Origin of the sequence: Streptomyces sp. NPDC088766 (genome assembly GCF_044750845.1) — a bacterium.
Lineage (GTDB): Bacteria > Actinomycetota > Actinomycetes > Streptomycetales > Streptomycetaceae > Streptomyces.
On record NZ_JBIVKQ010000016.1, the window covers coordinates 54,853 to 112,032 of the forward strand.

The window sequence follows — 57,180 nt, forward strand, 5'->3', positions numbered from 1 at the left end:
CGTCGAGCAGGGCCCGGGTGGCGAAGCCGCCGATCATCATGTGCAGGAGGAACTCCAGCGCGGGGCAGTCCGCACGGACCTCGCCCCGGTCGACGGCCCGCCGGATCACCTGGTGGAAACCCGCCATCTCGGGCTCGACGAGCTGGGCCCGGAACGCCCTGCGCAGGTCGGCGCTGTTGTGCATCGCCATGGCGACGCCCCGCATGAGCGCGGAGTTCTGCTCGATGGTGCAGTCGTCCTCGAGCCGGATCAGCGCGTGCAGATCGCCCCGGAGCGAGCCGGTGTCGATCCCCTCGCCGTGATCCGGCTTGGTGTGCTTGATGGCCTTCACGACCAGATCGGCCTTGCCGCCCCACTGGCGGTAGAGCGTGGCCTTGCTGGACCGGGTGCGGGCGGCGACGGCGTCCATGGTGAGGGCGTCGTAGCCGACCTCTCGGAGCAGGTCGAGCACGGCCGCGTACAGCTCGGCCTCGCGCTCGGGCGTGATGCGACTGCGACGCGCCGTCGCGACCTCAGTCATGCCACTCACCTTCCGGCTCCGGTACGGACTCGTCCCGTACACCAAGAAGATACCCTGCCCCTCTGCGAAACGAAACGGTTTCGTACGTGTCCTGGCTCACGTCGGTCAGGAACCCATGAGTTGCCCGGCCCCCGGCGCCGGAAAAGCATGGGAACGTGACCTACTTGCGCCTGCCGCACCTCAGCGGTGACCAGTTGTGCTTCGTGGCCGAGGACGACCTCTGGCTGGCCCCGCTCGACGGACCCGGCCGCGCCTGGCGGCTCACCGCCGACCGCACCAAGGCCGGCCACCCCCGCTTCTCGCCGGACGGCGGCCAGGTCGCCTACACGAGCTGGCGCAGCCTCGTGCCCGAGATCCACCTGGTCCCCGTGGACGGCGGTCCCGGACGGCGGCTGACGTACTGGGGCAGCCCCGACACCCGCGTCTGCGGCTGGACGCCGGACGGCGACATCCTCGCCGTCGCCTCCCACGGCGAACCCTTCTCCCACTTCACCTGGGCCTACAAGATCTCCCCCGACGGCTCCCCGGGCCACAAACTCCCCTGGGGCCCGGTCACCGACCTCCAGAGCGCCGACCTCGGCGGCGAACGCCGCACGCTGCTCCTCACCGGCACCCCGCCGCACGAGCCGGCCTCCTGGAAGCGGTACCGGGGCGGCGCCACGGGCCGGCTCTGGCTGCACGGACAACGGCTGCTCGCCGGCCTGGAGGGCCACCTCGCCACCCCCATGCTCGTCGGCGGCCGGGTCGCCTTCCTCTCCGACCACGAGGGCGTCGGCAACCTCTACTCCTGCGCCCACGACGGCTCCGACCTGCGCCGGCACACCGACCACGACGCCTTCTACGCCCGCAACGCCGCCAGCGACGGCACCCGCGTGGTCTACCAGTGCGCCGGGGACCTCTGGATCGTCGACGACCTGTCCCCGGACTCCGAGCCGCGCCGGATCGACGTACGGCTCGGCGGGCCGCGGACCGGACGGCGGCGCTACCCGATCCCGGCCGCGCAGCACGTGGACGGGATCTCGGTCGACGAGACCGGGCGGGCGAGCGCGGTCGTCGTGCGCGGCAGCCTGTACTGGCTCACCCACCGCGACGGGCCCGCGCGGACCATCACCGACCCGCCCGGGGCACGGATCCGGCTCCCCGAGATGCTCGGCTCGGGCGGGCAGGTCGCCTACGTGACGGACGCGGAGGGCGAGGACGCCGTCGAGATCGCCTACCTGCCGCGCGCGAGCGGCGACCGCGCGCCGCGGCGACCGGCCTCCGGCGGCCTCGGCCGGGTGCTGGAGATGGTCTCCGACCCGGCGGGCGAACGACTGGCGATCGCCTCGCACGACGGCCGCCTGCTGCTGGTGACGGTGTCCGACGAGACGGCGGACGCGGGCGGGACGGGGACGGGGACGGGGACGGGGGAGCCTTCGGAAGGAGGGGAGACCGGGGAGAGCGGGGGGACAGACGGCTCGGGCGGCTCCGGCGGCTCCGGCGGCTCCGGCGGCGAGGTCGTCGAGCTGGTCCGGTCGGTCAACGGGCCCGTGCGCGATCTCGCGTTCTCTCCCGACGGGGCCTGGCTGACCTGGTCGCATCCGGGGATCGGGCGGTCGCTGCGGCAGATCAAGATGGCCCGGATCTCCGGACCCGGCAGGGGCGACGCACTGATCGTCGACGTGACGAACGGGCGCTTCGAGGACGAGAACCCGGTCTTCACCCGCGACGGCCGCTATCTCGCCTTCCTCTCCTGGCGCGGCTTCGACCCGGTGTACGACGTCCACACCGGCGACCTGTCCTTCCCGCTCGGCTGCCGCCCCTACCTGGTGCCGCTGAACTCCGCGACCCCGTCCCCCTTCGCCCTCACCCCCGAGGGACGGCCGGCCGCCGGCGGGCTCGACCCGGTCGAGGACGAGGGCGGCGACGGCACGGTGAGCGTCGAGGTCGAGGGGCTGGCGAGCCGGGTGACACCGTTCCCGGTGCCCGCCTCCAAGTACTCGGCCCTGTTCCCGGTCGCGGGCGGCGGTCTGGTCTGGCTGCGCTGGCCGATCTCCGGGGCGCTCGGCGAGACCTTCGCCAACCCCGACGACACCAGCGGCCGGCCGACCCTGGAGCACTTCCACCTGGGCAAGGCGAAGAGGTCCGAACTCGTCGGGCACCTCGACTGGTTCGCGGTCAGCGGCGACGGCAGCCGGCTGGTGGTCGTCGACGAGGGCGAGCTGCGCGCGGTGCCCGCCACCGAGTCCGGCGACCTCGACTCCACGGTCTGGATCGACCTGCGCCGCATCCTCCACGAGGTCGACCCGGGCGCCGAGTGGCGGCAGGCCTACGCGGAGGCGGGCCGGCTCATCCGCGCCTACTTCTGGGACCCGGGGATGTGCGGCATCGACTGGGACGCGATCCTGGACCAGTACCGGCCACTGGTCGAACGGGTCGCCTCCCCCGACGAGTTCGCCGACCTGCTCCGGGAGGTCCTCGGCGAACTGGGCACCTCCCACGCCTACGTCACCGCCGCCCGCCGCAACGAGGGCCCCGCGCACTACCAGCGCCGGCAGGGGCTCCTCGGCGCCAACCTCGTCTGCCGGGAAGGCCGTTGGACGGTCAAGCGGATCCTGCCCGGTGACTCCTCCGACTCCAGGGCGCGCTCACCGCTGGCCGGGACCGGCATCCGCGAGGGCGCGGTGCTCACCCATGTCGACGGGCGGCCGGTGGACCCGGTCGCCGGCCCCTTCCCGCTGCTGGCGGGAGCGGGCGGTACGACGGTGGAGCTGACGTTCACCCCCGCCGAGGGCGAGAGGGGGCGGACCCGGCGGGTCGCCGTCGTCCCCCTCGTCGACGAACGGCCGCTGCGCTACCAGGACTGGGTCGCCAAACGGCGCGAGGTCGTCAGGGAGTTGAGCGGCGGGCGGTGCGGCTATCTGCACATCCCCGACATGGGCGGCTCCGGCTGGGCCCAGTTCAACCGCGACCTGCGGATGGAGGTGTCCCGGCCCGCGCTGATCGTGGACGTCCGCGGCAACGCGGGCGGGCACATCAGCGAACTCGTGGTGGAGAAGCTGACCCGCACCATCCTCGGCTGGGACCTCACCCGCGACGCCCAGCCCGTGTCGTACGCCTCCAACGCGCCCCGCGGCCCCGTGGTCGCCCTCGCCGACGAGGCGACCTCCTCCGACGGCGACATGATCACGGCCGCGTTCAAGCTGCTGGGACTCGGGCCGGTGGTCGGGCAGCGGACGTGGGGCGGGGTCGTCGGCATGACCGGGCGGCACCGGCTCGGCGACGGGTCGGTCATCACCGTGCCGATGAACGCGGCGTGGTTCGACGCCTACGGGTGGTCCGTGGAGAACCACGGCGTGGCCCCCGACCTGGAGGCGCTGCGGACCCCGCTGGACTGGGCGGAGGGGCGGTACGCGCAGCTCGACGACGCGGTGTCGCTGGCGCTGGCCCTGCTGGAGACGGAGCCGCCGGCGTCCCCGCCGAGTCTCGCCGACGCGCCCGACCGGTCCCGTCCGCGGCTGCCCCGCCGGGGGCTTTGAGGGCCGCGATCCGGGTGCGGGCGCCCGGGGCCGGGCGCGCCCACGCGGCGGAGCCGCACATCGGCGCAGTCCCGCGCCCCCGGGCGGGATGCCCTGCCACGTGTCCGCATGGTTGCCGCACCCTCTTGTGCCGACGGCGACCGCAACTCCCCTAGGGGCGCGGGGAACCGCGCGACCGGCCACCCACCCGGCCGCCCCGACGACGCACCGCATCTCCACGAACGCGGGGTGCCCCCCTTGACGGAGGGCACCCCTTTACGCTCAAGCCCGGCGGCCGGCGTTACCGCATGGCCTCGGGGTCGAAGTCCGCGTCGTAGCGGTCCTCCTCGTCCCGGACCGTGCGCTGCGGGTCCTGCTCGCGCTCGCGCTCACCACGCTGGCGGCCGCGCTCCGTGGCCCGTTCCTTCGTCTCGTCCATCTTCTGCTTGGCCTTGTCCTGCCACTGCTCGGCCTGGTCCTGGAACTTGTCCTTCATACCCATGTGGGTTCACTCCCGGATGAGGGTGAGGGGGATCGGCCCTTGGTCGGGCCTCGACCAGATTCACACGGCAGGACATTCCGCGCATTTCGATCAACTACGCTGCGTAGCGCGGGCTTGTTCGTCGGCCGCGCCCCCCGCTCCGACCAGGCCCGTCCGCATGCCCCGCAGCCGGGGTTCGAACCGTCTCATCTCCCGCTGCCCGACCGTCCCGACGATCCCCGGCAGATATCCGCGGATCCCCTGCATCCCGCGCAGCCACCACTGTCCGTACACGTGCGGGGAACGCCGCTCGATCCCGGCGACGATCCGGTCCACGGCCGGTCCGAGCGGGTACGTCTTGTTCGACGGCCAGGGCAGCCGCTGCCGCAACTCCCGCATCACGTCCTCCTGATCGGCGCCGCGCACCATGTCGGTGTCGGTCCAGGACAGGTAACCGACGCCCACCCGCACGCCCTTGTGGCCGACCTCGGCGCGCAGGCAGTGCGCGTACGCCTCCACACCCGACTTGGAGGCGCAGTACGCCGTCATCATCGGGGCCGGGGTGATCGCCGCGAGGGAGGCGATCTGCAGGAGGTAGCCGCGGCTCTCCGTCAGCACCGGCAGGAAGGCGCGGGCGGTGACCGCCGAGCCGATGAGGTTGACCTCGACGACCCGGCGCCAGGCCTCCGGGTCGGAGTCGGCGAACGGGCCGCCGGCGGCCACCCCCGCGTTGGCGACCACGATGTCCACCTTGCCGAAGCGCGCCTTCACCTCCTGGGCGACGCGGGCCATCGCCACGTGGTCGGTGACGTCGGCGTACCAGTGGTCGGCGTCGCCGTGCAGCCGCTCCGCGACCGCCTTGAGCGCGTCGGGCTCCAGGCCGACCAGCGCGACGCTCGCCCCGCGCGCCGAGAGCTTGCGCGCGAGCAGCTCGCCGACGCCCCGTGCCGCGCCGGTGACGACCGCGACCTGTCCTTCGAGACTCACCTTGCTCATGCGCCCTCCTTCGTGGCTGTGTGGGTGGTGACGAGGTCCCGGATCGTGCCGGTGACCGGCTCCGGTGCCTCCACCGGCGTCATGTGACCGAGTCCGGGCAGCACCGTCAGGCCGGCGCAGACCGGCAGCGCCTCGGCGAGCCGGCGGGCGTGCACCGGCGGGGTCATCCGGTCCGCCGACCCCACGATCACCGCCGTCGGCACCCGCAACTCCCTTACGGCGTGGTCGAGATCGAGCAGGTCGAGGACGTTCGACCAGGCATGCCGGACCCGGCGCGGGCAGGCGTGCACGATCCGCGCGCAGGCCTCCACCATGTGCGGGGCCGAACCGGCGCCCATCGTGGCGTACTTGAGGATCCGGCGGGCGAGGGGCGTGACCGGGCCGAGGGGGGCCCGCGAGCCGAGGACGTGCCCGGTCAGCCAGGTCCGCAGCCGGCCCGGCCGCATCGGTAGGACGGTGGACTCCGCGACCAGCCGCGAACTGCCCGTGCTGCACAGCAGGACGGCCGCCGCGTGCTCGCGGAACGCGGGCCGGGCGGAGGCGGCCATGATGGTCATGCCGCCCATGGAGTGCCCGGCGACCACGGCCTTCTCGCCCGGCGCGAGGGTCGCGCCGAGCACGGCCTCCAGATCGTCGGCGAGCATGTCCACGCTGCACACCGGGCTCGCCGGGGAACGGCCGTGACCGCGCTGGTCGTAGGCGATCACCCGGTGGTCGGCGGACAGGGCGCGGATCTGCGCCGCCCAGAACGCGGTCGAGCAGGTCCAGCCGTGCGCGAGGACGACCGCCGGGGCGGAGTCCGGGCCGTGCACCTCGACGTGCAGCTCGGTGCCGTCGGCGGACCGCGCGGTCAGGACACGGGCCGGGGCGGGCGGGGCGTACGGGCCGAGGGCGACGGTGGCCGTCACGCGGTCACCCCCGGCCGCTCGCCGCGGTCCGCCGCGTCCGGGGTGGCCGGGACAGTCGTGGCGGCCGTCTCCCGGGCGGCCGGGGCGCGCAGGATCTCGTACTCGGCGAGGTCCACCCGCCAGGTCGCGCGGCGGAACTCGCCCGTGGTGCCCGGCCAGATGGTGGTGTTGCGGCCGTTCGCATCGAGGTACCAGCTGGTGCAGCCACCGGTGTTCCACACCGTGCGCGTCATACGGTCCTGCACCCGCCGGTTCCAGGCGTGCACGGCGCTCGGGCGCGCGTCGAGGGCGGCCCGGCCGCCCAGGACGTCGAGCTGGCGGAGGTAGTCCGCCATGTAGTTCAGCTGGGACTCGATCATGAGGATCATGGAGGAGTTCCCGAGGCCGGTGTTGGGGCCGATGATCGTCATCCAGTTGGGGAACCCGGCCGCCGAGGCGCCGCGCAGGGCCTCCATGCCGCCCTTCCAGCTCTCCGCGAGGGTCCGCCCGTCGGCGCCGACGACCCGCTCGGCGATCGGCATGTCCGTGACGCGGAAACCGGTGCCGAAGACGATCGCGTCGGCCTCGGCCTCGCTGCCGTCGGCGGCGACGAGGGTGTTCCCGCGGATCTCGCGCAGCCCGCTCGCCACCACGTCCACGTTGGGGCGGGTGAGCGCCGGGTAGTACTCGCTGGACAGCAGGATCCGCTTGCAGCCGATGCGGTAGTCCGGGGTGAGCTTGGCACGCAGGGCCGGGTCCTCGACCGCGCGGGCCATGTTCCGCTTGGCCAGCCGCTCGACGAAGCCGAGTTCGTCCGGGCGCTTGGTGAAGGCCTGCACCTGGAGTTCACGGATGCCCCACAGGAGCCCGCGGCGGGCCTGCGTGGTGAACGGCAACTGCTTGTGCAGCCAGCGCTCGGCGCCGCTGATCGCCCGGTCCATGCGGGGCATCACCCACGGCGGGGTGCGCTGGAAGAGGGTGAGGCGGCCGACCTTCGGCTGGATCGCGGGCACGATCTGGATGGCCGAGGCACCCGTGCCGACCATGGCGACGCGCTTGCCGGTGAGGTCGTAGTCGTGGTCCCAGCGGGCGGAGTGGAAGACCTTGCCGGGGAAGGAGTCCAGGCCCGGGATCTCGGGGATCCTCGGGTCGGACAGCGGCCCGGTCGCGGAGACGACGACGTCGGCCGAGAGCCGCCCCGCGGCGGTCTCGATGTCCCACCGCAGCCGCTCCGGGTCCCACGCCATCCGCTCGACCTCGGCGTCGAAGCGGATGTGGGGGCGCAGCCGGAAGACGTCGGCGACGTGCTCCAGGTAGGCACGGATGTGTTCCTGCCCGGAGAAGGTGCGCGGCCAGTCGGGGTTGGGCGCGAAGGAGAAGGAGTACAGGTGGGACGGCACGTCACAGGCGCATCCCGGGTAGCTGTTGTCCCGCCAGGTGCCGCCGACGCTGCTCGCCCGTTCCAGGACGACGAAGTCGGTGATCCCCTCCCGGCGCAGCCGCACCGCGGCCCCCAGTCCGCCGAACCCGGACCCGATCACCGCCACCCGCACATGTTCGTGCTCGGCCATCCCGATGCCTCCCTGCCTCGCGACACTGCGACAACTCTGCGCACCCGTGACGATGCGAACCTGCCAGTGAACACTGGCACAATCGGAGCGTAGAGCAGCTCCGTACCGATGGGTAGGGGGCGGAGGAAGCAAGTTACCGGCGGTACGACATAGGCTTCCCGGGTGACGGACAAGCGGGAGTACAGGACGGAGGAGCTGGCCAGGGAGGCCGGCATCACGGTGCGCACCCTGCGCTTCTACCGCGAGCGCAAACTGCTCGCGCCACCCCGGCGCGAGGGCCGCATCGCCTGGTACGACGACCACCATCTGGCCCGCCTGCGCACCATCGCGGCCCTGCTGGAACGCGGCCACACCCTGACCGGCATCGCCGAACTCGCCGACGCCCTCGACCACGGCCGCGGCGTCGCCGACCTGCTCGGCGTCGGCGGCCCCACCGAGGAGGAACCGGTCCGCCTCACCCCCGAGGAACTCGCCGCCCGGTTCGAGGGCCAGGTCACCACGGAGAACCTCGCCGCCGCCCTCGACCTCGGCTATCTGGGCACCGACGGCGACGAGATCGTCCACATCAGCCGCCGCCTGCTGGACGTCTCCGCCGCCCTGGTCCGCGAGGGCATCCCCCTCGCCGAGGTCCTCGCCGCGGGCGCCCGCGTCCGCGACCACGCCGAAGCCCTCGCGGAACTCTTCACCGACCTGATCCTCCGCCACGCGGACGAACAGGCCCTGCCCCGCCTGCGCCCGCTGGCGCGCAGCGTGGTCGAGGCGGAACTGTCCCTGGCGCTGGACCGGCGGCTGCGGCGGCCGTAGGCCCGCACCGCCGGGGCGGCCGTCAGAGGTCGTAGACCACCGTCACCGGCGCGTGGTCCGACCACCGCTCGCCGTGCGTGGCCGCCCGCTCCACCAGGCCCTTCACGGCCTTGGCCGCGAGGCCGGGGGTCGACACCTGAAGATCGATCCTCCATCCCGCGTCGCCGTCGAAGGCCCGCCCCCGGTACGACCACCACGTGTACGGGCCGGCCACGTCCGGGTGCAGGGCGCGGACCACGTCGACGTAGCCGCCGTCCGCCGGGGTGAGGACCCGGGTCAGCCAGTCCCGTTCCTCGGGGAGGAAGCCGGATTTCCTGGTGTTGGAGCGCCAGTTCTTCAGGTCGGCCTGCTGGTGGGCGATGTTCCAGTCACCGCAGACCAGGACCTCGCGGCCGTCGGCGGCGGCGCGTTCGCGCAGGTCCTTGAGGTAGGGCAGGAACTCGCCGAGGAAGCGGAACTTCTCGTCCTGGCGGTCGGTGCCGACCTCGCCGGACGGGAGGTAGAGGGAGGCGACCGTCACACCCGGCAGGTCGGCCTCGACGTAGCGGCCGGCCGTGTCGAACTCGGTGGAGCCGAAGCCGACGCGGACGGCGTCCGGCTCCCGGCGGGTGCAGAGGGAGACGCCCGCGCGGCCCTTGGCGGCGGCGGGCGCGTGGGTGACGTGCCAGCCCTCGGGGGCGCGGACCGCCTCGGGCAGCTGCTGCGGTTCGGCGCGCACCTCCTGGAGGCACAGCACGTCGGCGGAGGTGTCGGCGAGCCACTCCACGAAACCCTTCTTCGCGGCGGCCCGCAGCCCATTCACGTTCACGGAGGTCACGGTCAGCACCCCGGCACGATACCGGCACACTGGACGAGGTCCGTTTCCCTTACCGCCGACTATCGATGCATGGATGTACCTTGAGCAGCATGATTATACGCCGCGTCGCCTTCGACCACCCGGACGCCGTCAAGCTCAACGACGAGGTCCAGGCCGAGTACCACGAACGCTACGGCGACGGCGGTGACGCCACGGTGCTGGCGCCCGCCGACTTCGACCCGCCGCGCGGCGTGTACCTCATCGCCTACGACGAGCTGGACCGGCCGGTCGCCACGGGCGGCTGGCGCAGCCAGGACGAGAACGGCGAGGGGAACCGGGACGGGGACGCCGAGCTGAAGCGGATGTTCGTGGTCAGGCAGGCGCGGGGGCGCGGGCTGGCCCGCCGGATCCTCGCCGAACTGGAGGAGGACGCCCGCGCGGCCGGCCGGCTCCGCATGGTGCTGGAGACCGGCACCCAGCAGCCGGAGGCCATCGCGCTGTACACCTCCAGCGGCTACGAGCCGTGCGCCAAGTTCGGCTACTACCGCTTCCACGAGGCCAGCCGCTGCTACGCCAAGCCGCTCAGCTCCTGAGGTGGGCCGGGACCGCCGGCACCCTGCGGTGGGTGCGTCCGCCGGCGGCAGGTCCAGCTCGGTGAGGATGCTGCCGACGTGCTTGCCGACGGCCGCCTCGGAGACGACCGGCGTCCTCGCGATCGCACCGTCGGCCCCGCCCTCCGCGACCGGCGCCAGGACCTCCCGTCCGCGCGGGGTGAGCCGGGCCGGCGGGGCGCGGCGGCGGTGCAGCAACTGTCGTACCACCTCGGGGTCGACGGCCGTGCCGCCCGAGGCGGCGTCCGTGAGCGCGTCGACGAACTGCTCGACCTGACCGACGCGGTCCTTGAGGAGGTGGCCGACTCCGGTGCCGTCGCCGGAGTCGAGGAGTTCAACGGCACGTCGGAAACGAGCTGTTGGGTGGTCCAGTGGCCGCCGGGACCCCGGACGCGGCGCTCGTGGACGAAGCCTTCTTCCTTCAACTGGCGCTTGGCGCGGGTGAAGGCGGGCGCGCCGATGCCGGCGCGTTTTCCTCGGCGGGACGACCCGCCGGCCGACCCGCCCGCCCCGGCACGGCTGACGCCCGCACCCGGCGGAGCCCCCGCCGGCCTCACCGGCAGGTGCTCCGCGTCAGCTCCCGTGCCACACCGGCACATGGCAGAAGGCCCGCTCCTGATATCAGGAACGGGCCTTCATGATGCGTGGACCTGTGGGGATTTGAACCCCAGACCCCCTCGATGCGAACGAGGTGCGCTACCGGACTGCGCCACAGGCCCTTGCAACGAGTGAAACTCTAGCATCCCCGCCGGGGTGCTCGGAAATCCGCTCCCCGGGCCCCCGACCACCGCGGATACGGCGTCGCCCACGCGTGGCCGGACCCGCGTCACCGCTCACTCGTTGGCGGCCCGCGGCCGCTCGCCGTCCTCGTACTGGTCGAACAGCGGCGTGCGGCCCCGCTCGCGCGAGCGCCGGGCCGACGCGGCGCGGCGCGCGTCGCTGCGCTCGCCGTCCTCGGCCCGTTCCGCGTCCCCGTCCGGCACGTCCTGCGCGCCGTCCGCGCCGTCCGCGGCGTCCCGGTCGGGTGTCTCGTCGGCCGCCTCGTGCTCGGGCGCGACGGCACTGGACCGGGCCGAGCTCCAGGTGTCCGGCGCCCCGAGGTCCACGTCGGAGGTGGCCCGCGGCGCAACCGGCGCGGTCACGTACGTCGGCAGCGGCACCGGCACCGGGTCCCAGCTGTCGCCGTGGCCCGGCCGCCGCTGGCGTTCGCGCTGCTGGTCGACCCACTCGGCGTGGTCGGTCTGCTCGACGAGCGCCCTGCGGTCCGCGGCGAGCGCCACCAGGCCCGGGTCGGTCTCGGTCTCGGCCTCGGGGCCCTCGTGCGGCTCCTCTGCGCCGGCGTCGAGGCCGGGGTCGACGGAGGCGGAGCCGTGCGCGGCCGAGGTGGACGCCCGCCGGCGCGGCTGCCGCTCCCGCAGCCGCTGGGCGGCGGCCTCGGCCTGCCTGCGGTCCATCTGGTACGCGAACCGACGGCGCTCCTGGGAGCGCAGGTAGGCGATGTATCCGCTGAGCAGGACGGCGGGCACGCCGGGCGCCCACAGGAACGCGAGTCCGCCGACGGCGGCGACGATCGCGCCGAGGGTGAAGGCCAGGAAGAGGACGACGGTGGTGCGCCTGCGGCGCGCGAGGACCTTCGAGCGCCGGGCGCGCGCCGCGGCCGCCTGCGCCTGCGCGGATTCGGCGGCGGGGGCCGCCGGCGCGGAGGGCGCGCGCCGCGTCTCGGGCACGCGCGGGTGCGCCGGCGCGGTGCCGGATTCCTGCACGGGTCCGGCCGCCTGCTCACGGGCCGCCCTGGCGGAGTGCTCGCGGGCTTCCCGGACTTCGCGGGCCGCCTGGGCGGCGACCTGCTCGCGGGTCGGCTCCGGGCGGGCCTGCTCGCGTTCCTGGACCGTCGCCGCGACCTGGGGCCGGTCCGGGGGCATGGCGAAGGCCCGGACGTCCACCGAGTCGGTGGGGATGTCCGGCGCGTCGGCGTCGGGCTCCTCCTCGGCGGAGCGCGCCCGCAGGTCCTTGGCGTACCGGCGCTCCATGCCCGCCCGTCCGGACAGAAGCCGGATGGCGGTGCTGAAGCGTTCGGTCGGACGGGCCTCGTTCAGCTCGTCCTGCCTACGGAGCCACATCGGCACCAAGTAGGCGGCCCAGGCCCCGACGATGACTGCGTAGATCAGGCCGCTGCTGCTCACGCCTCACACGGTAGAGGGATTCGCGTGAGGCCATCCGCCAATTGAGCCGGTGTGTCGCACGATCTGGCTGATATTTCGAGCTTTTTTTGTGACCGATCCGATCAGCAGGCCACCGGAGCGGTGAATTCAATGCCTCGGACGGTCACCGGACGACCATTTTCGAACATTTATTCAATTTCCGGGGTTCGCGGGATTGCTGCGGGTGTTCTGCGGGTCACGGGGCGCACTTCGCGGACGATTGCGCCGCCAGCGGCTCAGCAGGCCATCGGGCACCTCCTCGGCCGTGAGCGCGAACACGAGATGGTCGCGCCAGGCCCCGTCGATGTGGAGATAACGCGGCCGCAGCCCCTCCTCACGGAATCCGAGTTTCTCCACGACCCGGCGGCTGGGCCGGTTCTCGGGCCGAATGCAGACCTCGATGCGGTGCAGCCCGACGCTGCGGAAACAGTGGTCCACGGCCATCGCCACGGCCGTCGGCATCACCCCCCGGCCGGCCACCGACTCGTCCACCCAGTAGCCGACGTGCCCCGAGCACATCGACCCCCAGGTGATCCCGGCGACCGTCAACTGCCCGACCAGCCGACCCTGGTACTCGATGACGAACGGCAGCATCCGGCCCGCGTTCGCCTCGGACCGCAGATGGCGGACCATCTGCCGGTAGGTCGGCCGGTGCGTGACCGGCCCGCTCGGCGCGGGCGGCGGGATGGTCGCCTCCCAGGGACGCAGCCAGTCCCGGTTGCGCCGGTTGACCTCGCGCCAGGCCCGCTGGTCGCGCAGCTTTATCGGCCGCAGGACGATATCGCCCTCCGTCAGTTCGACGGGCCAGGACGGACTGTTCAGCTCGCACCCCCAGGGCCGGCGCCGGGTCCGGGGTGGTCACCGCCGCGGAGCTGGTCCACGGCGTGGACCAGCAGGGGCTCCAGGACGGCCAGCCCGTCCCTGACCCCGCCGGTGGAACCCGGCAGATTGATGATCAGCGTGCGCTGCGCCACGCCGGCCAGGCCCCGCGACAGCGCCGCGGTGGGCACCTTCTGACGGCCGTACGCCCTGATGGCCTCCGCGATGCCCGGCACCTCGTGGTCGATCACCGCGCGGGTCGCCTCGGGGGTGCGGTCGGTGGGCGAGATGCCGGTGCCCCCGGTGGTGACGACCACGTCGTACCCGGCCGCCACGGCCGCACGCAGGGCGGCTTCCACCGGGTCTCCGTCGGGTACGACCCGCGGCCCGTCGACGGCGAACCCGAAGCCCGTGAGGCCGTCGGCGATCAGCGGGCCGCCCCGGTCCTCGTAGACACCGGCCGAGGCGCGGTTGGAGGCCGTCACGACCAGCGCGCGGTACGGCGCGGCGCTCACGGCCGGCTCCAGTCGCCCGACTTGCCGCCCGTCTTCTCCTCGACCCGCACGTCCGTGATGACCGCTCCCTTGTCGACCGCCTTCACCATGTCGATCACGGTGAGCGCGGCGACGGAGACCGCGGTGAGGGCCTCCATCTCGACACCCGTACGGTCCGTGGTCCGCACCGTGGCGGTGATCTCGACGGCGTCGTCCGCGACCGACAGGTCCAGTTTCACACCGGAGACGGCCAGGGGGTGGCACAGGGGGATGAGGTCGGGCGTGCGCTTGGCGCCCATGATGCCCGCGATCCGGGCGGTGGCCAGCGCGTCCCCCTTGGGCACCCCTTCGCCGCGCAGCAGCTCGACCACGCGGGGCGAGACGACGACGCGCCCGCTGGCCCGCGCCGTCCGTGCCGTCACGTCCTTGCCGGACACGTCGACCATGCGGGCGGCGCCCGCCTCGTCGATGTGCGTCAGTCGGTCCTGCACAGGGGGTCCGGGGGTCTTCCCCCGGGAAGGCACAGTCATGGTGGTGTGGCGCTCCCGGTCCGGGCGTGTTGTGCGCGACACGGTACCCCCATGCGGGGGCCCGCAGCGGACCAGGACCGGCCCTCGGACCCGCACCCGCGGGTGCGGGTGGGGGTGCGCTCAGCCGAGCAGGACGACCTCGACCTCGGTCCCCGGCTCGACGGACTCCACGTCCTCGGGGACGACGATGAGCGAGTCGGCGTGCGCGAGGGCCGCGACCAGGTGCGAGCCGGCACCGCCCACCGGGCGCACGGTGCCCCCGGCGCAGGTCGCGCGCAGGTACTGCCTGCGCCCCTTCGGCGAGGACAGCGCCCGGTCCGCGGCGAGCTTCGCGCGGGTGGTGGGCCGGTGGACGTCCGCGAGTCCCATGAGGGTGCGGATCACGGGCCGCACGAACAGCTCGAAGGAGACGTACGACGACACCGGGTTGCCGGGCAGGGCCAGCAGCGGGGTGTGGTCGGGACCGATGGAGCCGAAGCCCTGGGGTTTGCCGGGCTGCATGGCGAGCTTGCGGAAGTCGATGCCGCTGCCCGCCTCGTCCTCGTCCCCGACGTGCGACAGGGCCTCCTTGACGACGTCGTACGCCCCGACGCTCACGCCGCCGGTGGTGACCACCAGGTCGGCGCGGACCAGCTGGTCCTCGATGGTGGACCGGAGGGTCTCGGCGTCGTCGGCGACCGCGCCCACCCGGTAGGCGATGGCGCCGGCGTCGCGGGCGGCGGCGGTGAGGGCGAAGCTGTTGGAGTCGTAGATCTGGCCGTCGCGCAGTTCCTCGCCGGGCTGCACGAGTTCGCTGCCCGTGGACAGGACGACCACGCGCGGGCGCGGGCGGACCCGGGCCGTGCCGCGTCCGACGGCGGCGAGCAGGGCGATCTGCGGCGGGCCGAGGACGGTGCCGGCCTCCAGTGCGCGGTCGCCGGCCTTCACGTCGCTGCCCCGGGCGCGCACGTGCGCGCGGGCCTCGGCGGAGCGGTACACGCGGACCTGCCCCGAGGCCTGTTCGGGGGCGAGGCTGCGGGCGCGCATCCCGTCGACGGGACCCTCGCCGAGGCCCCCGTCGGTCCACTCCACCGGGACGACGGCCTCGGCGCCGGGCGGCAGCGGGGCCCCGGTCATGATCCGGGCGGCCTGTCCCGGCCCGACGTGCAGGAGGTCGGCCTGGCCGGCGGCGACGTCCCCGACGACCTCCAGGACGGCCGGGTACTCCTCGCTCGCGCCGGCGACGTCCGCGACCCGTACCGCGTACCCGTCCATCGAGCTGTTGTCGAAGGGCGGCAGCGAGAGGGGCACCATGACGTCCTCGACCAGGACGCAGCCCTGGGCATCGGGCAGTTGCAGCTCGATGGGTTCCAGGGGGCGGACGGCGGCGAGGATGTCCTCCAGGTGCTCGTCCACCGACCACAGGCGGTCCTGTCCGGCGGTGCGGGGCGCGGCGGTGCTCAAGGCTGTTGCATCTCCTCGGTGACGTAACGGCGAAGCCAGGACCGGAAGTCCGGTCCCAGATCCTCACGTTCGCACGCGAGTCTGACAATGGCACGCAGATAGTCGCCGCGGTCGCCCGTGTCATAGCGGCGGCCCTTGAAGACGACGCCGTGCACCGGACCGCCGGCCTTCTCGTCCTGCGCGAGCTGCTGGAGGGCGTCGGTGAGCTGGATCTCGCCGCCGCGCCCGGGCTCGGTGCGGCGCAGTATGTCGAAGACGGCCGGGTCGAGGACGTAGCGTCCGATGATCGCGTAGTTCGACGGGGCGTCCGCCGGCTCCGGCTTCTCCACCAGGCCGGTCACCTTGACGACGTCGCCGTCCGTGGTGTCCTCCACGGCCGCGCAGCCGTAGAGGTGGATCTGTTCGGGAGCGACCTCCATGAGGGCGACGACGCTGCCGCCGTGCCGCTCGCGGACCTCGATCATTTGCTGGAGCAGCGGGTCGCGGGGGTCGATCAGGTCGTCGCCCAGGAGGACGGCGAAGGGCTCCTGCCCGACGTGCGGGGCCGCGCAGAGCACCGCGTGCCCGAGTCCCCTGGGGTCGCCCTGCCGCACGTAGTGCATGGTCGCCAGGTCGCTGGACTGCTGGACCTTGGCCAGACGGGCGGCGTCGCCCTTCTTCTGAAGTGCCGACTCCAGTTCGTAGTTGCGGTCGAAGTGGTCCTCGAGCGGGCGCTTGTTGCGCCCGGTGATCATGAGGACGTCGTCGAGACCGGCGGAGACGGCCTCCTCGACCACGTACTGGATCGCGGGCTTGTCCACGACCGGCAGCATCTCCTTGGGAGTGGCCTTGGTCGCCGGCAGGAACCGGGTGCCGAGGCCGGCTGCGGGGATGACAGCCTTGCTGATCCTGGGGTGCGACTGAGTCATGTCGGGAACCTTATCCGGTGGCTATGTGAGGTATCTGTAGCTCCGGTTAATTCATGATCATATGAGCGTATGGGAATCGCGCGGGAGCCACACATGAGCCACACCGAAGGCGGAGCAGAGTCTCACAAACGTATGTTGCGGCGAGAGTTCATCACGGTGAGGAACAGGTTGACGACGGACGACCTGCGGGAAACCGCCACCCTGCTCGCCGCGCGCGCCCTGGAACTCCCGGAGTTGGCCGCCGCGCGGACGGTCGCGGCGTACGTCTCCGTGGGCAGCGAGCCGGGCACGCTCGCGCTGCTGGACGCGCTGCTCACGCGGGGCGTGCGGGTCCTGCTCCCCGCGCTGCTGCCCGACAACGACCTCGACTGGGGCGCCTACACCGGCGAGGGCTCTCTCGCGCGCGTCCGACATGGCGGAAAGATGACCCTCTTCGAGCCCGTGGGCGAGCGGCTGGGACCCGACGCCGTGACGGACGCCGACGTGGTGCTGCTGCCGGGACTCGCCGTCGACGCGCGCGGCATGCGCCTCGGCCGCGGCGGCGGCTCGTACGACCGCGTGCTGGCGCGGCTGGGACGCGCGGGCGCGGATCCCTCCCTGGTGGTGCTGCTGTACGACAGCGAGGTCGTCGGGCACCTCCCGGAGGAGCCGCACGACCGGCCGGTCGACGCGGTGGTGACGCCGTCGGGCGTGCGGCGCCTCACCGGCTGACGGGCGAACGGGAAGGGCCCTCCACGCGCGCGTGGAGGGCCCTTCCCGCTGTTCACCGGTTCACGGCTTCAGCACGAGGGTGTCGACCGTGCTGTCGTCGACCGCCTTGTTCTTGAACGACCAGTCGAGCAGCTCGCCCTTGGCCCACTTGTCCGTCTGGTCGGTGTAGTGGGCGCTGAAGACGTGCCCGGAGGCGCCGGTGAGGTTGATCCACTTCGACTTGTCGAGGTCGTCGAGGTTGACCACCATCCGCATCGACGGCACCCACACGACGTCGTAGCCGCCCGCGGCGTTCCAGCCGGTCGCGTCGACCGCCGCCTCGCCGCCGCCGAGCTTCCACGGGCCGCGGTTGAGGAGGTACTGGAGGAAGCCGGGGCCGCTGGTGCCCAGGGTCTGGTTCTTCAGGAACAGGCGGTGCAGCCGGCCCCAGCTCCAGGAGTCGATGTCCTTGCCGAGCTTGGCGGTCAGCTCCCAGCGGGCGTCGATCATGGCGCGCTCGAACAGCGCGTCACGGTCCTTCTCGGCACCGGGGCGGGTGCCCGCCTCGGGCGTCGTCCACCAGTCGCTGTCCGGCTTCTCCATGAGGTTGCGCACGACCTCGAACCAGCGGTCGCCGCCGTCCGGCTGCGCCTGGTCGCCGTCGCGCTGCCCGCACTCGCGGACCTTGTCCTTGTCGTCGACCGGACCGGTGGTGTCGACCGGGTCGACCCACAGGCACTGGCCCTCGACCCGCAGTTCCTTGGGCAGCTTGTGGCCGAAGGCCAGCTTGAGGATGTTGCGCCACACCGCGTTGAAGTAGGCGGCCGCGGCGGAGTCGGCGTCCTGCGTGCGGTCCCAGCCCTGGAGCAGTTCCTGCGCCTCACGGACGTCCGGGTTGTCCAGGTTGATCTTCAGCAGCGTCGGCACCAGCATGTTCGCGATCTCGCTGGTGTTGTCCGTCTGCATCTGGCGCATGTCGTCGGTGGAGACCTTGCCGCCGCCCTTGATCTTCTGCTTGATCAGGTTGGTGATCCGCTGGCTGCGGGTGCCGTAGCCCCAGTCCGTGGTGAGCGTGTGGGGGTACTTCTCAGGGTCGACCACGGCCTGGTTGGCGGTGACGATGTAGCCGCGCTCCGGGTTGTACTCGTAGGGCAGCTCGTCGAAGTCCAGGTAGTCGCCCCACTTGTTCTTCGACTCCCAGCCCAGGGTCGGGACCGAGCCGTCGAGCCCCTCGGCGCGCGTGGGGATCTTTCCGGGCAGCTGGTAGCCGATGTTGTTCTTGGTGTCGGCGTAGACGAGGTTCTGCGAGGGCACGTCGAACTTCTCGGCCGCCTTGCGGAAGCCGTCCCAGTCGGCCGCCTTGTTCATGGCGAACACGGCGTCCATGGTGTTGCCCGGCTCCAGCGCCGTCCACTTCAGGGCGACCGCGTAGCCGTTCCCGCGGTCGGGGGCGTCGTCGTCGACGGTCGCCTTTTTGCCGACCTTGACCAGTTCGTCGCTGCGGTCGGACAGCAGGGGCATGTTGTCGGCGGTCTGCCGGACGACGATCTTCTTCGCGGTGCCGCCGGCGACCTTGATGGTCTCCTCGCGCGTGAGGAAGGGCTTGACCTTGCCGTCGTAGAGGTAGCCGTCACCGGACAGCTTCTCCAGGTAGAGGTCGGTGACGTCGACGCCGGAGTTGGTCATGCCCCAGGCGATGTCGGCGTTGTGGCCGATTATCACGCCGGGCATGCCCGCGAAGGTGTAGCCGGAGACGTCGTACCGGCACTTGTCGGAGACTTTGCGGCAGTGCAGGCCCATCTGGTACCAGACGGACGGCAGCGAGGCCGACAGGTGCGGGTCGTTGGCCAGCAGCGGCTTGCCGGTGATGGTGTGCTCGCCGCCGACGACCCAGGAGTTGGAGCCGATGCCGTTGCCGTTCACGCCGACCGCCGTGGGCAGGTCGTCCAGGACGTCGTAGAGGCCCGCGAGCTGGCTCTCCAGGGCCGAGCCGGACGTGCCGGAGGAGGTGCCGCCGGAGGAGGTGCCGGAGCCGGAGCCGGTACCGGTGCCGCCGGTCGTGCCGTCCGAGGAGGATCCGTCCGCGGAGGACCCGGAACCCCCCGGGTCACCGGAGCCGTCCGAGCCGCCGGAGCTACCGGAGCCGCCCTGCTCGAACGTCTCGGACAGCTCGTCGTACCGGCCCTCCTGCACGATCGGCTTGTTGCGGTCGTACGGGTACTGCGGGTACAGGTCGGCGATCTGCTGCGGGCCGAGGCGGCTGGTCAGCAGGGCGCGGTCGATCTCGTCCTGCATGTTGCCGCGCAGGTCCCAGGCCATCGCCTTCAGCCAGGAGACCGAGTCGACGGGCGTCCACTCGGCGGGCTTGTAGTCGTTGGTGAACCCGAGAGCCGCGTACTCCAGCGAGATGTCCTCGCCGTCCTTGCCCCGGAGGTAGGCGTTGACGCCCTTGGCGTACGCCTGGAGGTACTTCTTGGTGTCGGCCGACAGGACCTTGTCGTACTCCTGCTCGGCGATCCGGTCCCAGCCGAGGGTGCGCAGGAACTCGTCGTTGTCGACCTGGCTCTTGCCGAACATCTCCGACAGGCGGCCGGACGTCATGTGCCGGCGCACGTCCATCTCGTAGAACCGGTCCTGCGCCTGGACGAATCCCTGCGCCATGAACAGGTCCTCGTCGGAGGACGCGTAGATCTGCGGGATGCCGTAGCCGTCCCGCTTCACGTCCACCGGCCCGGACAGGCCGTCGAGCGTGATCGAACCCTTGGTCTGCGGGAAGGAGGCGCGGACGGTACTGATGGACCAGTAACCGCCGTACGCGACGCCTCCGATGAGGGCCAGAACCAGGAGGAGAACGATAAGTCGGGCTTTGCGCCCCTTCTTCCTGCCGGACTTGGCGGGCTTGTCACCCGTTGTGGCGGTGGTGTTGGGGGGCATCGCTGTCCTTGCTGTCCTAACGCGAGCGGCAGGTCGGGCCATGACTGTGAATGAGCGCTGGAGCAACCATAGGCGCAGGGGTCCGCGCCACTTGACGCGGAGTCGGCAACCAGCGCGCAAGGACGTTCGATCTCCCGACGGTGAGCGTCAAGAAATCGTCAAGAGTTAGGTAAGGTAATGAAGTAATCGGGTCCGTGGAGCCACCGCTTCGTGTCCGATGTACGTGTGCGTCCCGCGCGTGAGACGCGCGGGCCAGCGAAGGGAACCGCCGCTGACTGTCCACCACCTCAACCAGCTCCTGCTCGTCTGCTCGCTCGTCCTGCTCGTCGCCGTCGCAGCGGTCCGGATCTCCTCGCGCAGCGGGCTCCCCAGCCTGCTCGTGTACCTCGGCATCGGCGTCCTCATGGGCCAGGACGGCATCGGCGACATCCACTTCGACAACGCCGAGATGACCCAGGTCATCGGCTACGCGGCCCTGGTCGTGATCCTGGCCGAGGGCGGCCTCGGCACGAAGTGGAAGGAGATCCGGCCGGCCCTGCCCGCCTCCTCCGTACTGGCGCTGGCCGGGGTCGCGGTGAGCGTCGGCGTCACCGCCTCGGCCGCCCACCATCTCGTCGGGCTGGAGTGGCGGCAGGCGCTCATCATCGGCGCGGTGGTGTCCTCCACGGACGCGGCGGCGGTCTTCTCCGTGCTGCGCAGGATCCCGCTCCCCGCGCGCGTGACGGGCACCCTGGAGGCCGAGTCCGGCTTCAACGACGCCCCGGTCGTCATCCTGGTCGTCGCCTTCTCGACCGTCGGCCCCGTCGAGCACTGGTACGTCCTGGTGGGCGAGATAGCGCTGGAGCTGGTCATCGGCGCCGCCGTCGGCCTCGCGGTCGGCTGGCTGGGCTCGTGGGGGCTGCGGCACGTGGCCCTGCCCGCCTCCGGCCTCTACCCGATCGCCGTCATGGCGATCGCGGTCACGGCGTACGCGGCGGGCGCCCTGGCGCACGGCAGCGGCTTCCTCGGCGTGTACCTGGCGTCCATGGTCATGGGCAACGCGAAGCTCCCCCACTGGCCCGCCACCCGCGGCTTCGCCGACGGACTCGGCTGGATCGCCCAGATCGGCATGTTCGTCCTGCTCGGCCTGCTGGTGACCCCGCACGAACTGGGCGACGACGTGGTGCCGGCGCTCGTCATCGGCCTGGTGCTGACCATGGTGGCGCGCCCGCTGAGCGTCGTGCTCTGCCTGACGCCGTTCCGCGTGCCCTGGCAGGAGCAGACGCTCATGTCCTGGGCCGGACTGCGCGGCGCGGTTCCCATCATCCTGGCGACGATCCCCATGGTGAGCGGCATCGAGGGCAGTCGCCGGATCTTCAACATCGTCTTCGTCCTGGTCGTCGTCTACACCCTGATCCAGGGGCCGACGCTGCCCTGGCTGGCCCGCAAGCTGCGACTGGGCGAGGACGCCGAGGCCGCCGACCTCGGCATCGAGTCGGCGCCGCTGGAGCGGCTGCGCGGGCACCTGCTGTCGGTGGGGATCCCCGAGGGCTCCAGGATGCACGGCGTCGAGGTCAACGAGCTGCGGCTGCCCGCCGGGGCGGCCGTCACCCTCGTCGTGCGCGAAGGCACCTCCTTCGTGCCGCTGCCGACGACCGTGCTGCGGCGCGGCGACGAACTCCTGGTCGTCGCCACCGACCCGGTCCGGGACGCGGCCGAGCGACGGCTGCGCGCCGTGAGCCACGGCGGCAAACTGGCCGACTGGCTGGGCACGGACGGCGCGGACACCCGGTGAGGGCGCGTTCCGGCGCACGTTAAGTACAGGTTTCACACCGTTCACACCCCCTTCATTCGGAGGCGTGCCCGCCCATGGTGCTCACTTTCACAGGTGCGGCGGGCAGTGATCCCTGTACGATGAAGGCACACCTTGATCGAACCAACTCTGCCTGACGCAGAGCTGGCGCGACCGTATGGCGGCCGGAACACCTCCCGAGTGGGCACCGGTATCTACCGCAGTGCGCGCAAGAGGACAGCTCTCGGCGCCGCCCGGACACACGAGGGGTCGCGCTACCAGGCGGCAGAAAGGCACGGGCCGTGGCATCCACGGTCACCTCCGAGCCGTCGAAGGACTCGTCGGCCTCGCCGGCCTCGCCCCGCCCGGGGTACGGGCAGTTGCTGCGCACCCGCGGCGCCTGGACGTTCCTGCTGCCCGGTTTCGCCGCGCGGCAGCCGTTCGCGATGCTCACCATCTCCATCGTGCTGCTCGTGCAGCACACCACCGGCTCCTACGGCGTGGCGGGTGCCGCCGCGGCCGTCACCGGTGTCTCCATGGCGCTGTTCGCCCCGTACACCGGCCGTCTCGCCGACCGTCACGGCCAGCGCGCCGTACTGGTCCCCGGCGTCCTGGTGCACGCGGCCTCGGGGCTGGCCCTGACGGCGCTGGCGCTGGCCCACGCCCCGCTGTGGGCGCTGTTCGCGGCGGCCGTGCCCACCGGCGCCTCGGTCCCGCAGGTCGGCCCGATGGTGCGGGCCCGCTGGGGCGTGAAGCTGAAGGGCTCACCCCTGATGACCACGGCGGCCGCCTTCGAGTCCGTCACGGACGAACTCACCTTCGTGGTCGGCCCGCTCCTCGCGACCGCCCTGTGCACCGCCGTGAACCCGGCCGCCGGACTGGTGACGGAGGCCTCGCTGACCCTGCTCGGCGGTCTGCTGTTCGCCGCGCGGAAAGGCACCCAGCCGCCGGTCGCCGTCGACGGGCACGCGCGCGTGGAACACGCCTCCGCCCTGCGGATCCCCGGGGTGCGCGTGCTGATCGTGGCCTTCCTCGGCATCGGTTCGGTCTTCGGCGGCATGCAGGTCTCGCTGGCCGCGTTCACCGAGTCGATCGGCGAGCCCGGCCTGAACGGCGTCCTGTACGGCACCTTCGCCGCCGGCAACATGATCTCCGGCCTGGTCTGCGGCGCCGTCGCCTGGAAGGCGGCCCCGCAGCGCCGTCTGGTCGTCGGGTACGCGGCGCTGGCTCTGACGGCCTCCGGCCTGTGGGCGGCGCACTCCGTGCCGCTGCTGGCCGGCCTCGGCCTCCTGGTCGGCATGTGCATCGCACCCGCGCTGATCACCGGCTACACGCTGGTCGAGGGCCTGGTCCCGGCGGGCGCGCGCACCGAGGCGTTCACCTGGCTCACCGGCGCGGTGGCGCTCGGCCAGGCGGCGGCCGTCACCGCCGCCGGCCAGCTGGAGGACAGGTTCCGGGGCGGCGCGGGTTTCCTGGTGCCGCTGGCCGGTACGGTCCTGGCCCTGGGGACCCTGCTGGCACTGCGTTCGCGGCTGGTGGCGCGCCCGCGGGGACGTACCGTCGCACGTGGCGTCGGTCACCGCTCGCCGGTCACAGTGGACTGATCCCGGGGAATGCGTCAGTATGGACCGTCGTTAGCACTCATTGAGTGAGAGTGCCAGGAGGAAGACAGTGCCGACCTACCAGTACCAGTGCACCGAGTGCGGCGAGGGCCTCGAGGCGGTGCAGAAGTTCACCGACGACGCCCTGACCGAGTGCCCCAACTGCGGTGGCCGCCTCAAGAAGGTGTTCTCCGCCGTCGGCATCGTCTTCAAGGGCTCCGGCTTCTACCGGAACGACAGCCGCGGCTCCTCGTCGAGCAGCTCACCGGCGTCCTCGTCGTCCAAGCCGTCCACGTCCTCGGCGTCCTCGACCACGTCTTCGTCGTCCTCCTCGGACTCGAAGCCGGCCGGCTCCGGCACCTCGGCGGGCACCTCCGCCGCGTAGGACCCCTTCCGGGACCCCGCCGTCGTACGACGGCGGGGTCCTCGGTGTTTCCACGCTGCCGGCCGGCTGCCCGGGGAGCCGGTCGCCGGCGCGGGAAGGCGGCCGGTGACGCGGGGAGGCCGCCGACGACGCGGGAAGCCGGTCACCGGCACGGGAAGCCGCCGGGATTCCGGAGGCGGATCCGGGGCGTCGGCGGCGCCCGCTACTGTGCTGGTCATGGCGAACGCAGAGATCGGTGTAATCGGCGGCTCGGGCTTCTACTCGTTCCTGGACGACGTGACCGAGATCCAGGTGGACACCCCCTACGGGCCGCCCAGCGACTCCCTCTTCCTCGGTGACATCGCCGGCCGGCGGGTCGCCTTCCTGCCCCGGCACGGCCGCGGCCACCATCTGCCGCCCCACCGGATCAACTACCGGGCCAACCTGTGGGCGCTGCGCTCGGTCGGCGTGCGCCAGGTCCTCGGCCCGTGCGCGGTGGGCGGTCTGCGCGCCGAGTACGGCCCCGGGACGCTGCTGGTGCCGGATCAGCTGGTCGACCGGACGAAGTCGAGGCCGGGCACATACTTCGACGGACTGCCGCTGCCCGACGGCTCGGTGCCCGACGTGGTGCACGTGTCCCTGGCCGACCCCTACTGCCCCACCGGCCGCTCGGCCGCGCTGAAGGCGGCGCGCGGGCGGGAGTGGGAGCCGGTGGACGGCGGAACGCTCGTCGTGATCGAGGGGCCCCGCTTCTCCACCCGCGCGGAATCGTTGTGGCACCAGGCGCAGGGCTGGTCGGTGGTGGGCATGACGGGCCACCCCGAGGCAGCTCTCGCCCGTGAACTGGAGCTCTGCTACACGTCGTTGACGCTGGTCACGGACCTGGACGCGGGGGCCGAGACGGGTGAGGGCGTCTCCCACGAGGAGGTGCTGCAGGTGTTCGCGGCCAACGTGGACCGGCTGCGGGGCGTCCTGTTCGACGCGGTGGCCGCGCTGCCCGCCACCGAGGAGCGGAACTGTCTCTGTGTGAACGCGCTGGGTGGGCTGAATCCGGGGTTCGAGCTGCCGTAGCGGGCGGAATCCCTGGCCGGCCGAGGGGATCCCGGGCCCTCGGGGCCTGGGGACCGGGGAGGCCCGGGCACGGGGAGGCCCGGGCACGGGGAGGCCCGGGCACGGGGAGGCCCGGGCACGGGGAGGCCCGGGCACGGGGGCGGCGGAACTCATCGTTCAGGTGAGGAAGTTGTCCACAGCCGGGCGGTGATCCACCGGCTCGGGCGGGCGGCGGCGGCAGGGCCCATCGTGGACGGGCAGGCTCGTCCGTCGTCGCTGGTGGTGATTCCGTTGTCCTTCCGTGCGTCTTCCTCTTCCTCTGTCTCTGCTTCTCTTCCTGCCCCTCCTTCACTCGGCATGCCTCCGTCTCCGTCGCTGCCCGTGCCTCCGTCGTGCGAGGTGCCTCCGTTCGCTCCGGTGCGTGTGCGGGGCGGGCTGCACCGGCTGCGCCTGCTGGCAGGGACCCGGAGGCGGGCTCTCGCGGTCGGCCTCGCCGTCACGGCCGCCGCACTCGTGGCGGCGGGCCCGCGCGACGGCGACACGGCTCGCGGACACCCGGGCGGAGGCTCCCACGCGGGCGAGGGCTCTCACGTCCGCGCGCAGTCGTCGGCGCGCGCCCCCTCCGACGGGCGTCGCACCGCCGGAAGGGTGCGGGCGCCGGTGCGGATCGCCGACGCGGCAACCGTCCGGCTGCTGCGCCCCGGTGACCGGGTGGACGTCATCGCCGTCGACCCCGCCGGGCGGCCCGCCGCGCGGGACGGCGAGGCCCGGGTGGTCGCACGCGGTGCGCTCGTGACGAAGGTGCCGGATCCGTCGGCCGGCGCGGGCGGCGGTGAGGACGGCGCTGACCTGGGCGTCGAGGGAAGCGGTGACGGGGGCGCGCTGGTCGTGCTGTCCGTGCCCCGGTCCACCGCGGCCCGCCTCGCGGGCGCGGGTGCCACGGCCCGGCTGGCGGTGACCCTGTGGTGAGTCTCACCGTCCGCCCGCTCGCGGCTTTGCCGTCAAGCCCCTCGTTCGAGCTACCGAATTGGACACGCCTGCATCTGGGTGACGTAGGTTGCGGAGCTGTTTGTTCCACAACCTGTACATGTGAGGAGTGTCACCGAGGTGAGCGAAAAGGCGAGCGTCTGGCAAGGCTTCAAGGCCTTCCTGATGCGCGGGAACGTCGTCGATCTGGCAGTCGCGGTGGTGATCGGCGCGGCCTTCACGAACATCGTCAACTCGGTGGTGAAGGGGGTCATCAACCCGCTGGTCGGGGCCGTCGGAACCAAGAACCTGGACAGTTACAGCTCCTGTCTCAAGGGCCCTTGCACCGGCACCGGCGACACCGCGACGGGTGTCCGGATCCTCTGGGGCTCCGTGCTCGGCGCGACGCTGACCTTCGTGATCACGGCGGCCGTCGTCTACTTCCTGATGGTCCTGCCGATGTCGAAGTACCTGGCGAGGATGGAGGCCCGCCGGAAGGCCAAGGAGAGCACGCGCGAGGTCATCGAGGTCACCGAGCTGGAAGTGCTCAAGGAGATCCGCGACGCCCTGGTCGCCCAGCGCGGCTCCGGGCACGGCGAGAGGTAGCGGTAGCCGTAGCGGTCCTGTGCGGGAAGCTGCGGGCGGCGGTCCGGGCCTGCCGGGTTCAGATGTGGTGGGGCGGCTTCTCGTCGAGGAAGCGCTTGAGGTCGGCCGCGCTGTCCGAACCGGCTCCGGGCCGCTCGCCCCACCCCTGGTCCGTGTCGTCCGAGGACTGCCGGTCCAGCGGGTCGTCGAAGATCAGCGCGGCCTTGGGCTCGCGCGGCTCGGGGGCGGCGGGGGTGCTCATGTCTCCAGGGTACGGCCCCGGGCGCGGGCCGGAACGAGGGCCGGGACGGGGGCCGCGACGAGGGCCGGGGTTGGTCTCGGGCCGCACCAGGGTCCCCACCCCTCGGACCCTGCGGAACCCCTCTGAGCTGCGTCTTCACGCGCGGCTGACCGGGTCTCCCGGCCGTGCGCTCCTCGGCAGGATTTTCCCTGGTTTATCTGCTGTGCTGGGGTCCATGACGTCCAGTTCCCTTCCTTCGTCCTCCTCGTCGTCCCCTTCCTCCTCGTCGTCCCCGTCCCCTTCCTCCTCGTCGCCCTCTTCCTCCCCCGGCGTGCCGGCCCACGCCAAGCCGCTGCGCAGGCTCACCGCTCGCGGACGGGGCGAGGCCCACCGCGTCGCCTCCCCGCTCGAGCTGTTCTTCGACCTCTGTTTCGTCGTGGCCATCGCCCAGGCGGGCGTCCAGCTGGTGCACGCCGTCGCGGAGTCCCACGCGGGCGAGGGCATCCTCAACTACGCGATGGTCTTCTTCGCCATCTGGTGGGCGTGGATGAACTTCACCTGGTTCGCCTCGGCGTACGACAACGACGACGTCCTGTACCGGGTCGTCACCCTCATACAGATCGCCGGCGTCCTGGTCCTGGCCGCCGGGGTGTCGCGGGCGTTCGAGGACCACGACTGGCTGGCCGTCGTGGTGGGCTACCTGGTCATGCGGCTCGCCCTGACCACGCAGTGGCTGCGCGTCGCCCTGTCGAGCGAGGGCCCGGAGCGAGCGATGGCCCTGCGGTACGCCGTCGGCGTGGCGCTCTGCCAGATCGGCTGGCTGGGGCTGCTGTTCCTGCCGGAGGGCGGCAGACCGTGGCTGTTCCTGGTGATGGCGCTGCTGGAGATGAGCGTTCCCGTCTACGCGGAGAAGGACCACCCGACCTCCTGGCACCCGCACCACATCGCCGAGCGCTACGGCCTGTTCACGATCATCGTGCTCGGCGAGACGATCGCCGCGGCCACGATCGCCGTGAAGGTCGGCATCGACGAGAACGACGCTCTCGACGAACTGCTCCCGATCGCCGCGGGCGGCCTGCTGATCATCTTCTCCGCCTGGTGGATCTACTTCGTGGTGCCCATCCACGGCCGGCTGCGCTCCAGCAAGGAGGCCTTCCGGTGGGGCTACGGCCACTACGTCGTCTTCGCCTCGGCCGCCGCGATCGGCGCCGGCCTGGAGGTGGCGGTCGAGCAGGCGGTCGGCGAGGCGCACCTGTCGACGCTCGCCGCGTCGGCGGCGGTGACCCTGCCGACGGCGCTGTATCTGCTGGCTGTCTGGGCGCTGCACTCCCGCCACTTCAAGGTGGGCCTCGCCCAGCAGACGGTGCTGCCGGTCACCGCGCTGCTGGTGATCTGCTGCACCTTCCTCGGTGACTGGGCGGTCCTCGCGGCAGGCCTGGTGTGCGCGCTGTCGGTGGTCACCGGGACGACACTGACGGCCCGCATGACCGTGCGCGAGGGCGCACCGCGGGGCGCCGGGGAGGTGGTGTGAGGGGAGCCGTGTGACGGTGGCGGTGACGGCCTCCCGCTCACGGCCGCCGTACGGGACGCCGCGGCGTGGGCCGACCGGGCGGGTGACGTGGCGGAGCAGTAGCCGGAACACGATCAGGAGCGGGAGCGGGAGCGGGAGCGGGAGCCGGAGCCGGAGCGGGAGCCGGAGCGGGAGCCGGAGCGGGAGCCGGAGCGGGAGCCGGAGCGGGACGCGGCGGCGCGGGGCGTTGGCGCGGGGCGGTGGCGCGCGAGACTGGGCCGTATGACAGTTGACGCTCTGACAGTCGGCGGCCTGACCGATGTCGCGGGGATCCACGTGGGGCATGCCGGTCGTACCGGTGACGGTTGGCTGACCGGCACCACGGTCGTCCTCGCGCCGGAGGGCGGGGCCGTGGCCGCCGTGGATGTGCGCGGCGGTGGTCCCGGCACCAAGGAGACCGACGCCCTGGATCCGCGCAATGTGGTGCAGCGGGTGGACGCGATCGTGCTGACCGGCGGCAGCGCCTACGGCCTCGACGCGGCGTCCGGGGTGATGGCCTGGCTGGAGGAGCGGGGTCGCGGCGTGCCGGTCGGCACGGATCCCGCGCACGTCGTACCGGTGGTGCCCGCCGCGTGCGTCTTCGACCTGGGGCGCGGCGGCGACTTCCGGGCCCGGCCGGACGCCGCGCTGGGCCGGGCCGCGGTGGAGGCCGCCGCGGCGAGCGGGCCCGGCACCCGGGTGCCGGAGGGCTGTGTGGGTGCCGGGACGGGCGCCGCGGTCGGGCCGATGAAGGGCGGCGTCGGTACCGCCGCCGTCGTGCTCGGCTCAGGTGTCACGGTGGCCGCGCTGGTGGTCGCCAACGCGGCGGGCTCGGTCATGGACCCGGAAACGGGCGTGCTGTACGGGGAGTTGTTCCAGGGGCGGGCGCGGTATCCGGAGACGGGGGTGCACGAGTCCGCGCTTCGGCGCCTGGCGGAGAGCGCCGCGACGAGCGCGCCCGCACCGCTGAACACGACCCTCGCGGTGGTCGCGACCGACGCGGACCTCACGAAGGCGCAGGCGCAGAAGCTGGCGGGCACGGCGCACGACGGCATCGCCCGCGCCGTCCGGCCGGTGCATCTGCTGCACGACGGGGACACGGTCTTCGCGCTGGCGACCGGCACCCGTCCGTTGGGCACCGGTCCTCTCGGCACCGCGCATCCGCTCGCCCTGAACGACGTCCTCGCGGCGGGCGCGGACGTGGTGACGCGGGCGATCGTGCGGGCCGTGCGCGCCGCGGAGTCGGTGACGGCGGCCGGCGGGGCGTGGCCGTCGTACGGGGAGCTGTACGGAAAACGGTAGGACCGGCGGAAAGGACCCGTGGGTCGTCACGACGCGTGGGTCATTGTCCCGGTTCTGTCACGCGACGGGCTCAGGGGCGGACGACGGGAACCCCGGCGGCCGTGGTGGTCCTCTTCACCGGCGTACTGGAGCGGACCACGCACATCACACGAAGCTGGAGCAGCCCGTGACAACGCCGAACAAAACAGCGCGGCGCGCACTGGGGGCCTGTGCCGCCCTGGTGGTCGGCGCCCTCACCCTGACCGCCTGCGGCGGCAGCGCCAACGCCGAGGACGACAACGGCAAGGGGGGCAAGGACTCTTCCGGGACGCACACCGCGAAGATCACCATCTCGGCCGAGGACGGTTCGACGGGGGCGTCGATCAACAGCACCGGCGTGAAGGTGAGCGACGGCCGGCTGACCACCGTGAGGATGACGGTGGCCGGGACGCAGCAGGTCGTGGCGGGCTCGCTGGCGGCGGACGGCAGCAGCTGGAAGCCGAAGGAGCAGCTGGAGCGCGGCACGAAGTACGAGATAGCGGCGACCGCGAAGGGCGCGAACGGCCGGACGGTGGCGGCCGACTCGGTCTTCACGACGGTGTCCCCGGCCGACAGCTTCATCGGGACGTACACGCCGGACGACGGCACGACGGTGGGTGTCGGGATGCCGGTGTCCTTCACCTTCGACAAGGCCATCGACGACAAGAAGGCCGTGCAGTCGCACATCACGGTCTCGTCGAGCAGCGGGCAGAAGGTGGTCGGGCACTGGTTCGGGTCGCAGCGGCTCGACTTCCGGCCGGAGGAGTACTGGAAGGCCGGCTCCAAGGTCACGATGAAGATCGACCTGGACGGTGTGCAGGGCGCCGACGGCGTCCACGGCGTGCAGAAGAAGACGGTCGCCTTCACCGTCGGGCGCTCGCAGGTCTCCACGGTCGACGTCGGCACCCAGACCATGTCGGTGGTGCGGGACGGGACGACGCTGAAGACGGTCCCGATCTCCTCGGGCAGCGCCGAGCACACGACGTACAACGGCCAGATGGTGATCACGGAGAAGTTCACGCAGACGCGGATGAACAGCCGGACGGTCGGTCTGGGCGGCGAGTACGACATCCCGGACGTGCCGCACGCGATGCGTCTGACGCAGTCCGGGACCTTCATCCACGGCAACTACTGGTACGACAAAGGCAATCCGCCCTTCGGCCGGGAAGGCACCAGCCACGGCTGCGTCGGGCTCGCGGACGTGCGGGGCGCCCAGGGCGACACCCCCGCCAAATGGCTCTACGACAACTCCCTCGTCGGCGACGTGGTGATCGTCAAGAACTCCCCCGACAAGACGGTCGCCCCGGACAACGGCCTCAACGGGTGGAACCTGGCGTGGAGCGAGTGGATCGCGGGAAGCGCGGGGAGCACAGCCTGACGGTCCGGGGGCCCTCTCGTTGCGGCGGAAGGGGTCCCCGACCGGCGGTTCCTGACGGAACACCGGGCCGCGCGGGAACTTCTCGCGCGGCTTCCGCGTTTTCCCGGCGTACGTTTTCTCGGTTCCCGGACATGATGTCCGACCGAGGGGCTACGGTATGCACCCACAAGGTGACATGCAGCAACGCCGGGAGAAACCTTGAGCGTTCCGTACGAGACGGCAGCGCACGAAGCAGCCGAGTCGCCCGAGACTCCGGAGGAGCACCTCGCGCGGCTCCTCGGTCGCGCCCTGAACTCGTTCGAACTGCCCGACGAGTGCGTCAGACGGCTGGACTGCGCCCTGGCGCACGACAGCTCGCTGCACTCGGCGCACCACAGCGCGGGTCTGCACCGGGAGACGTACCGGCACACCTGGCTGCTGTCGGACGGCTCCGCGCTCACCCTGTGGGAGCTGGTGCACAACCCCACCCCCGGCAGCGAACCGCAGCACGAGGTGTACGTCGACGAGGAGGAGCTGCGGGCCGCCACGACCCGGCTGCCGCTCCCGGTGGACGCGCCGGACTTCGAACTGCCGGTGCTGGTCCAGCTGGCGCCGGTCCCCGCCCCCCGGCATGTGTACGTGCCGGACGACTCGGCCGATCACGCGCGCCGGCTGCTGCGCCGCGCGGAGAACGCGGACCGGCCGGGCGCCGACACGGCCGCGCTGCTGCGGTCGGCCTTCGCGCACCAGATCACGCAGGCGTTCGGCCGGCCCTGCCGCGCGGGGCGCATCGGCCTCGGTTTCGCGCTGTACGAGCACGCGTTCCTGCTCCGTGACGGCCGGGAGGTCTCCCTCTGGGAGGTCGAGCACACGGCCACACCCGACGGGCGGCACATGTGCGAGGTGTATCCCACCGAGGACGCGGCCCGCGAGGCGATGGAGCGGCGGGCGGCACAGGTCTCCTGAGCCGGGCCCGCCGTCCCGCGAGCCCTCTCCCGAGGCACCGGGCCTTCCCTCAGCGGTCGCCGCTGAGCCGGCGTACGAGAACCTCGAAGGCGGCCCGCTCCGCCGGGGTCAGCTCGACGGCCTCCCGGTGCGGTCCGGCCTGTTCCTGGGGCGGGACGGCGGGGAGGGCCCGCCGGTCGGACGGGCTCGGCGGACGGGTGGGGCCCGGACGGCGTACACCCTTGTCCGGGCGTCGCGTGCGCCGTGCGCCGGCGCGGAAGCCCCAGGCGCCCGCGCCCGGACGGCCACGGCGCAGCAGGACGGTCACCGCGACCAGCCAGGCGACCCCCGCCACGGCGAGGGCGACGGCCGCCGCGCCCGTCGGGTGGAGGATCGAGAGGTGCTCAGGCATACCGAACAGTAGACACCGCGCACGTCACGGTCCGGAACTTTCGTCCCGGACCGTGACGTATCTCGCAGGTGTGGACAGGTCACCCGAAGGCCCCGCGCGGTGCGCAGGTCACGCCGCCACCGGCTGCTTCCGCCCCGCCGCCGTGGCGGCCGCGGCGTTCTCCGTGCCGGGGGCAGCGGCCCCGGTGACCGGCTTGCGCAGGCCCTTGAGGACGACGACCAGGGCCGCCGTGACGCACACACCGGCCGCGATGGCGACCAGGTAGAGGAACGGGTTGCCGATCAGCGGGACCACGAAGATGCCGCCGTGCGGGGCGCGCAGGGTCGCGCCGAACGCCATCGACAGGGCACCGGTGATCGCACCGCCCACCATCGAGGAGGGGATCACGCGCAGCGGGTCGGCCGCGGCGAACGGGATCGCGCCCTCGGAGATGAAGGAGGCGCCCAGGACCCAGGCGGCCTTGCCGTTCTCGCGTTCCGTCCGGGTGAACAGCTTGCCCCGGACGGTCGTGGCCAGGGCCATCGCCAGCGGCGGGACCATGCCGGCCGCCATGACCGCGGCCATGACCTTCATCGCGGAGTCGCTCGGGTCGGCGACGGCGATACCTGCGGTGGCGAAGGCGTAGGCGACCTTGTTGACCGGACCGCCGAGGTCGAAGCACATCATCAGGCCGAGCAGGGCGCCGAGGAGGACGGCGTTGGTGCCGGTGAGGCCGTTCAGCCAGTCGGTCATGCCCTTCTGCGCCTCGGCGATGGGCTTGCCGATGACCACGAACATCAGGAACCCGACGACCGCCGAGGAGATCAGCGGGATCACCACGACCGGCATGATGCCGCGCAGCGCCGCCGGGATCCGGACCTTCTGGATCGCCATCACCACGCCACCGGCGATCAGACCGGCCGCCAGACCGCCGAGGAAGCCCGCGTTGACGGTCAGCGAGATCGCGCCGCCGACGAAGCCCGGCACCAGACCGGGCCGGTCCGCCATGCCGTAGGCGATGTAACCGGCGAGGACCGGGACGAGGAAGCCGAAGGCGACACCGCCGATCTGGAAGAGCAGGGCGCCCCAGCTGTCCGCCTGGGTCCAGACGAAGTGGTCCATGACCGACGGCGCCTTGTTGATCTCGTAGCCGCCGATCGCGAAGCCGAGGGCGATCAGGAGACCGCCCGCGGCGACGAACGGGACCATGTAACTGACGCCGGACATCAGCCACTTGCGGAGCTTGGTGCCGTAGCCCTCGGTGGAGTCACCGGCGCGTTCGACCGGCGTGCCGGGGGCGGACCCGGAGGTGACCTCGCCGCGCTCCGCCTTGCCGCGCACCTCGGTGATCAGCTCGGCGGGCCGGTTGATGCCCGCCTTCACGCCGACGTCCACGGTGGGCTTGCCCGCGAAGCGGTCCTTGTCGCGCACGGGGACGTCGTGGGCGAAGATCACGCCGTCCGCGGCGGCGATGACGGCCGGGTCGAGGCGGGTGAAACCGGCCGAGCCCTGCGTCTCGACGACCAGTTCGACGCCCGCCGCACGCCCGGCGTTCTCCAGGGACTCGGCCGCCATGTAGGTGTGGGCGATACCGGTCGGGCAGGAGGTGACCGCGACGATGCGGAAGGGGGCGGCGTCCGGGGCGGACGCGGCGGGGACCGGGGCGGACGGGGTGCCGGTGGGTGCCGTGTCAGCCGCTGTGGCGTCGGCGGAGGCCGCCGCCGACGCCACAGCGGTGTCCTCGGGGGCGCTCGCGCCCTCGGTGGGTGCCTGGGCCGGCTCCTCACCGCGGATGAGGGCCGCCGCGTCCGCGGCGTCCCGCACCGACCGCAGGGCGGAGGTGAAGTCGGCGTTCATCAGCTGACGGGCCAGTGACGACAGGATCGTCAGGTGGGCGTCGTCGGCTCCCGCGGGAGCGGCGATCAGGAAGATCAGGTCGGCCGGGCCGTCCGGGGCGCCGAAGTCGATGCCGGCGGCGCTGCGCCCGAAGGCGAGCGTCGGCTCGGTGACGTGGGCGCTGCGGCAGTGCGGGATGCCGATGCCGCCGTCGAGGCCGGTGGGCATCTGGGCCTCACGGGCGGCCACGTCGGCGAGGAAGCCCTCCAGGTCGGTCACCCGGCCCTGGGCCACCATGCGCTCGGCGAGGGACCGCGCCGCTGCTTCCTTGGTGTCGGCGGACAGGTCGAGGTCGACCAGTTCCGCGGTGATCATCTCGCTCATCGCGGGCTCCTTCGCTCGCGTATCGCCCGGGGGGTGTGCTGGGCGCAAAGGGGGACGGGGGTGCGGTGGGGGGAGGTGAGACGTACGGGGACGGGGCCGGGGAAGCCCCGCCTCCGTGGGGCGGCAGACCGGTCGGGGGCCTGCGCGCCCGGGTCGGCGGGGCGGCTCAGGACGCCCCGCTGCCCGTGCCGGGCGGCGAGTAAGGGGGAACCCCGCCGCGCCCCGACCGCTGTCCGGGCCGGTGTGGGCACCGGTGTCGGGGCCTCCGTCCGGGCCACGGCCCTGGCCCCCGTACGAGTCTCCGTACAGGCCTCCGGTGCGGACGGGGCCGGTGGGGTGACCGTCTGGCACAGCCCCGGGTGAAGGGCCGTGACGGGTGCGGAGTGGACGGCCGTGGCAGGCAGCGCTCGAAGAGCCACGACAGGTACCGGACAAAGGCCCGTGCCGGGCGCCGGGTCGGGGGTCATGACACGGGCTCCTTCAGTTCGCGGTCCACCGGTACGTCCGAGGTGACCGTCACCGCCGCCGGGTCCAGGTCGGCCGGGGTCGGCATCACGCTGCCGGGCAGCTGGACGGCGGCCGCGCCGTGCGCGACGGCGGAGGCGAGCGCCCGCGGGCCGCTGCCGCCGGCGATGAGGAATCCGGCGAGGGAGGAGTCCCCCGCTCCCACATTGCTGCGGACGGCGTCGACGCGCGCGGTGGCGAACCACGTGCCCGTCTCCTCCACGAGCAGTTGCCCGTCGGCGCCCAGGCTGGCGAGCACGGCGTGTGCGCCCATCTCGCGCAGTTCCTCCGCCGCCTTCACCGCGTCGCCCACGGTCGCCAGGGGGCGTCCGACGGCCTCGGCGAGTTCCTCGGCGTTGGGCTTGACCACGTCGGGCCGCTCGCGCAGCGCCTCCAGCAGCGCGCGTCCCGAGGTGTCCAGTGCGATCCGCGCGCCCCCGGCGTGCGCCCGCGCGACCACCTCGGCGTACCAGGAGGGCGCGAGCCCGCGGGGCAGGCTGCCGCAGCAGGCGATCCAGTCGGCGTCGCGGGACTGCCCGCGCACGGTCTCCAGGAGGAGTTCCTGCTCCTCCGAGGAGAGTTCCGGCCCCGGCGCGTTGATCTTCGTCAGCACACCGTCGGACTCCGCGAGCGCGATGTTCGAGCGGGTGGCCCCGGCGACCGGGACCGGCGCGACCTCGATGCCCTGCGCGTCGAGCAGGTCGGCCACGAGCGCGCCCGGCGCACCGCCCAGGGGCAGTACGGCGACCGTACGCCGTCCGGCGGCGGCGACGGCACGGGAGACGTTCACACCCTTGCCGCCGGGATCCATGCGCTCACCGGTGGCGCGGATGACCTCGCCGCGGTTGAGGGAGGGGACCTCGTAGGTGCGGTCGAGGGACGGGTTCGGGGTGACGGTGAGGATCATGCGCGTACCACTTCCGTGCCGCCGCGCTCGATGGCGGCCGCGTCGTCGGGGCTGAGCCCGCTGTCGGTGATCAGCAGGTCCACGTCGCTCAGGCCGCCGAAGCGGGCGAAGTGCTCCTGCCCGTGCTTGGAGGAGTCGGCGAGCAGCACGACCCGGCGGGCCGCGGCCATCGCCGCCCGCTTCACCGCCGCCTCGGCGAGGTCGGGGGTGGTGAGGCCGTGCTCGGCGGAGAACCCGTTCGCGGCGACGAACAGGACGTCGGCGCGGATCTCGCCGTACGCGCGCAGTGCCCAGGCGTCCACGGCGGCGCGCGTACGGTGCCGTACGCGCCCCCCGATCAGGTGGAGCTGCATGCCCGGGTGGTCGGCGAGGCGGGCCGCGATCGGCAGGGAGTGCGTGACCACCGTGAGGGAGGCCTCCAGCGGGAGGGCTGCGGCCAGGCGGGCGACGGTCGTGCCGGCGTCGAGGATCATCGTGCCCTCGGCCGGGAGTTCGGTCAGGGCGGCCTTGGCGATGCGGTCCTTCTCGTCGGCGGAGGTGGACTCGCGCTCGGCGAGGTCCGGCTCGAAGTCGAGGCGTCCGACCGGTATGGCGCCGCCGTGCACGCGGCGGACGAGCCCGGCGCGGTCGAGGGCCTTCAGATCGCGGCGGATGGTCTCCGCCGTGACCTGGAACTCCTCGGCCAGCGACAGGACGTCCACCCGGCCGCCGTCACGGGCGAGCCGCAGGATCTCCTGCTGCCGCTCCGGTGCGTACATGTCCGTTCGCCTCCGACCGCTCCCGGGTTCATGCCCGAACTTGTGGTTTCGACTGGAGGCTACGCCCGGATTTCCGGAAAGTAAACAGGTTCGGATGCCATTCGGGCATGAACGGACTTCCACTCTCCGTCCGGTCCCGCCCGTGTACGTCCGCGTGCACCCTGTCGCGCCCGCGTACGCCCGGACACGGGCGAAGGGCCCGGCACCCTCGCAGGTGCCGGGCCCTTCCCGGCCGTTCCAGACCCTCCGCCCCTCAGGACACGAGCTCCGGCTCCTTCCCGGTGACCGGCAGCTCCGTCTCCCCCGCGCCCTCCACGTGCTGGGCGGGCCGCTTCGGCAGGGCGAACATCAGCAGGAAGATCACGCCCATCACGGCGGCCACCCAGCCCAGCGCGTACCGGAAGGCGGCCACGAACTCCGGGCCGATCTCGGCAGGGGCAGGCCGGTCGCCGATCCGGCCGAAGAAGACGACGGACACCAGGCCGAGGCCGAGCGCGTTGCCCATCTGCTGCACGGTGTTGATCAGGCCGGACGCCGACCCGGCGTGCTCGCGCGGCACTTCGGACAGCACCGCGTCGGTCAGCGGGGCGACGATCAGCCCCATGCCGGCGCCCATCACCGTGAGCGGGAGGATCATCTGCCACGGGGCGATGCCGAGGCCGTGGCGCCCGGACTCCCACAGGTAGAGCAGCACGCCCGCGCCCATGGTCAGCGCGCCCGCCTGGAGCACCTTGCGGCCGAAGCGGGGGACCAGCTTCTGCACGGAGAGGCCGGCGGCCGTCGACACCGCGAGGGAGAACGGGATGCCCGTCAGACCGGCGCGCAGTTCGCTCCAGCCGAGGCCGGTCTGGAGGTACAGCGTCCAGACCAGGAAGAAGATGCCGAGGCCGAGACCGAAGACCGTCTGCACGGCGATGCCGGCGGCGAAGCTCTTGACCCGGAAGAGGGACAGCTCGATCAGCGGCGAGCCGTCCCGCGCGCCCTTGCGCCGCTCGTACGCCACCAGCGCGCCGAAGACGACGAACGCGCCGGCCATCGACAGGTACCCCCACAGCGGCCAGCCCAGCTCACGGCCGCGGGTCAGCGGGTAGAGCAGCATCAGCAGACCGAGCGTCACCAGCGCGACGCCGACCAGGTCGAGCTTGAGCGCCTTCGGCGCCCGCGACTCGGTGATGAAGCGGCCGCCCAGGATCAGGGCCGCGATGCCGACCGGCAGGTTGATGAGGAAGATCGGCCGCCACTCCAGCCCGAACAGGTTCCACTCCGTCAGCAGCGCGCCCAGCAGCGGTCCGGAGACCGCGCCCAGGCCGACGATCGCACCGAAGAGCCCGAAGACCTTGCCGCGTTCGTGTGCCGGGAAGGTGGCGTGCACGATCGACAGCACCTGCGGGACCATCAGGGCCGCCATGCCGCCCTGGAGGAGCCTGGAGGCGACGAGCATCTCCGGGTTCGCGGCGAAGCCGCACAGGGCGGAGGCGAGGGTGAAGCCGCCGATGCCGAGGAGGAACACCCGCTTGCGGCCGTGGATGTCGCCCAGGCGGCCGCCGGTGATGAGGCCGGCGGCGAAGGCGAGCGCGTAACCGGCGGTGATCCACTGGATCTGGCTGTCGGAGGCGCCCGCGTCGCGCTGCATGGACGGGATGGCGATGTTGACGATCGTGACGTCGACGAGGTCCATGAAGGCCGCGGTCATCACGATCGCCAGAGCGAACCACCGACGGCGGCCGGCCACGTCCCCGGCCGCCGGGACGTCGGCCCCTGCGGGGTGCTCGGCCGGGCCGGAACCGGCGGAGAACTTGGTCTCGTTGGAGGTCATGCGAGGACACTAGGGGGCCAGTAGGCCAGGACGTGTCCTAGTGGTGCGGCATCCTCGACGCATGACGACGGACACCCCGGCTCGGCTGCTGCAACTCCTCTCCCTGCTCCAGACGCCCCGCGAATGGCCCGGCGGAGAACTCGCCGACCGGCTCCGGGTGTCCCGCCGCACGGTCCGCCGGGACATCGACCGGCTGCGGGAACTGGGCTACCCCGTCCAGGCGACCAAGGGCTCCGACGGCGGATACCGTCTGGTCGCGGGCAAGGCGATGCCCCCGCTCGTCCTCGACGACGAGGAGGCGGTGGCGATCGCGGTCGGCCTGCGGGCGGGTGCCGGGCACGCGTTGGAGGGCGTGGACGAGGCGTCCGTACGGGCCCTGGCCAAACTGGAGCAGGTGCTGCCGGCCCGGCTGCGCCACCGGGTCTCCACCCTCCAGGCCGCGACCACCCCGCTGACCAGCGGGGACGGTGCCAGCATCGCGCCCGAGACGCTGATCGTCATCGCCTCGACGGTGGCCGGACACGAGCGGCTGCGGTTCGCCTACCGCGCGAAGGACGGCACCGAGTCACGCCGGCTGACCGAGCCGTACCGGCTGGTCTCGACGGGCCGCCGCTGGTACCTCGTCGCCTACGACCTCGAACGCGACGACTGGCGCACCTTCCGCGTCGACCGGGTGGGCGAGCCCTTCGCCACGGGCACCCGGTTCGCACCGCGCGAGGTGCCGCAGGGGGACGCGGCGGAATACCTGCGCCGGTCGATCCAACGCCACCAGGAGACGTACGCGTTCGAGGTCACCTTCCAGGCCCCGGCGGAGACCGTCGCCGCACAGCTCCCGGCCTGGTTCGACCGCCCGGAGCGGACCTCCGAGGGCTGCCGCCTGCGGTCCGTCACCGGCGACCCCGTGGAATGGCTGGCGGTCCGCCTGGCCATGCTGGGCCACGAGTTCACGGTCCACTCCCCGAGTGAACTGGTGCGGTGCGTGAGCGATCTGGGGGCACGGCTGGGGCGGGCCGGGGCGGGAGCGGGCGCCGGAGCGCAGGCGGGAGCGGAAGCCGGCGTGGCGGCAGGGGCGGCAGGGGATGCCCGTGGGGCCGCGGGCCCCGGCGCGGCTGCGAAGCCCGGTGGGGGCGGTTAGCCGGAGGTGCCGGCGCCGCTACCCCACTCCATCCCCCGCACCGCCTCCAGGTTCCGCAGGGCCAGTTCGGCCGGGCCCTGTGGACCGCCCGGGGGGCTGTCGGTCGCGGCCCAGCTCTCCACGGCGACACGGACCGCGGCAGACGCGACCGCCGCGACGAAGCGCCCGCGGGGGGTGGGATCGGCCCGCCCGGGGGGCTCGTCCGACCCCGCGGGCACGGTGGTCGCGGTGGTCGCGGTGGTCTCCGCACGCTCGGCAACGTTGTCGGGCCCGGCTCCACCCCCCGCTCCCCGTCCTCTGAGCACCTCCTCCAGGGCGTCCTCCGAGGCATGGCAGACCTCGGCCCAGACCTTGCCCAGGGCGGGGCTGGTCGAGGCGAGGCGGATGAGGGTGCGGACCCACTCCCAGGACGCCGCCGACACACCGACGCCGGGCGTGAGGGTCTGCCGTACCGCGTGCTCCAGGGCCTCGGGCGGGGACAGGCGCGGCGGGGCCTCGCGCACCGCCTCCACCCAGCGCCGGGCGCCGGCCGCGTACAACGGGGCGACCGCCTCTTCCTTGGTGGCGAAGTACCGGTAGAACGTGCGCGGCGCGACACCGGCCGCCAGGGCGATGTCCTCGGCGCGGGTGGCCCTGAGGCCGCGCCCGGCGAAGAGGCGGGCGGCCGCTCGGGCGATCTCCATCCTGGTCGCCGCTTTGCGCCGCTCGGTGAGCGAAGCCGGGGCCGGCGGGGTGGCGGGGGAGGGAGGCGGTGCGGGGGTGGAGCTTGTCACACCGGCAGGCTATGCCCATGTGGCACAATCTGCCATCCAGGCGGGTCACCCCGGAGTTCAGGTACGGGGTGCCCCGCCCTTCAGCATGCCGGTACGCCCGCCCGGCCGCGCCCCGGGCGACCGCGTCGCTCCCGCGGCGGCTCTCCCCTCCCGTGTGCGGCCGCAATCCCGGGCCCGGCCCGGGACGCCCGGCTTCCCGCCCGTCCCGGGCTTTCGGCACCCCACCGAAAGGAGCCGGGCTCCGGCGCCAGGGGGGAGGCGCCGAAGCCCGACTCGGGAGGGTCCCGGCGCCGGGGGGGTGTGCGTCGGGACGTGGCTGGACGTGGCTGGACGTGGATCAGCGGATGTCTCTCGTGTCTCCCATGTCACCCATGCCGTTCATGAGAAGTCACCCGGACACGGAAAACGAGGGGGCGCGCGAACGCCGCAGGGCCGCGGGTCCGGTGGATCGGTGCGCACTTCTGCGCCCGAACTCCCGCGCCCAGAAGTCTTTTTCCCCCGGTGTCACCGGTTGAAAGCGACCTTCTGCGCCATGTTTGCGCGTACTTCCGCCACCCGCGTACGCCCGTGGCGGGTTGTGCACCCGTCGGTGGCGCGCTCCGCACCCGCCGGGGACCCGGCCCGGGACGGACCCCGCCCCGGACACGGACCCCCGCGGGTGCGGCGCCTGTCTACGCCGCCGCCTCGAACCCGGTGTCCCGGGCCAGCTTCTTCAGTTCCAGCAGCGCGTGCTTCTCGATCTGGCGGATCCGCTCGCGCGTCAGACCGTGTTCCTTGCCGACCTCGGTCAGCGTGCGCTCGCGGCCGTCCTCGATGCCGTACCGCATCTTGATGATGGAGGCCGTGCGCGGGTCGAGGCGGTCGATGAGGCCGTCCAGTTCCTCGCTGCGCAGCAGCGTGAGCACGGACTGCTCCGGCGAGACCGCCGAGGTGTCCTCGAGCAGGTCGCCGAACTGGGTCTCGCCCTGGTCGTCGACCGCCATGTTCAGCGAGACGGGGTCGCGCGCCCAGTCGAGCACGTCGGTGACGCGCTCCGGCGTGGAACCCAGCTCGGTGGCGATCTCCAGGGGCTCCGGGTCGCGGCCGTGCTCGCGGTTGAACTCCCGCTGGACGCGGCGGATACGGCCCAGCTCCTCCACCAGGTGGACGGGCAGCCGGATCGTGCGCGACTGGTCCGCTATGGACCGCGTGATGGCCTGGCGGATCCACCACGTGGCGTACGTGGAGAACTTGAAGCCCTTGCGGTAGTCGAACTTCTCGACCGCGCGGACCAGGCCGGCGTTGCCCTCCTGGACCAGGTCCAGCAGGGGCAGGCCGCTGCGCGGGTAGCGGCGGGCGACCGCCACGACCAGCCGGAGGTTGGAACGGATGAAGACGTCCTTGGCGCGCTCTCCCTCGGCGACGAGCGCCTCGAGCTCCTCGCGGGAGGCGTCCGCCTTGGACTCCTCGTATCCGTCGAGGACCTGCCGCGCGAACACACCCGCCTCGATGATCTGCGACAGCTCGACTTCCTTGGCGGCGTCGAGCAGAGGCGTGCGCGCGATCTCGTCGAGGTACATGCCGACCAGATCGCGGTCGGCGATCTCTCCGCCGTGGACGCGAGCGCTGCTTGCCGCGCCGGTCTCGCCGGAGGCGGACTGACGACGGGCGACGGCACGGGTTGCCATGCGTGCTCCCTTGCGATGGTGGGGTCAGCGGGTGGTCCGTGGACACCGGGGCACCGACTCGGGTCCTCCCGGGACTCTCTCGGGACTCTCCTCGGGTGCCCTGCATCCGGTGGATACAACGACTGGAATCAGGACAGAATTCCCCACCCGTCCCCCGATTTTTCTGATCATGCAGTACCCTGTCCGGCCCCAGGAGGAGGACGTATGCCGTCGGAACGTACAGAAGTGCAGGTCAGGCCGGGGATGGAGAGGGATCTCGAAGCCCTCACCGACCTCTACAACCACTACGTACGTGAGACGCCGATCACATTCGATACCGCGATTTTCACTCCGGAGGAACGCCGCCCTTGGCTGCTCTCCCACCCTGAAGACGGCCCGTACCGGCTGATGGTTGCCACGGACCCGCACTCACAGGGAATTCTGGGGTACGCCACCTCCAGTCCCTTCCGCGCGAAGCCCGCCTACGCGACCTCCGTCGAGGTGACGGTCTACCTCCGCCCGGACGCGGGCGGCCGCGGCGTCGGCACACTGCTGTACGAGGCACTCTTCGAAGCCCTGTCCGGCGAGGACCTGCACCGGGCGTACGCGGGCATCGCCCAGCCCAACGAAGCGTCCGTGCGCCTGCACGAACGCTTCGGTTTCCGGCACGTGGGCACCTACCGCGAGGTGGGCCGCAAGTTCGGCCGCCACTGGGACGTCGCCTGGTACGAGAAGGCCCTCTAGCCGACAGGTCGACCGGGCGACGGACGGGCCGGCGGACGGGTCAGCGACGGGCCGGCGGACGGGCCGTTCACCGGGCAGGCGCGCCGGCCCGCGGGCAGGCGTGTCGGCCGGCGGACGAGCGTGTCGCCCGCCGGGCGGGTCAGCCGAACTGCATCGACCGCTTCGCCAGCCCCAGCCAGAACCCGTCGATCACCGACTTCTGCGCGTCCAGTTCGCCGAAGACCTCCGCGGCGCCCATGGTGACGAACAGCGGGGCGAAGTGCTCGGTGCGCGGGTGGGCGTACCGGCCGGCCGGGGCCTTGTGCAGGAAGTCCAGCAGGGCGTCCCAGTCCCGGGTCTCCAGGGCGTGCCGCCCCCAGTCGTCGAACTCGGAGGACCAGGTGGGCACTCCCCCGCCGGTGTGCCGCAGCGCGGCCAGGTTGTGGGTGAAGAACCCGGAGCCGACGACGAGGACCCCCTCGTCGCGCAGGGGCGCGAGCCTGCGGCCGATCTCCATGAGCTTCACGGGGTCGAGGGTCGGCATGGAGATCTGGAGGACCGGGATGTCGGCGGCCGGGAACATCTCGACGAGCGGGACGTACGCGCCGTGGTCGAGGCCCCGGTCGGGGATGTCCTGCACGGGGGTGCCAGGGGCGCGCAGCAGCTTGCGCACGCTCTCGGCGAGCGCCGGCGCGCCCGGGGCGTCGTAGCGCACCCGGTAGTAGTGCTCGGGGAAGCCCCAGAAGTCGTAGACCAGGGGGACGGGATCGACCGCGCCGAGAGCGAGGGGGGCCTCCTCCCAGTGGGCGGAGACCATGAGGATCGCCTTGGGGCGGGGCAGGTCGGCGGACCAGGCGGCGAGCTGACCGGGCCAGACGGGATCGTCCGCGAGGGGCGGGGCGCCGTGGCTGAGGTACAGGGCGGGCATGCGCTCCTGCGGAACGGCACGTTCCTGGGTGGCGGCGGACATGGCGGCAACTCCCTCGGCGGCTCGACGTGTTCGGACGGGCCCACATTTCCTTGAACTCTAAATTTCCTGTCCGTACATGACTGTAGACCCCACTTGTTTAAATTTCAAGGATGGGGCCCGTAGAGTGGAGTGCATGACGAAGGCAGCCGCACCCGCTCCCGAGCCGCAATGGCTCACCGCGGAGGAGCAGCGCATCTGGCGCTCGTACCTCCACGCCACCACCCTCCTCGAGGACCACATGGACCGGCAGCTGCAGCGCGACGCCGGGATGCCGCACGTCTACTACGGCCTCCTCGTCAAGCTCGCCGAGTCCCCCCACCGCCGGCTGCGGATGACCGAACTCGCGAGGGACGCCAAGATCACCCGCTCCCGCCTCTCGCACGCCGTCGCGCGCCTGGAGAAGAACGGCTGGGTACGGCGCGAGGACTGTCCCTCCGACAAGCGCGGCCAGTTCGCGGTGCTGACCGACGAGGGCCTGGACGTCCTCAGGAGCGCGGCGCCGGGTCACGTGGCCGCCGTACGCAACGCGCTCTTCGACCGGCTCACCCCGGAACAGCAGAAGTCCCTCGGCGAGATCATGCAGATCGTCGCCGAGGGACTCCAGCCGAGCGAAGCGGGTGCCGACCTGCCCTGGCTGCGCTGACCGCCGCAGCCGGGGCGGTATGTCAGTACGTCGGTCGGATCAGTGGGCGACCACCGGGACCGGGACGGCCTCCTCGGCGCCCTCGCCGGCGCCCGTGACCGCGCTCATGTCCGGCTTGCCGGCGTTGACGAAGGTCAGGGCGATCGTGGCGGCGACGACCAGGATGCCGACGGCGAACCAGATCGCGCTGGTGTAGCCGTTCACCAGGCCCTCCAGCTGGACCAGCTGCTGCTGGGAGCGGGTGCCCGCGTTGCCGATGTGGTCGGCGATGTACGAGGTCGTGGCCGAGGCCGCGATCGTGTTCAGCAGCGCCGTACCGATCGCGCCGCCCACCTGCTGCGAGGTGTTGACCATCGCGGAGGCGACACCGGCGTCCCGCGGCTCGACACCCTGGGTGGCCAGGGACATGGCCGGCATGAACGCCGTACCCATGCCGAGGCCGAGCAGCAGCATCGCGGGCAGCAGCAGGGCCGCGTACGAGGAGCCGATCTCCAGCTGGGTCAGCAGCAGCATGCCGAGCGCGGCGACCAGGAAGCCGGGGCCCATCAGCAGCCGGGGCGCGACCCGGGTCATCAGCCGGGTGCCGATCTGGGTCGAGCCCGTGATCATGCCCACGATCATCGGGAGGAAGGCGAAACCGGTCTTGACCGGCGTGTAGCCCTTCACGATCTGGAGGTAGTAGGTCAGGAAGAGGAACAGGCCGAACATCGCGATGATCGCGAGACCCAGCGAGAGGTAGATGCCGCCGCGGTTGCGGTCGGTGATCACGCGCAGCGGCAGCAGCGGGGACGCGACCCGCGCCTCGACGGCCACGAAGGTCGCCAGCAGCACCGCGGACGCGACGAACATGCCTATCGTCAGGGCGTCGCTCCAGCCCTCGGACTCGGCGCGGGTGAAGCCGTAGACCAGGGCCACCAGGCCGAGGGTCGACAGGATGACGCCCGGGATGTCCAGCGGGGAGCGGTTGCGGCCGCCCTCGGGCTCACGGATGACGAAGTAGGCACCGGCCGCGGCGACGACCGCGAACGGGATGTTCACGAAGAACGTCCAGCGCCAGTCCAGGTACTCGGTGAGGAAACCGCCGAGGATGAGGCCGACCGCGCCGCCGCCACCCGCGATGGCACCGTAGATGCCGAACGCCTTGGCGCGCTCCTTGGCGTCCGTGAACATCACGGCGAGCAGGGAGAGCGCGGCGGGCGCGAGCAGCGCGCCGAAGGCACCCTGGAGCGCGCGGGAGCCGAACAGCATCGCCTCGTTGGTGGCCGCGCCACCGAGTGCCGAGGCCGCGGCGAAGCCCACCAGGCCGAGGACGAAGGTGCGCTTGCGGCCCCAGAGGTCGGCGATACGGCCACCGAAGAGGAGGAGCCCGCCGAAGGCGAGGGCGTAGGCCGTGACGACCCACTGGCGGTTGCCGTCGGAGATCCCGAGATCCTGCTGGGCGGAGGGCAGGGCGATGTTCACGATGGTCGCGTCGAGGACGACCATCAGCTGGGCGAGCGCGATGAACACGAGCGCTCTCCAGCGGGCCGGGTCCGCGTGGCGGAGGCCCGGAGCCGTGGTGGCTGTGTCAGACATGGAGGTACCCACTTCGGAACTTCGTAACGGAAAAGTCATGATTTGGCGAAAGAAAACGGGCGGAGCGAGATCGCGGCTCGTCGACGGCGACGGCGACGGCGACGGCTGCGGAAAGGATCGGTGGACCGACGGCGCCGATCAGTCGTTCGGCGACCGGGCCGGTGGTCGTTCTCGGTGGCTCGGGATTGCTCTGGGTGGCTCGGGATTGCTCTGGGTGGCTCGCGGTGGCTTGCGGTGGCTCAGGCCTGGCGCAGGTCCTCCATGGTCACGGCCGTACCCGGCAGGACCGACCGGGCCGGGGCCCGCAGTCCGTCCAGGAACACCTGGAGATGGCGGTGGAGAAAGCGGTCGGCGTTGAGGCAGGCGGTGCCCGCCGGGGGCCGACTGAGCTGGGCCACGGCGACCATCAGGTCACCGGGGCCGACGTCGTCGCGGAGCTGACCGGCCTGCCGGGCACGCTCCATGACCTCCTCGACAAGCTGCTCGACCCGCATGCGGACGGCCAGGAGATCCGGGTGGTTCTCGTCGAACGTGCCGGCGATCATCGGGCACAGCGCGCTGACGCGTTCGTCGGCGGCCACGTGCACGAAGCGCTCCAGCGCGCCGAAGGCGTCGCCCGTCTCGGCGAGCGCCCGGGCGGCCGCCCGGGCGGTGCGGTCCATGACGGAACAGACGACCTCGCGGACGAGCGCCTGCCGGTCGGGGAAGTTGCGGTACACCGTGGCATTGCCGACACCGGCCCGGCGGGCGACGTCGTCGAGCGGCACCTCGGGGCCGAGTTCGACGAACAGTTCGCGGGCCGCGGTGACGATCCGCTCCCGATTGCGCAGGGCGTCGGCGCGCGGCCGGGTCACCTTGCGCTGCGCGGGGGCGGTGGCGGTCTGCACGGCGTACTCCTCGGGTCGATGACGTGACGGGCGATGCTTGCTGGTGCTGCTGTCGGTACCGCCGGCGCTGGTGCCGCCGTCGGTACCGATGATGCTGAGGCTGCTGTCGACACCGGTGGTGCCGCCAGTGCCGATGGCGCCGCCGGCACTGATGGCACTGATGGTGCTGCGACGTACTGCTGATGGTGCCGCTGTCGCCCGATCCGGGGAAGCGGTCCCCGTTTCGCTCGGACACATGACTAAACGGGGAGACGATCCCCGGTTATTTCCCGGACGCCGATTCTTCTCACGTGACCTGGGTCACAACCTCTCCCGCCTCGCGCCTACCCCCCGGTAACCCACGATCGGCCGCTCCAGCGCGCGCCACCGACCGCTCCCCACGAGGGTGATCGAAAGGGTGCAGCCGGTGACCGGCGGCTGCCTGGCGCGAAGGGTTCCCGCATGCAGCCGCAGCCTGAGCGACCCGGGGCAGGCCGTCGCGGCACGCCCCAGGAGCCGCTCCGCCGACGCATACGCCGGCGGCGCACGGCCGGCCTCGCCTGCGTGACCGCCCTGACCTTCGCGGTCAGCACCTCGGCCGGCACCGGTCACCTCGCGCCGCGCCCGAGCCCGGCCGGCGCGGGGCCGATCTCGCTGGCCCGCACCCCCGCCCTCGCCCCCTGCCTGATCACCGCCGGATCCGCCGTCCAGATGTCCGAGGGCGTCCCGACGACCGGCGGCTACGCCCGCGCCACGGGCACCGTCCGCGCCCTGACCCTCATGATCGACTTCTCGGACGCGCCCGGCCGCGGCAAGGCGCAGGACCGGTTCCGCGAGTTCTTCCCCCAGACCCAGGAGTGGTTCCGCACCGCGTCCTACGGCCGCCTCGACTACCGCGCCGAAACCCCCGTACCCGACTGGCTGCGCATGCCCAAGCCGTTCCGGTCGTACGGCATAGAGCGCGGCGCGCCCTTCGATCCCGGCTACCGCGAACTGGTCCAGGACATCGTGGCCGCCGCCGACCCGACCGTCGACTTCCGGGCGTACGACCTCCTGAACGTGCTGGTCACCCCGAACGCGGGCCCCTCCGCGCTGGACACCGTCCTGTCGGTGACGTTCGCCGGCAACCACGAGGCTCCGGTCGCCGACGGCGTCCCCGTCGCGAACGCGTCCTTCGTCTACTCGCGCCAGGACGACGGCTCCGGCTCCTACGACCGCACCGGCTACCGCGTCCTGCCGCACGAGAACGGCCACGTCTTCGGCCTGCCCGACCTCTACACCCAGGAGGGCGGCGGCGCGGTCGGCCACTGGGACATCATGAGCGAGGACTGGGGCGCCAACAACGACTTCCTCGGCTGGCACAAATGGAAGCTGGGCTGGCTGGACGCCGACCAGATCGGCTGCGCGTCCGCCCCCGGCACCAGCGAGTACGCGCTCACCCCCCTCTCCGAACGGGGCGGCCCCAAGCTGGTCTTCGTCCCGCTCAACAGCCGCGCCGGGTACGCCGTCGAACTGCGCACCCGCGGCGGCAACGACGAGGCGGTGTGCCGCCCCGGCGTCCTCGTCTACCGGGTCGACGCGAACATCGACACCGGCATGGGCCCGGTCACCGTCCACGACTCCCAGCGCGACAGCGGCGGCTGCACCCGCAGCCCGAACGTCCACGCCGAACTGTCCGACGCGCCGCTCGTGCCGGGCGAGATGTTCAAGGACACGGAGAGAGGGGTGCGCATCTCCGTGGTGGCGGCGGACCTGGAGGGGACGTACCGGGTGCGGATCACCCGCAAGTAGCCGGCCGGCCGCGGGGCGTGCGACCGGCCTTCGCGGGCCGCGGGGCGTGCGACCGGCCCCGCCGACCGCAGGGTGTCCCGGCGGAGGCCGGTGGCCCGGACGGCGGGGTTGCGGGGGCGCGGCTACCGTAGGCGACCTGCCGCGACCGCCGTACCCGCCGACGCCGTGGGCGACCTGCCGCCACCGCCGTACCCACCACCGCCGTACCCACCACTGCCGTACCCGCGACAGCCGTACCGGAGAGACGATGCCCGCCAGGACGACCACCCCGACCGCCACCGCCCCGGACAGCAGCCGGGTACCGGAGGAGGCGGTCACGCCGTTGATCCGCGGGGTCGCCGTCCTGGAGGCGCTGACCGCGGCGGGCGGCACGATGAGCCCGAGCGCCCTGGAACGCGCCACCGGCCTGGCCCGTTCCACGGTCGACCGGATCGTGGCGACGCTGGCCCGTATGGAGTACGTCCGCCTGGACGGCCGGGACGCGGTCCTGACCCCGCGGGTGATGGAACTCGGCAACGCCTACCTGGCCGCCCTGCGCCTGCCCGTCCTCCTCGGATCGCGAGCCGACGCCCTCGCCGACGAACTCGACGAGTCCGTGTCGCTCGCGGTCGCCGACCGCGACGGCATCCGCTTCATCCACCAGGCGACCCGCCGCCGCGCGATGTCCCTCAGCTTCCGCATCGGCGACCTGCTCCCGGCCGAACGCACCGCCCCCGGCCCGCTGTTCGCGACCGAATGGACCGAAGCGGACTGGACCCGCTGGCGCACCCGCCGGTCGAGGGACCCCCAGGACCGCACCTTCCCCGCCGTCCCCCCGGCCCCGGCCACACGCCCGGACGAGCCGAACGAAAACAACGAAAACAACGAAGACAACGAGGGCGACAGGGACGACAGGGGCGGCAGGGGCGACAGGGGCGGCAGGGGCGACAGGGACTTCGTACACCGGACCGAGCGGGCGGCCGCGGACGGCTGGTCCCTGGACGACCAGTTGATCGAACCCGGCCTGGTGGCGGTCTCCGCGCCCGTACGGGACCCCCGTACGGGACGCCTCGCCTGTGTCGCCAACGTCGTCAGCCACACCAGCCGGCACACGGCGGCCGACCTGCGCGACACCCTCCTCCCCCGGCTCCGTAGGGCCGTTGCGGTGATGGAGGAGGACCTGCGCCGGGCCCCGCACGCCGAACCGGGCCCGCAGCCCGCGGGCCTGGCCACCTGGACAAGCGCGTCGAAGCAGGAACTGGGCCGCGAGTTCATCGAGTCCCTGGCCCGCGGCCTGACCGTGCTCACGGCGTTCGGAGAGGACCGGGCCGCCCTGACCCTGACAGAGGTGGCGAAGGCCACGGGCCTGGCCAGGGCGACGGCCCGCAGAGCCCTGATCACCTACGAACACCTGAACCTGGTGACCCACAACGCCGCCGACCGCACCTTCTCCCTCTCCCCCCGAGTCCTCTCCCTCGGCTTCCCCCCGCTCGCGGGAACCTCCCTCCCCCGCCTCGCGGAACCCCACCTGCGCGCCCTGACCGACCGCATCCAGGAAACGACCTGCCTCGCGGCCCGCACCGAGACGGGCGACGAGATCCAGTACACGGCCCGGGTGACCGCCCGCCACGTCATGCGCGTCGACATCCGCGTCGGCACGCGGCTGCCGGCCACGACGGACACGGCGGTGGGCCGCGTCCTCCTGGCGAACCAGGACCACGCCCTGGCCGACGAGGAGTTGGAGGAAGGCGTCCGCACCCTCGCCGTCCCCCTCCACGACCGCACCGGCCACACGGTCGCCGCCCTCACCACCTCCACCCACACCGCCCGCCGCACACCCCAGGACTGCCTCGACACCCTCCTCCCCGCCCTGACCACCACAGCCACCCACATCGAGACCGACCTCCACACAGCCTCCCGCTTCACCCCCGTCCCCCTGACCTGACCCCCACACCCCCAACCGATTCCGGTACGCTGACGCCTGGACCCACACACACGGGCCCACGCCTTCGTAGCTCAGGGGATAGAGCACCGCTCTCCTAAAGCGGGTGTCGCAGGTTCGAATCCTGCCGGGGGCACAGAAGAAGGGCCAGCTCAGGAGGGTTTCCTCCCGGGCCGGCCCTTCGTCGCGTTCGGGGTCGTGCCACACGCGTGCCACTAAGACCGTGTCCTACGTGGTGAGGCGGTCGTTGGTCCGTTCATGGGGCGAGGTACGTGGAGTTGGATTGTTCCGGACGGGCTGTGGGAGATCGCGGAGCCGCTGATCCCGCCGTCGAAGGTGCGACCGCAGGGTGGTGGAACGCAGGACGCGCCTGATGAGACGCTGTTCGCCGCGATCATCTACGTGCTGGTCAGCGGCTGCGCCTGGCGCCAACTGCCGCCCTGCTTCGGCATATCGAAGTCGACCGCCCACCGCCGGTTCCTGATCTGGTCGAGAGCCGGCCTCTGGGGGCGGTTGCACGAGGCCGTGCTGCACCGGCTCGACGACGTCGGCCTCATCGACGTCACCCGAGTCGTCCTGGAAACCGCCCACGTGAGGGCTAAAAAGGGGGCGAACACACAGGTCCGAGCCCCGTGGACCGGGGCAAGCCGGGTTCCGAGATGCACGTCCTGTCGGACGCGAACGGACTGCCCCTCCTCGTCGGCGTCTCGGCCGGAAACACCCACGACAGCGAAGGGCTGAAGCCCATGGCGGAGGGTCACCAAACGAGACACGACCCCCACCGCGGCCGGTACTTCAAGCCCCAGCGCCTGCACGCGGACAAAGCTTACGACCGGGCCGACCTGCGCAGATGGCTTCGCGGCAGGCGCATCGGAGTCCGCATCGCCCGCAAGGGCATCGAGTCCAGCGAACGATTGGGGCGACGCCGATGGGTCATCGAACGCACCATGTCGTGGCTGTCCGGCTACCGCAGACTCAGCCCTCGCTACGAGCGCGATCCCCGCAACTACCTGGCCTTTCTCGGCCTCGCCGCCGCCATGTGCTGCTACAAGCGACTCATCCGCCTCACCACGTAGGACACGGTCCAAAGGGGCCTATCCAGGACGGCACCGGCGCCGTGATCACTCCAGTCACGCCGTGATCGTTTCAGCCGAGGCGAGCGGGTCGGTGAGGGGCCGGACTGACCTCACCTGAGCATGATGCCGTTGGGGCAGAATCAGCATCCCGCTGATTAAAATCGACACTGTGTAGACTCTCTGGGTGAGGGGCAGTCCAGCTCCTCGCGAGACCTTTCTGGAGGAGCAGTGCAGCAGCAGAAGTGGCTCATCACCGGTGTCAGCACGGGCCTTGGACGTGCCTTCGCCCAAGCCGCCCTGGCCGCCGGACACACCGTCGTCGGCACCGTTCGCGCGGAGAAGGATCTGCGGGCCTTCGAAGAGCTCGAACCCGGGCACGCTCACGGCCGCATCCTGGACGTGACCGACGGCGACGCCGTCTCCAGCGTGGTCACGGAGGTGGAGCAGAGCGTCGGCCCCCTGGACGTCGTCGTCGCCAACGCCGGCTACGGCCTTGAGGGCACCTTCGAGGAAACCCCGCTGGCCGAGGTGCGGCGGCAGTTCGAGGTCAACGTATTCGGGACAGTGGCCACCCTGCAGGCCGCCTTGCCCCACATGCGTCGGCGCCGCCGCGGACACCTGATGGCCGTCACCTCCATGGGCGGACTCATGGCCGTGCCCGGCATGTCCGCCTACTGCGGCAGCAAGTTCGCCCTGGAAGGCATCCTCGAGGCACTGGGCAAGGAGGTCGCACAGTTCGGGATCCACGTGACGGCGATCGAGCCCGGCTCCTTCCGCACCGACTGGGCCGGACGGTCCATGACACGCACCGCGCGGACCATCGACGACTACGACACGCTGTTCACCCCCATCCGTGAAGCGCGGCAGAAGGCCAGCGGGAACCAGCTGGGCAATCCGGCCAAGGCCGGGGAGGCCGTCGTGCACATCGCGTCGGTCGACCAGCCGCCGGCCCACCTCGTCCTGGGCTCGGACGCGCTGCGACTGGTCACCGCCGCGCGCGCGGCCGTGGACGAGGACATCCGCGCATGGGAGCACCTCTCCCGTACCACCGACTTCGCCGAGGGCGCTCAGCTCTGATGTCCGGCCACCACCCCGCCAGGAGCCGACGCACCACCGAAAGCAAGGGTGACGTCCGGGAGCGGGCCATCCTCGACACCTGCGAAGCTCTGCTAGCACAACAGGGCTATGACGCCATGACCGTTGGCGACATCGCGCAGGGCGCCGGCATCACACGCGGCGCCCTGTACTTCTACTTCGGCTCCAAGCAAGAAGTGGTCACGGCACTCGTGGCCCGGACCGTCGAGCACCTTTGGGAACGGTCCCGAGCCACCGCGCAGACCGACGAACCACGCCAGGCCATCGCAGCAGCCATGCAGCGCACGGTCGAGTTGTGGAACGAACACGGCCTGGTCATGCGCACGGCGATCGACCTGTCGTTGACCGTGCCGGAGATCGGCGAACTGTGGAACCACACGGCCGACTTGTTCATCACAGCCATCGCCGCCGTCCTGGAACGAGCCGGCATTCAGGCCGGCACCGAACCAGAACAAGCGTCGGCGATGGCACGCGCTCTGTGCTGGATGATCGAGCGGACCTTCTACCACGCCTCACAAGAGTCCCGCGAGGAGTTGCAAAAGGCATCTTCAACCTGCGAACACATCTGGCTGATCAGCGCCGGCCTGATCACCTGATGCATCTGGTGTGGACGGTGAGGCGCGAAACCGAACCCCGCGACTCCGAGGCCCACCATCCAGACACTCCGACAGCGGAAATCCCACGGGGCACAACGTCCCGTACCTCCGATCAACGGGAGCTGGTGTCCACAACTCCCGTGTATGGGCCTTCCGGATCAGGTTTGCAAGACCTGGAAGGTCACGTACGGGACAAGCCTTAGCTGAACGCCTCGACAATGATCCGCAACATCGGAACCGCTTGCGGGACGCAGTACAGGCCCGGTACATGTCTCTCGAAGTCATCGACATGCTCACCCAGGCACTCCTTGACCGAGGCAGAACGCTTGCCGAAGTAGTCACGGGCAGAGAGTCGATCAGGGCCTTCACGGACTGCATGCCAAGCGCCGACATCCATGCGGCCCTCACGGAAGCGACACATCGTAACCGCGAGAAGTCATGGGAGCCGAACGACATCTTCGATATTGATGCACTAAGCGTCGCGGTGCCGTACTGCGACATTGTCGTAACCGAACGCTACGCATCCCATGTCCTGCACGCTGCTCACCTGCCGCAATGGATGAAAACCGAAGTAGTACCCAGACTCAAGGATCTAACAGAACGGCTGAATCGCCAGTGAATGCGTGGCGACCCGACAGCACACGCACGCAAAGGTTCCCTCTCTGGAATGCAGCGTTTTCGATCTTCAATAGGCTAGAGGGGGTGGCAGCCGAGCACGACGAGGACGCGGATCGGCCGTTCGCCGAGTTCAGCGCCCAAAACCAGCCGTGAAGGACCACGGCTTGGCAAGCTGATAACCCGCGCTCCGTCGCAACGGGGCCGGCCTCCGCAGGTTGCTCTGGGTCGACGGCGAAAGCCAGTAGCGTGGCTCAGGACGGTGGGTGCAGCGACGCATACGCGTGCGTGGTCGGTCGCAGCACTCGCCGTCCTGGATTACTGTCGTCGGCTGAGGTTCGTGCCACTGTCGTGCCAGATGCAGCGGTCAACCACGGTCAACGGGGTGTCTGGCGGTCGAGTTGCTGGGCATCTCACCAGTCATCGAAGCCCCAGGTCACCGGCACGACACCCCAGCCTCTCTCCTAAAGCGGGTGTCGCAGGTTGGAATCCTGCCGGGGGCACAAGGTCAAAGGCCGCCCGCCTACGGGTTTCCGTAGGCGGGCGGCCTTTGTCATCCACGGCTGGTATCAACGCGGGCGGTCACTGACGAGCGGGGCGTCTCCGCGGCGTTGTCCGGCCGGTACGGCAACCACTTGGAGAGTGTGGCCGGCATCCACGCCGACTGCCTCTGTGCGGGACGTTGTGTCACGTCGGGAAAGCCGACCGCCGAGAAGGACCGGAGTCGCGCGGCGGGACGGTGACCTTCCGGGGCAATGGTCCTGCCGGGGAAGCGTCGGCGGCCTTCTGGCAGGATCTGCGGATGCGTGAGCAAGCGTCATCCAGGTCGCAGAACGCCGACGCCGTGACGGGCGAGGCCGAGTCGGCTGCCGCCGAGGCCGGTCGGCCCGGTGCGGCACGTGCGTATGCCGAACTCCTCACCGCCAAGGGCCAGGTGGACGAATCGCTGCCCTGGTGGGAGAAGGCGGCGGCTGAGGAAGGGGATGCCGAGGCGGCTCGTACGCTCGCCGTCGTTCACAAGGACCGGTGGGATTTCGCGGAGGCCGAGCGGTGGTATCGCATGGCCGCCGACCGGGACGGGGGGTGTGCGTTCGGGCTGGCCACGTTGCTGAAGGAGGCGGGGGATCAGGCCGGGGCTCAGAAGTGGTACGCGCGGGGCGCCGAGCTGGGCAGCCTGGAGTGTGTGACCAACGGGGCCGTGATGCTTGCCGGGCAGGGTGCGTGGGAGGAGGCGCTGGCCCGGCTCGGCGAGGCGTGCGAGAGAGGAGATCGGAAGGCCTTCCAGGCTCGCCACATCATCGAGCGCATCCTGGACGACCTGGAACGATGGGGGGACGCGCTCGCGGCGGCCGAGCGAGACGGGGACCCCGAGGCTGCCTACGACGCGTTGAGTGACCTGCGCGACCCCGAGTACCAGGGCATGTTCGACACCTATCCCAGCACGGTGGGGGCAGCGGAGGCGCTGTACACCCGGGCCGCCGCGCTCGGCAGTGCCCGGGCGCTCGTGAACCAGGCCATCCTCGTGGAGCGGGATGCAAGCCGATGGCCGGAGGCCCGCGCCCTGGCCGAGCGCGGCCACGAACGGGGATACGCCGGTGCCGCCTTCGTGCTGGGGATCTGGTGGGAGGAACGCGGCGAGCTGCGGGAGGCGGAGAAATGGTTCCGCGCAGCCGAGGAGAACGGCGGCCACGACCTCGCCTGCCTCCGGCTCGGTGTGCTGTGCAAGCGTCAGCGCCGGCTCGACGAGGCGGAGGAGTGGCTGCGCAGGACCGGGGTGGACGAAGAGAACTACGACTCGTTCAACGGCGTCCAGGAGCTGATCGTCGACACGCTCAGGGAGATCGCCGAGCTGCGGGCGGAGCCCGAGAGCTCGGCGGACACCGAGCGCCGTACTCGTCTGCCCGGCCTGCGGACCGCCGCCGAGGCGGACGGCGCCGGCCCCGAGGAGATGTTCGCCTACGCCGACGCGCTCGACCGGCTGCGCCGGCTGCCCGAGGCCGCCGAGTGGTATCGCCGGGTCGGCACTCCTCGAGCCGGCCTCTGCCTCGGCCGCATGCAGTACCAGCTCGGCGGCGCCAAGGGCACGTACATGCTCCCGCTCTACGAGCCTGCGGCGGCGGCAGGGGACGCCGAGGCGGCGTACGACATCGCCGAGATCCACTCCGAGGCCGGGGACAAACGCTCGGCCGGTGTCTGGTACCACCGGGCGGCGCTGCTCGGACATGGCCGGGCCGCCTGGCACGTGGGCCGGATCTGCGAGGAACGCCGCGGCGACCCGCAGTTCGCGGAGCGTTGGTATGTACGGGCGGCGAGGACGGGCCTGGCCCGGCCGGCCTGCCTGGCGGGCATGAGCATGGTCCGGTACGGACGCCACGCCGAGGCGGAACGATGGCTGGTGATGGCCTGGGAGGAGGGCATCGTCGAGGCGTCGTACTACTTGGGGCGTGCGCTGCGCGGCCTCGGGCGCGAGGAGGAGGCCGTCGAGTGGCTGCGGCGCGCCGTCGAGCGGTATGCGGAGTTCGAGCGTGAACGGTACGGATTCAACAGGCTCGATCCCCGGCCCGAACTCGCAGATCTGCTCATGAAGTCGGAGCAGGACGAGGAGGCCGCAGACATCGTGGCGAGGATCCTGGAGGAGTACCCGGGCCACCTGCACGGCAACCGCTACGCCGGCATCCTCGCCCGGCGCAGGGGCGACCTCGAGACGGCCGCGAAACACTTCGAGAAGATCGCCGACAGGGGCGAGGACGGAAGCGTCGGGTTGACGCTGAGGGAGATCAGAGACCTCATGGCCCAGGCTTCGCACCCGCACTGAATGCGGGGACGGCCGCCGGCTCCCCGGAGCGCGGGGCCAATGATCGGCCGGCGACTCCTTGCCGGCGAGGTCGCGGAGATGTCGACGAAGGCCGGGACAGAAGGCGGCTGCCCGGCAGGACGCCGCAAGACGCCGTGGTCCAGGGTCGGCCCGTCACGGAGAAGCAGGACGGGTACGACTACCGCGCGGTCGGCATGGTGCCTCGGCCTGCCTGACATCCACAGCTGACATCAACGACGACGTACGCCCACGGTCCCCGGCGTCGCCCCAGCACGCCAAGGCAGGCATCGGCTTCTACTGGCGGATCGAGCGGGCCGCGACAGGCGTCCCTCTCGTGTACGCCCACCTCCTCGCCCCCGCGACGAAGACCTACCGGGATGGAGACGTGTTCACCGGCGTCCCCAAGGTGGCGG

Annotated in this window: 48 protein-coding genes, 2 tRNA genes and 2 pseudogenes (2 of these 52 cut by a window edge); 26 read left to right on the forward strand and 26 right to left on the reverse strand. The window is 72.0% G+C overall.

The features are described 5' to 3' along the window. On the reverse strand, positions 1 to 520 hold the 5' portion of the coding sequence (locus ACIP5W_RS22390; protein WP_401476224.1) for a TetR/AcrR family transcriptional regulator. The gene continues 83 nt to the left of window position 1, outside the view; the window shows 520 of its 603 coding nt (coding positions 1-520); the start codon lies at positions 518 to 520; its stop codon lies off the left edge, out of view. Between the two features lie 155 nt (positions 521 to 675). Between ACIP5W_RS22390 and ACIP5W_RS22395 the strand changes: the two genes are divergently transcribed. Then, positions 676 to 4,038, forward strand: a complete 3,363-nt coding sequence (locus ACIP5W_RS22395) for a S41 family peptidase (RefSeq protein WP_401476227.1) — start codon at positions 676 to 678, stop codon at positions 4,036 to 4,038. 280 nt (positions 4,039 to 4,318) lie between these two features. Here ACIP5W_RS22395 and ACIP5W_RS22400 read toward each other — a convergent pair whose 3' ends face one another. The 4 genes from ACIP5W_RS22400 to ACIP5W_RS22415 all read right to left on the reverse strand — a co-directional run bounded on the left by ACIP5W_RS22400 (position 4,319) and on the right by ACIP5W_RS22415 (position 7,952). Further along, on the reverse strand, positions 4,319 to 4,519 hold the full coding sequence (locus tag ACIP5W_RS22400; protein ID WP_401476230.1) for a hypothetical protein: 201 nt from the start codon (positions 4,517 to 4,519) through the stop codon (positions 4,319 to 4,321). Positions 4,520 to 4,609: 90 nt separating this feature from the next. After that, a complete protein-coding gene (locus tag ACIP5W_RS22405) occupies positions 4,610 to 5,494 on the reverse strand; it encodes an SDR family oxidoreductase (protein ID WP_401476233.1) in 885 nt (294 codons plus the stop codon). Continuing rightward, the gene (locus ACIP5W_RS22410; protein ID WP_401476236.1) at positions 5,491 to 6,402 is read right to left on the reverse strand and encodes an alpha/beta fold hydrolase; all 912 of its coding nucleotides are present in this window, start codon (positions 6,400 to 6,402) and stop codon (positions 5,491 to 5,493) included. The genes ACIP5W_RS22405 and ACIP5W_RS22410 overlap by 4 nt, the downstream gene beginning before the upstream one ends. Then, positions 6,399 to 7,952: a flavin-containing monooxygenase gene (locus tag ACIP5W_RS22415; protein ID WP_401476238.1), complete on the reverse strand. Its 1,554-nt coding sequence runs from the start codon at positions 7,950 to 7,952 to the stop codon at positions 6,399 to 6,401. Before ACIP5W_RS22415 ends, ACIP5W_RS22410 begins: the two co-directional genes overlap by 4 nt. A 162-nt stretch (positions 7,953 to 8,114) precedes the next feature. On the opposite strand from ACIP5W_RS22415, the gene ACIP5W_RS22420 reads away from it, so the two are divergent. Continuing rightward, the gene (locus ACIP5W_RS22420; RefSeq protein WP_401476241.1) at positions 8,115 to 8,756 is read left to right on the forward strand and encodes a MerR family transcriptional regulator; all 642 of its coding nucleotides are present in this window, start codon (positions 8,115 to 8,117) and stop codon (positions 8,754 to 8,756) included. Positions 8,757 to 8,778: 22 nt separating this feature from the next. On the opposite strand, the gene ACIP5W_RS22425 is transcribed toward ACIP5W_RS22420, so the two are convergent. Beyond that, complete coding sequence (locus ACIP5W_RS22425) at positions 8,779 to 9,582, reverse strand: exodeoxyribonuclease III (RefSeq protein ID WP_401476244.1); 804 nt, start codon at positions 9,580 to 9,582, stop codon at positions 8,779 to 8,781. 80 nt (positions 9,583 to 9,662) lie between these two features. On the opposite strand from ACIP5W_RS22425, the gene ACIP5W_RS22430 reads away from it, so the two are divergent. Beyond that, the gene (locus tag ACIP5W_RS22430; RefSeq protein WP_401476533.1) at positions 9,663 to 10,145 is read left to right on the forward strand and encodes a GNAT family N-acetyltransferase; all 483 of its coding nucleotides are present in this window, start codon (positions 9,663 to 9,665) and stop codon (positions 10,143 to 10,145) included. On the opposite strand, the pseudogene ACIP5W_RS22435 reads toward ACIP5W_RS22430, so the two are convergent. From ACIP5W_RS22435 to galU, 8 genes and pseudogenes are all read right to left on the reverse strand, one after another. After that, positions 10,135 to 10,505 (reverse strand): annotated as a pseudogene (locus tag ACIP5W_RS22435) (DNA-binding response regulator); the annotation flags it as partial. The gene ACIP5W_RS22430 and the pseudogene ACIP5W_RS22435 sit on opposite strands and share 11 nt — an antisense overlap. Positions 10,506 to 10,808: 303 nt before the next feature. Further along, positions 10,809 to 10,882: transfer RNA gene (locus ACIP5W_RS22440), tRNA-Ala, on the reverse strand. A 114-nt stretch (positions 10,883 to 10,996) separates the two neighbouring features. Then, a complete protein-coding gene (glpR, locus tag ACIP5W_RS22445; protein ID WP_401476247.1) occupies positions 10,997 to 12,346 on the reverse strand; it encodes a gephyrin-like molybdotransferase receptor GlpR in 1,350 nt (449 codons plus the stop codon). Between the two features lie 171 nt (positions 12,347 to 12,517). Continuing rightward, on the reverse strand, positions 12,518 to 13,186 hold the full coding sequence (locus ACIP5W_RS22450; protein WP_401476536.1) for a GNAT family N-acetyltransferase: 669 nt from the start codon (positions 13,184 to 13,186) through the stop codon (positions 12,518 to 12,520). Further along, positions 13,183 to 13,698, reverse strand: a complete 516-nt coding sequence (locus ACIP5W_RS22455; RefSeq protein WP_401476250.1) for a molybdenum cofactor biosynthesis protein B — start codon at positions 13,696 to 13,698, stop codon at positions 13,183 to 13,185. The genes ACIP5W_RS22450 and ACIP5W_RS22455 overlap by 4 nt, the downstream gene beginning before the upstream one ends. Next, entirely contained in the window at positions 13,695 to 14,207 is a 513-nt protein-coding gene (gene moaC / locus ACIP5W_RS22460; RefSeq protein ID WP_363086626.1) for a cyclic pyranopterin monophosphate synthase MoaC, read from the reverse strand. Before moaC ends, ACIP5W_RS22455 begins: the two co-directional genes overlap by 4 nt. Before the next feature lie 120 nt (positions 14,208 to 14,327). Next, positions 14,328 to 15,650, reverse strand: a complete 1,323-nt coding sequence (gene glp / locus ACIP5W_RS22465) for a gephyrin-like molybdotransferase Glp (protein ID WP_401476254.1) — start codon at positions 15,648 to 15,650, stop codon at positions 14,328 to 14,330. Beyond that, positions 15,647 to 16,558: a UTP--glucose-1-phosphate uridylyltransferase GalU gene (gene galU / locus ACIP5W_RS22470; RefSeq protein WP_398096248.1), complete on the reverse strand. Its 912-nt coding sequence runs from the start codon at positions 16,556 to 16,558 to the stop codon at positions 15,647 to 15,649. The genes glp and galU overlap by 4 nt, the downstream gene beginning before the upstream one ends. A gap of 93 nt (positions 16,559 to 16,651) precedes the next feature. On the opposite strand from galU, the gene ACIP5W_RS22475 reads away from it, so the two are divergent. Beyond that, positions 16,652 to 17,269, forward strand: coding sequence for a 5-formyltetrahydrofolate cyclo-ligase (locus ACIP5W_RS22475; protein ID WP_401476257.1), 618 nt, complete (start codon positions 16,652 to 16,654; stop codon positions 17,267 to 17,269). A 60-nt stretch (positions 17,270 to 17,329) separates the two neighbouring features. Here ACIP5W_RS22475 and ACIP5W_RS22480 read toward each other — a convergent pair whose 3' ends face one another. Continuing rightward, positions 17,330 to 20,182 carry a penicillin acylase family protein gene (locus ACIP5W_RS22480; protein ID WP_401476260.1) on the reverse strand — a complete coding sequence of 951 codons (2,853 nt, stop codon included), beginning with the start codon at positions 20,180 to 20,182 and terminating at the stop codon, positions 17,330 to 17,332. 217 nt (positions 20,183 to 20,399) lie between these two features. Between ACIP5W_RS22480 and ACIP5W_RS22485 the strand changes: the two genes are divergently transcribed. The 6 genes from ACIP5W_RS22485 (at position 20,400) to mscL (ending at position 26,540) form a co-directional block, all read left to right on the forward strand. Beyond that, positions 20,400 to 21,956, forward strand: a complete 1,557-nt coding sequence (locus ACIP5W_RS22485; protein ID WP_401476263.1) for a potassium/proton antiporter — start codon at positions 20,400 to 20,402, stop codon at positions 21,954 to 21,956. A gap of 299 nt (positions 21,957 to 22,255) precedes the next feature. Further along, the gene (locus ACIP5W_RS22490) at positions 22,256 to 23,557 is read left to right on the forward strand and encodes an MFS transporter (RefSeq protein ID WP_401476266.1); all 1,302 of its coding nucleotides are present in this window, start codon (positions 22,256 to 22,258) and stop codon (positions 23,555 to 23,557) included. A gap of 67 nt (positions 23,558 to 23,624) precedes the next feature. Then, positions 23,625 to 23,939: an FmdB family zinc ribbon protein gene (locus ACIP5W_RS22495; protein ID WP_401476269.1), complete on the forward strand. Its 315-nt coding sequence runs from the start codon at positions 23,625 to 23,627 to the stop codon at positions 23,937 to 23,939. 216 nt (positions 23,940 to 24,155) lie between these two features. Further along, a complete protein-coding gene (locus tag ACIP5W_RS22500) occupies positions 24,156 to 24,989 on the forward strand; it encodes an S-methyl-5'-thioadenosine phosphorylase (RefSeq protein ID WP_401476273.1) in 834 nt (277 codons plus the stop codon). Positions 24,990 to 25,325: 336 nt separating this feature from the next. Continuing rightward, the gene (locus ACIP5W_RS22505) at positions 25,326 to 25,937 is read left to right on the forward strand and encodes an RcpC/CpaB family pilus assembly protein (RefSeq protein WP_401476276.1); all 612 of its coding nucleotides are present in this window, start codon (positions 25,326 to 25,328) and stop codon (positions 25,935 to 25,937) included. Positions 25,938 to 26,075: 138 nt separating this feature from the next. Then, entirely contained in the window at positions 26,076 to 26,540 is a 465-nt protein-coding gene (gene mscL / locus ACIP5W_RS22510; protein WP_401476279.1) for a large conductance mechanosensitive channel protein MscL, read from the forward strand. Positions 26,541 to 26,598: 58 nt separating this feature from the next. Here mscL and ACIP5W_RS22515 read toward each other — a convergent pair whose 3' ends face one another. Continuing rightward, positions 26,599 to 26,781, reverse strand: coding sequence for a hypothetical protein (locus tag ACIP5W_RS22515; RefSeq protein ID WP_401476282.1), 183 nt, complete (start codon positions 26,779 to 26,781; stop codon positions 26,599 to 26,601). 214 nt (positions 26,782 to 26,995) lie between these two features. Here ACIP5W_RS22515 and ACIP5W_RS22520 point away from each other — a divergent pair, with 214 nt between their 5' ends. From ACIP5W_RS22520 to ACIP5W_RS22535, 4 genes are all read left to right on the forward strand, one after another. Next, positions 26,996 to 28,291, forward strand: a complete 1,296-nt coding sequence (locus tag ACIP5W_RS22520; RefSeq protein ID WP_401476285.1) for a low temperature requirement protein A — start codon at positions 26,996 to 26,998, stop codon at positions 28,289 to 28,291. 261 nt (positions 28,292 to 28,552) lie between these two features. After that, a complete protein-coding gene (locus ACIP5W_RS22525; protein ID WP_401476288.1) occupies positions 28,553 to 29,611 on the forward strand; it encodes a P1 family peptidase in 1,059 nt (352 codons plus the stop codon). A gap of 166 nt (positions 29,612 to 29,777) precedes the next feature. Continuing rightward, complete coding sequence (locus ACIP5W_RS22530) at positions 29,778 to 31,007, forward strand: Ig-like domain-containing protein (RefSeq protein WP_401476291.1); 1,230 nt, start codon at positions 29,778 to 29,780, stop codon at positions 31,005 to 31,007. 198 nt (positions 31,008 to 31,205) lie between these two features. Then, entirely contained in the window at positions 31,206 to 31,952 is a 747-nt protein-coding gene (locus ACIP5W_RS22535; protein WP_401476294.1) for a DUF6227 family protein, read from the forward strand. Positions 31,953 to 32,001: 49 nt separating this feature from the next. Here ACIP5W_RS22535 and ACIP5W_RS22540 read toward each other — a convergent pair whose 3' ends face one another. The 5 genes from ACIP5W_RS22540 to ACIP5W_RS22560 form a co-directional block, all read right to left on the reverse strand. Then, positions 32,002 to 32,343 (reverse strand): hypothetical protein, encoded by a 342-nt coding sequence (locus tag ACIP5W_RS22540; RefSeq protein ID WP_401476297.1) that lies wholly within the window; start codon positions 32,341 to 32,343, stop codon positions 32,002 to 32,004. A gap of 108 nt (positions 32,344 to 32,451) precedes the next feature. Continuing rightward, the gene (locus ACIP5W_RS22545; protein ID WP_401476300.1) at positions 32,452 to 34,542 is read right to left on the reverse strand and encodes a fructose-specific PTS transporter subunit EIIC; all 2,091 of its coding nucleotides are present in this window, start codon (positions 34,540 to 34,542) and stop codon (positions 32,452 to 32,454) included. A gap of 463 nt (positions 34,543 to 35,005) precedes the next feature. Continuing rightward, positions 35,006 to 35,953: a 1-phosphofructokinase gene (gene pfkB / locus ACIP5W_RS22550; RefSeq protein WP_401476303.1), complete on the reverse strand. Its 948-nt coding sequence runs from the start codon at positions 35,951 to 35,953 to the stop codon at positions 35,006 to 35,008. Continuing rightward, a complete protein-coding gene (locus tag ACIP5W_RS22555; RefSeq protein WP_398096272.1) occupies positions 35,950 to 36,711 on the reverse strand; it encodes a DeoR/GlpR family DNA-binding transcription regulator in 762 nt (253 codons plus the stop codon). The genes pfkB and ACIP5W_RS22555 overlap by 4 nt, the downstream gene beginning before the upstream one ends. Before the next feature lie 253 nt (positions 36,712 to 36,964). Continuing rightward, entirely contained in the window at positions 36,965 to 38,527 is a 1,563-nt protein-coding gene (locus tag ACIP5W_RS22560) for an MFS transporter (protein ID WP_401476307.1), read from the reverse strand. A gap of 61 nt (positions 38,528 to 38,588) precedes the next feature. On the opposite strand from ACIP5W_RS22560, the gene ACIP5W_RS22565 reads away from it, so the two are divergent. Continuing rightward, positions 38,589 to 39,662, forward strand: a complete 1,074-nt coding sequence (locus ACIP5W_RS22565) for a helix-turn-helix transcriptional regulator (protein ID WP_401476310.1) — start codon at positions 38,589 to 38,591, stop codon at positions 39,660 to 39,662. Here the strand turns inward: ACIP5W_RS22565 and ACIP5W_RS22570 are convergent. After that, complete coding sequence (locus tag ACIP5W_RS22570; protein WP_401476313.1) at positions 39,659 to 40,435, reverse strand: TetR/AcrR family transcriptional regulator; 777 nt, start codon at positions 40,433 to 40,435, stop codon at positions 39,659 to 39,661. The genes ACIP5W_RS22565 and ACIP5W_RS22570 overlap by 4 nt on opposite strands. Positions 40,436 to 41,106: 671 nt before the next feature. Further along, complete coding sequence (locus ACIP5W_RS22575) at positions 41,107 to 42,102, reverse strand: RNA polymerase sigma factor RpoD/SigA (protein ID WP_401476316.1); 996 nt, start codon at positions 42,100 to 42,102, stop codon at positions 41,107 to 41,109. Positions 42,103 to 42,306: 204 nt separating this feature from the next. Here ACIP5W_RS22575 and ACIP5W_RS22580 point away from each other — a divergent pair, with 204 nt between their 5' ends. Further along, positions 42,307 to 42,825: a GNAT family N-acetyltransferase gene (locus tag ACIP5W_RS22580; RefSeq protein WP_401476319.1), complete on the forward strand. Its 519-nt coding sequence runs from the start codon at positions 42,307 to 42,309 to the stop codon at positions 42,823 to 42,825. Positions 42,826 to 42,964: 139 nt separating this feature from the next. Here the strand turns inward: ACIP5W_RS22580 and ACIP5W_RS22585 are convergent, their stop codons facing one another. After that, complete coding sequence (locus ACIP5W_RS22585; RefSeq protein ID WP_401476322.1) at positions 42,965 to 43,774, reverse strand: dioxygenase; 810 nt, start codon at positions 43,772 to 43,774, stop codon at positions 42,965 to 42,967. Positions 43,775 to 43,907: 133 nt separating this feature from the next. Here ACIP5W_RS22585 and ACIP5W_RS22590 point away from each other — a divergent pair, with 133 nt between their 5' ends. Further along, positions 43,908 to 44,417 carry a MarR family winged helix-turn-helix transcriptional regulator gene (locus tag ACIP5W_RS22590; protein WP_401476325.1) on the forward strand — a complete coding sequence of 170 codons (510 nt, stop codon included), beginning with the start codon at positions 43,908 to 43,910 and terminating at the stop codon, positions 44,415 to 44,417. 39 nt (positions 44,418 to 44,456) lie between these two features. Here ACIP5W_RS22590 and ACIP5W_RS22595 read toward each other — a convergent pair whose 3' ends face one another. Continuing rightward, positions 44,457 to 45,992 carry an MFS transporter gene (locus tag ACIP5W_RS22595; RefSeq protein ID WP_401476328.1) on the reverse strand — a complete coding sequence of 512 codons (1,536 nt, stop codon included), beginning with the start codon at positions 45,990 to 45,992 and terminating at the stop codon, positions 44,457 to 44,459. A gap of 239 nt (positions 45,993 to 46,231) precedes the next feature. Next, complete coding sequence (locus ACIP5W_RS22600; RefSeq protein WP_401476331.1) at positions 46,232 to 46,879, reverse strand: TetR/AcrR family transcriptional regulator; 648 nt, start codon at positions 46,877 to 46,879, stop codon at positions 46,232 to 46,234. A 441-nt stretch (positions 46,880 to 47,320) separates the two neighbouring features. On the opposite strand from ACIP5W_RS22600, the gene ACIP5W_RS22605 reads away from it, so the two are divergent. The 9 genes and pseudogenes from ACIP5W_RS22605 to ACIP5W_RS22645 form a co-directional block, all read left to right on the forward strand. Then, positions 47,321 to 48,649, forward strand: a complete 1,329-nt coding sequence (locus ACIP5W_RS22605) for a M6 family metalloprotease domain-containing protein (protein WP_401476334.1) — start codon at positions 47,321 to 47,323, stop codon at positions 48,647 to 48,649. Positions 48,650 to 48,896: 247 nt separating this feature from the next. Beyond that, positions 48,897 to 50,573, forward strand: coding sequence for a helix-turn-helix domain-containing protein (locus tag ACIP5W_RS22610; RefSeq protein WP_401476337.1), 1,677 nt, complete (start codon positions 48,897 to 48,899; stop codon positions 50,571 to 50,573). 60 nt (positions 50,574 to 50,633) lie between these two features. Beyond that, positions 50,634 to 50,706 (forward strand) — tRNA-Arg (locus ACIP5W_RS22615). Between the two features lie 122 nt (positions 50,707 to 50,828). After that, positions 50,829 to 51,646 (forward strand): IS5 family transposase gene (locus tag ACIP5W_RS22620; protein ID WP_401476340.1). Its coding sequence is split into 2 segments (ribosomal slippage): positions 50,829 to 51,171 and positions 51,171 to 51,646, totalling 819 coding nucleotides; the frame shifts between segments, so codons are not numbered across the junction. Between the two features lie 228 nt (positions 51,647 to 51,874). Next, positions 51,875 to 52,723, forward strand: a complete 849-nt coding sequence (locus tag ACIP5W_RS22625; protein ID WP_401476342.1) for an oxidoreductase — start codon at positions 51,875 to 51,877, stop codon at positions 52,721 to 52,723. Continuing rightward, positions 52,723 to 53,337 carry a TetR/AcrR family transcriptional regulator gene (locus tag ACIP5W_RS22630; protein WP_401476344.1) on the forward strand — a complete coding sequence of 205 codons (615 nt, stop codon included), beginning with the start codon at positions 52,723 to 52,725 and terminating at the stop codon, positions 53,335 to 53,337. The genes ACIP5W_RS22625 and ACIP5W_RS22630 overlap by 1 nt, the downstream gene beginning before the upstream one ends. A 268-nt stretch (positions 53,338 to 53,605) precedes the next feature. Then, positions 53,606 to 53,956 carry a hypothetical protein gene (locus ACIP5W_RS22635; RefSeq protein ID WP_401476347.1) on the forward strand — a complete coding sequence of 117 codons (351 nt, stop codon included), beginning with the start codon at positions 53,606 to 53,608 and terminating at the stop codon, positions 53,954 to 53,956. Positions 53,957 to 54,754: 798 nt separating this feature from the next. Then, positions 54,755 to 56,767, forward strand: a complete 2,013-nt coding sequence (locus tag ACIP5W_RS22640; protein WP_401476349.1) for a tetratricopeptide repeat protein — start codon at positions 54,755 to 54,757, stop codon at positions 56,765 to 56,767. 268 nt (positions 56,768 to 57,035) lie between these two features. After that, positions 57,036 to 57,180, forward strand: a pseudogene (locus ACIP5W_RS22645) (hypothetical protein); its annotated part runs 71 nt beyond the window's last position; the annotation flags it as partial.

Bases quoted from the DNA above. Each gene is read 5' to 3' on its own strand.
- ACIP5W_RS22610 (WP_401476337.1), top strand. From the start codon at position 48,897: ATGCCCGCCAGGACGACCACCCCGACCGCCACCGCCCCGGACAGCAGC.
- ACIP5W_RS22635 (WP_401476347.1), top strand. From the start codon at position 53,606: ATGTCTCTCGAAGTCATCGACATGCTCACCCAGGCACTCCTTGACCGA.
- ACIP5W_RS22480 (WP_401476260.1), bottom strand. From the start codon at position 20,182: ATGCCCCCCAACACCACCGCCACAACGGGTGACAAGCCCGCCAAGTCC.
- pfkB (WP_401476303.1), bottom strand. From the start codon at position 35,953: ATGATCCTCACCGTCACCCCGAACCCGTCCCTCGACCGCACCTACGAG.
- ACIP5W_RS22500 (WP_401476273.1), top strand. From the start codon at position 24,156: ATGGCGAACGCAGAGATCGGTGTAATCGGCGGCTCGGGCTTCTACTCG.
- ACIP5W_RS22415 (WP_401476238.1), bottom strand. From the start codon at position 7,952: ATGGCCGAGCACGAACATGTGCGGGTGGCGGTGATCGGGTCCGGGTTC.
- ACIP5W_RS22555 (WP_398096272.1), bottom strand. From the start codon at position 36,711: ATGTACGCACCGGAGCGGCAGCAGGAGATCCTGCGGCTCGCCCGTGAC.
- ACIP5W_RS22430 (WP_401476533.1), top strand. From the start codon at position 9,663: ATGATTATACGCCGCGTCGCCTTCGACCACCCGGACGCCGTCAAGCTC.
- ACIP5W_RS22505 (WP_401476276.1), top strand. From the start codon at position 25,326: ATGCCTCCGTCTCCGTCGCTGCCCGTGCCTCCGTCGTGCGAGGTGCCT.
- ACIP5W_RS22560 (WP_401476307.1), bottom strand. From the start codon at position 38,527: ATGACCTCCAACGAGACCAAGTTCTCCGCCGGTTCCGGCCCGGCCGAG.
- ACIP5W_RS22575 (WP_401476316.1), bottom strand. From the start codon at position 42,102: ATGGCAACCCGTGCCGTCGCCCGTCGTCAGTCCGCCTCCGGCGAGACC.
- ACIP5W_RS22585 (WP_401476322.1), bottom strand. From the start codon at position 43,774: ATGTCCGCCGCCACCCAGGAACGTGCCGTTCCGCAGGAGCGCATGCCC.
- ACIP5W_RS22545 (WP_401476300.1), bottom strand. From the start codon at position 34,542: ATGAGCGAGATGATCACCGCGGAACTGGTCGACCTCGACCTGTCCGCC.
- ACIP5W_RS22565 (WP_401476310.1), top strand. From the start codon at position 38,589: ATGACGACGGACACCCCGGCTCGGCTGCTGCAACTCCTCTCCCTGCTC.
- ACIP5W_RS22540 (WP_401476297.1), bottom strand. From the start codon at position 32,343: ATGCCTGAGCACCTCTCGATCCTCCACCCGACGGGCGCGGCGGCCGTC.
- ACIP5W_RS22405 (WP_401476233.1), bottom strand. From the start codon at position 5,494: ATGAGCAAGGTGAGTCTCGAAGGACAGGTCGCGGTCGTCACCGGCGCG.
- moaC (WP_363086626.1), bottom strand. From the start codon at position 14,207: ATGACTGTGCCTTCCCGGGGGAAGACCCCCGGACCCCCTGTGCAGGAC.
- ACIP5W_RS22640 (WP_401476349.1), top strand. From the start codon at position 54,755: ATGCGTGAGCAAGCGTCATCCAGGTCGCAGAACGCCGACGCCGTGACG.
- ACIP5W_RS22475 (WP_401476257.1), top strand. From the start codon at position 16,652: ATGAGCCACACCGAAGGCGGAGCAGAGTCTCACAAACGTATGTTGCGG.
- ACIP5W_RS22630 (WP_401476344.1), top strand. From the start codon at position 52,723: ATGTCCGGCCACCACCCCGCCAGGAGCCGACGCACCACCGAAAGCAAG.
- ACIP5W_RS22590 (WP_401476325.1), top strand. From the start codon at position 43,908: ATGACGAAGGCAGCCGCACCCGCTCCCGAGCCGCAATGGCTCACCGCG.
- ACIP5W_RS22605 (WP_401476334.1), top strand. From the start codon at position 47,321: ATGCAGCCGCAGCCTGAGCGACCCGGGGCAGGCCGTCGCGGCACGCCC.
- galU (WP_398096248.1), bottom strand. From the start codon at position 16,558: ATGACTCAGTCGCACCCCAGGATCAGCAAGGCTGTCATCCCCGCAGCC.
- ACIP5W_RS22525 (WP_401476288.1), top strand. From the start codon at position 28,553: ATGACAGTTGACGCTCTGACAGTCGGCGGCCTGACCGATGTCGCGGGG.
- ACIP5W_RS22400 (WP_401476230.1), bottom strand. From the start codon at position 4,519: ATGGGTATGAAGGACAAGTTCCAGGACCAGGCCGAGCAGTGGCAGGAC.
- ACIP5W_RS22595 (WP_401476328.1), bottom strand. From the start codon at position 45,992: ATGTCTGACACAGCCACCACGGCTCCGGGCCTCCGCCACGCGGACCCG.
- ACIP5W_RS22485 (WP_401476263.1), top strand. From the start codon at position 20,400: ATGTACGTGTGCGTCCCGCGCGTGAGACGCGCGGGCCAGCGAAGGGAA.
- ACIP5W_RS22580 (WP_401476319.1), top strand. From the start codon at position 42,307: ATGCCGTCGGAACGTACAGAAGTGCAGGTCAGGCCGGGGATGGAGAGG.
- ACIP5W_RS22520 (WP_401476285.1), top strand. From the start codon at position 26,996: ATGACGTCCAGTTCCCTTCCTTCGTCCTCCTCGTCGTCCCCTTCCTCC.
- ACIP5W_RS22515 (WP_401476282.1), bottom strand. From the start codon at position 26,781: ATGAGCACCCCCGCCGCCCCCGAGCCGCGCGAGCCCAAGGCCGCGCTG.